Origin of the sequence: Enterobacter hormaechei subsp. hoffmannii (assembly GCF_001729745.1) — a bacterium.
GTDB classification, from domain to species: domain Bacteria; phylum Pseudomonadota; class Gammaproteobacteria; order Enterobacterales; family Enterobacteriaceae; genus Enterobacter; species Enterobacter intestinihominis.
Window position 1 is genome coordinate 3,213,108 of sequence record NZ_CP017186.1, and the last position, 57,671, is coordinate 3,270,778.

Here is a 57,671-nt window from a genome sequence, read left to right on the forward strand (position 1 = left end):
GCCGATCGCGTGCTTACGCGGCGGTATCTGGAAGAGAGGATATTCGGCACGAAAGAAAATCTCAGCAACGCGCTCGACGTGCATATGGGTAACCTGCGGCGAAAAATTGGCGATGGCTTTGTGCGAACGGTGCGGGGCGTAGGGTACGTCATTGATACCGTACCGGTTCAGAAGGCGGCAGGTTGATGCGTAATTTTTGGTACCGCCTCAGGCTCCCTACGCTGGTCAGGCGAATGCTGGTCGCCCAGATGCTGCTGCTTACGTTGCTCTGGTGTTTCTTTTTAACCTTCATTTTGCTGGAGGACCTGCGCAGCCCTCCAATACTCACGGGCAGTGAGACTTACGAAACCCTCTTTTCCCTGGTTGAGAGCATGGAGGATAGGCCGCAGGCGCGTAATGAGGTGCTGGCCGCGTTCAGCAAGGCGCTGCGGGAGGGGTATGGCGGCGGTGAAGATCCGGAACTCGCTATCAACCTGATCGTTCGCAAGCATAATGAGATTATTTTTTCTTCGCGTGGCGCGCCAACGGAGGTGAAAAATAGCCGCCTGGGGGAAATGCAGCGCGTCCGGACCGGAGACCACACCTGGACGAGCCGCACGCTCAAATCTGCGCGCTCCGACGTGAAGGTCACCCTTTTCACCCCGGCCGGCAGCTGGAATTTCTTTATCTACCTGAACTCGCGCGGCTATTACGTCATGCCGCTGCTGGTATGCATCCCTTTTCTTCTGTTTCCCGCGTGGCTGTCAATCCGCATCGCGATGCGCCCCTGGAACAGGGTAGTGAATGAAATTTCATTGCGCACGCCAGACGATCTCTCTCCCTTAAAAGCCGTTCCCAGGCACAGGGAGCTGCGCCAGACGGTGGACGCGATTAATGACTTTCTCGCCAGGGTGCGGGAAAGCGCCGAAAGGGAAAGGGTGTTTATTGCCGATGCCGCGCACGAGCTGCGTACGCCGCTGGCCGCGATGCGAATCAACGTCGAGGCGCTTCAGTCCTCGGTCATCAGCGAAAGCCAGCAGGAGCTGCTTGCAGGCATTGTTCGCAGCAATAGCCGTGCTGCTCGTCTCGTCAATCAGCTTCTGCTGATGAAGCACAGCGAAGCGCACATCGACACGGAAATGGAGCCAGTGCCGCTGACAACGCTTATTCAGGAGCGAATGGCCGCACTGGAGCCGCTGGCATCGGCACGCGGGATTGAGTTTGAATTCTTCGCCGACGATGAAATCCATGTCGCAGGCATTCGGGAACGTCTGGTGTCGCTGATCGACAATTTAATTGAGAATGCCGTGAAGTACAGCCCTGAGGGTGGACGCATTGAGGTACAACTGCAATCGCGTGATAAGTCCGCTCAGCTGCGCGTCTCAGACGCGGGCCCCGGTATCCCGGTTGAACTGCGGGAGCGCGTGTTCGACAGATTTTTCCGCGATCCTAATCAGACCCAAAGCGGGAGTGGACTGGGGCTTGCCATCGTCAAAGCCGTTACGCAGCAACACAACGGCAGGGTCAATCTGAGTACGTCAGCCGAAGGTGGTCTTATGGTGACCGTTGATTTCCCGAATCCGGCGTTCGCATGAACGTAAACTCGGCGCTACACGTCCTGACATGTGTCAGCGCAGCGTTACTTCACGTATGCCGCAGATTGCTTCAATAAAATTACCGTATTTGTTATATTGTTACTTACTGATTATTCACCTCTGCGGTGCCAAAAAGAACAAGATTCACCGCAACCCAGGACAGAAAAATGTTAGATTACCGCTTCCCGACAGCTTTGCAGATGGTTCTCAGCGTAGCGATGGCGGAGCAATCGGGTGAACGTTCGACGAGTGCAATCCTGGCTTACGGCCTGGAAGCGAATCCGAGCTTTATCCGCAAATTAATGGTTCCTCTCGCCCGGGACGGCATTATCGTCTCCACGCTTGGCCGCAACGGCTCTATTCACCTTGGCCGCCCGGCTGAAGAGATCACCCTGCGTGATATCTACCTTTCCGTCACTGAAGATAAAAAGCTGTGGGCGTCCCGTCCTGACGTCCCGGCCCGCTGTGTGGTCAGCGCCAACGCCTGCTGGTACTTCAAATCAATCGCTGATGAAGCGGAGCAGGCTTCGTTAGCGGTTTTAGCGCGCCATACCGTCGCCAGCGCGCTGGAAGAGGTGAAAAAAGCCGATACCAGCGGGTGCGATCCGGTGCCGGAACTCTGTACGCAGCATAAAAAAGCGCCTTAATCCTGACGGATTGCGAAAAAAAAGCCGCCTTCACAATGAAGGCGGCTTTTTGTTATCTGCTACGTCCTACGCAGGCAACACCTCTCTTTCCGCTTTGCCGCGCGTCACGAACTTACGCAGCGTCACGTAAAAGACCGGCGTCAGGAACAGACCAAACAGCGTCACGCCCAGCATCCCGGAGAAGACGGTGATCCCGGTGACGCCGCGGACTTCTGCCCCTGCCCCGTGACCAAGGATCAGTGGAATGGTCCCGGCAATAAAGGCGATAGAGGTCATTACAATCGGGCGTAAACGCAGGCGGCACGCCTCCAGCGCAGCCTCCATGATGCCTTTGCCCTGAATTTCCAGCTCGCGGGCAAACTCCACGATAAGTATCGCGTTTTTACAGGCCAGCCCCATCAGCACGACCAGCCCCACCTGCACGAAGACGTTGTTATCGCCCCCGGTCAGCCAGACGCCGAACAGCGCGGAGAGCATCGTCATCGGCACGATAAGGATCACCGCCAGCGGCAGCGTCCAGCTTTCATACAGCGCCGCCAGCACCAGGAACGCCAGCAGCACCGCGACCGGGAAGACGATCAGCGCCGTATTGCCCTGGGTGGCCTGCTGGAAACTCAGGTCCGTCCATTCAATATTCATCCCGTTCGGCAGGATCTGCTTAGACATGGCGTCCAGTTGCGTCATCGCCTGCGCGGAAGAGAGCACGCGCGGGTCAGCATCACCAATAAGATCCGCCGCCGGGTAACCATTGTAGCGGATCACCGGGTCCGGCCCGTAGGTGGTCGTGATTTTCACCATACTGCCAATCGGCACCATTTCGCCCTGGTCATTGCGTGTGCGTAAATTCGCGATATCTTCCACGCTGTCGCGGAACTGCCCGTCGGCCTGTGCCATTACGCGCCAGGTCCGTCCAAACTGGTTAAAGTCGTTTACATATGACGAGCCCAGATAGGTTTGCAGCGTGCCGAAAAGATCGGTAAGCGATACGCCCTGCGCTTTCGCTTTATCACGGTCAACCTGCACATCCAGCTGCGGAACGTTAGCCTGGTAGGTTGAGATGGGGAAATGCATCCCCGGCGTCTGCATAATCGCCCCGGACATGGTGTTCACCGCGTTTTGCAGCGCGCCATAGCCCAGACCAGCACGATCCTGAATATACAGGGAATAACCGGACCCTTGACCCAGCCCTAAAATCGGCGGCGGCAGAATCGAGAAGCCAAAGCCCTGCTGGATTTGCGCGATTTTCGCATTGATCTCCGCGTTAATTTCCGCCGCAGTATGTTTACGCTGGTCGAACGGCTTCAGGCCAAAGAAGACCGTCCCGGTGTTCGGCGTATTGGTGAACTGGAGCGCGTTCAGGCCAGGAAACGCGACCGCATAATCCACACCTTCGGTATTCATCCCGATCTCGCTCATTTTGCGGATCACCGCATCGGTACGCGCCAGCGACGAGCCTTCCGGCATTTTCACGCCGCCGATCAGGTACAGCTTATCCTGCGTCGGAATAAACCCGCCGGGTACGACTTTAAACATCACACCCGCGGCACAAAGCAGCAGCAAATAAACCGCAAACACTGCACCGCGTCGGCCAAGCGTTTTCCCTACCAGTCCCTGATAGCCGGTCGAGCTGCGATGGAAAAAGCGGTTAAACGGACGGAAAATCCAGCCGAACAGACGATCGATAAGCCGGGTCGGGAAATCTTTCGGGGCACCATGCGGCTTCAACAGCAGCGCGGCCAGCGCCGGAGAAAGCGTCAGCGAGTTGATCGCGGAGATCACCGTGGAAATGGCTATCGTTACCGCAAACTGTTTGTAGAACTGGCCGGTCACGCCAGAGAGGAACGCCATCGGCACAAACACTGCACACAGCACCAGCGCAATGGCAATAATCGGCCCGGACACTTCACGCATCGCCTGATGCGCCGCCGCAAGCGGGGCGAGCCCCTCTTCGATATTTCGCTCGACGTTCTCCACCACCACGATGGCATCATCCACCACGATACCGATGGCCAGCACCAGCCCGAACAGGCTCAGGGTATTCAGCGAGAAGCCCAGCAGGTAAAGAATGCTGAAGGTACCCACGACCGATACCGGCACCGCGATCAGCGGGATGATCGACGCGCGCCAGGTTTGCAGGAACAGGATCACCACCAGCACGACCAGCACCACCGCTTCCAGCAGCGTTTGTACAACCGCACGGATCGAGTCGCGCACAAATACCGTTGGGTCGTAAGGTGCCGCCCACTTCATATCGTCCGGGAATCGCGTGGACAGTTCGTCCATTTTGGCGCGCACCGCGTTAGACAGATCGATGGCGTTTGCCCCCGGCGACTGGAAGATACCAATCCCGACCGCGTCTTTATTGTTCAGCTGGGAGCGCAGCGCATAGCTGCCGGAACCCATCTCGATACGCGCCACGTCGCGCAGGCGGACGACCGTACCGTCCTGCGTTGTTTTCAGGACAATATTGCCAAACTCTTCTTCGGTATGCAGACGGCCCTGGGCGTTAATGGAGATCAGGAAATCGCTCTCTTTCGGCAGCGGCTCGGCGCCAAGCTGCCCGGCGGATACCTGTACGTTTTGCTCCTGCATCGCCGTCACCACGTCCGAGGCCGTCAGTCCGCGCGCCGCCACCTTGTTTGGATCCAGCCAGACGCGCATCGCGTATTCACCCGAGCCGAAAATCTGGATCTGACCCACGCCGGGCAGACGCGCCAGCTCGTCCTTCACCTTCAGCGTGGCGTAGTTACGCATATACAGTGAATCGTACTTACCGCCAGGCGAAAAGAGATGCACCACCAGCGTCAGCGTTGGCGACTGTTTCTGAGTCGTGATGCCCAGACGCCGAACGTCTTCCGGCAGACGTGCCTCGGCCTGTGCGACGCGGTTTTGCACCTGTACCTGCGCCTGATCCGGGTCGGTACCCGGACGGAAGGTGACGGTAGTCACCAGCACGCCATCGGAGCCCGCGACGGATTTCATGTACATCATGTTTTCAACGCCGTTGATCGCCTCTTCCAGCGGCGTCGCCACGGTTTCGGCAATCACTTTCGGGTTGGCGCCCGGGTACTCGGCGCGCACCTGCACGCTTGGCGGCACGACATCAGGATATTCGCTCACCGGCAGCAGCGGGATGGCGATTAATCCTGTGATAAAAATCAGAATCGACAGTACGGCGGCAAAAATCGGCCTGTCGATGAAAAAACGGGAAAAGTCCATGGATTGGATTCTCAGGTAAGGGATCAGTTGAGGGCGGCGCTGGCGGTCATGGCAACGGTTTTCGCGTTAACCGGCATACCCGGCATAAACACTTTTTGTAAACCATCGACGATGACTTTATCCCCGGGTTTCAGCCCCTGCTGTACGATACGTAAACCGTCGGCCAGACGCCCCGGCGTAATATCGCGGCGCTGCGCTTTCCCGTCTTTATCAACGACATAAACATACTTACGATCCTGATCGGTCAGCACCGCCTTATCGTCAACAAGCGTGGCTTTAAATTCCGCACTGCCCGGCAGGCGCACGCGTGCGAAGAGTCCCGGCGTGAACTGACGCTGTGAGTTGTCCAGCAGCGCACGCATGCGGATTGTACCGGTACTCGGCGTGAGCTGGTTATCCAGGAAATCCACTTTGCCCTGATGGGGATAGCCCTCCTCACCCGTCAGACCAATCTCCACCGGCAGCGCCGTGTGGTGACTGGACGCCCCCTGCCCGCTGCGGGCCAGGTTCTGATAGTGAAGATAGGTGGACTCGTCCACATCGAAGTAGACGTAAACCGTCTTCTGTGAGACCAGGGTGGTGAGCACGCTGGCGCTGTCACCCGCAGTCACCAGGTTACCGCTAGTGATCAGCGCCCGGCTGGCGCGACCGTCGATAGGCGCGGTCACTTTGGTGAAGTCGAGGTTGAGCTGCGCGGCATCAACCGCCGCCTGCGCCGCGCGAATATCGGCCTGTGCCTGGGTAGCAGCGGAACGGCGCTGCTCCCACTCTTCACGGGATACCACGTTGGTATTGACTAATTTATCGGTACGGTTAGCCTCGCTTCGCGCCAGGCTGGCCTGCGTTTTGGCTCTCGCCAGGTTCGCCTGCGCCTGTTCCAGCGCCGCGCGATAGGTTCGGTCATCAATCGTGAACAACACCTCGCCCTTTTTCACCTCCTGGCCATCGGTGTAATTCACTTTATCAATGTAGCCGGAGACGCGTGGGCGCAGCTGAACGCTTTCCACCGCTTCAATGCGACCGTTAAAGCTGTCCCACTGGCTAATGGATTTCACCACCACGTCAGCTGCGCTGACGACGGGCGCTTGCGGTGCGGCATTTTGCGCGACGCTGTCATCGCACCCGACGAGAAGCGCGGAGAGTAAAACCACCCCCGTCGCGCTCAGATGAAAGTAACCCCAGGTTTTTTGCAGGCTCATTATTTTTATTCCGGTTATTGTAGCCGCCGGGCAAGACGCAGCGGGAGGCGCCGCGCCACTTCCTTTGTCCGGTCTGGCTTAAGGCCATTTGTGTCGTTCATCGCCACAAAACTGTAACAGTTGCGAATACACTATCGCGGCGATTGTAGGAAGGCGCTTAATTAAGTGCAAGAATAATTGTTGCACTTTATGTGCTATTTGCGGCGAAGGTAAATCACGGGTTTTGAGAAGGGATTTAAATGTAACAATAAAACTTGCAATTAATATCAAAACGGGCCACCTTTAAGTGCAACAAACAAAGATGCTTTTAATGCGTGGCGTAGGGGGAAGCAAGATGAACACGGGTGCATTCATTCACGATTTGCTCGACTGGATCGACAACAACCTTGATAGCCGCCTGGACATTGAAACCGTCTCCAGGCGAGCCGGCTATTCGAAATGGCATCTCCAGCGGATCTTCAAAGAACATACCGGCTCCCCTCTCGCCGAATATATTCGCGCGCAAAAGCTGCAAAAATCGGTTGAGCGCTTAGCCCAAAGCGATGAACCGATTCTGAACGTGGCGATCGCGCTGGGCTTTGACTCTCAGCAGTCCTTCAACCGCAGCTTTAAGCGTCAGTATGGTCAGGCGCCAGGGGCATGGCGACGCAGTATCGGCTGCCGTGGATCCCGACAGATGAGCCAATAATTCACGTCCCGTTCGGATATCAGTTACAAAAGAAAAACCCTCTGTAAAAGGGGGGTTTATCAGTCTTAACTGCTTATGACGTGCAGAAAGGTTTACGGGCTTATTCCTACTCAATCATATCAGCTCAGTCCTTGCATTTTGGCTTTACGCTATTCTCGATAATCGGCTTTCTTATATATTGTCCTTAATCTCGTTACGTCGAGGTTCCGAGCACAACTGTAGGGATGATTTTTGTCGGGATTATCTGTGGAACTTCACTTTATATTTTTATGAACACATCCCTTAAAACGATCTACTATCGGGTGTAGCTGTAAAATTGATATAGATCTACTTTCCAAAGGCAAGCCAACCTTTTTTAGAGTAAAATAATTAAATGCGCACTTTATGTATATTTTATTTTAAAAATACACGCACTATATGCAGATAATTTTCATAAGCATCTATAAAGAAAAGAGAGATACATGACTTTGCATGGAAAGTTTATTATAAATGATGCTGATTACTCACCACTTGAATTTGATGGTGTTGGAGTCTTTATGGCTTTTTCTGGTAACGGTGCATACAGAAACAAAGGAGCATGTGGCATCATTCCTAACGTTGGACCGCTACCAAAAGGTAAATATTATATAGTAGACAGGCCTAAAGGAAGTATGGCTAACAGATTTAGAGCCTGGGGAGTCGATACATATAAAAGCACTTTTAGTTATCATGTTGATCATTCTGAATGGTTTGCTTTATTTCGCGACGATGGGAATATAGATGATTCTACATTTTACAAAAGCGTAGCCAGAGGTGGATTTAGGCTACATCCCGGTCAGGTATCAGAAGGGTGTATAACTTTACCAAGCCAATCAGATTACAATAGATTAAGAAACGCACTATTAAGAACAAAGACAGCAAAGGTTAAAGGTCTTGATTTAGAATCCTATGGAACAATTGAGGTCATTATTGGTGGTTATCAGAAAACTTGTCCTTAGTTCTGTTAGAATGGTTCTTTTCATCGGCATATTCGCTATTGTTTCATGGTTAGATGTTTGCTACTTAACTGAACATCCATTAATAAGTCACGAAACAGCTATTAGAATTTCCTATTTAATTAGCAACAACCCAACACCCGAAGATATCTATTATAGTTATGATTATGTATTAATTTCATTCAACACTCTTACCTCTATCTTTTTCTACATCATAACAATGAAGTTAATTAAACTAATAAGGAGTAAATAAAATGCCTATCCCTCCCTATCTTTGGCTAAAAGATGATGGTGGTGCAGATATCAAAGGCTCTGTAGATGTTCAGGATCGTGAGGGCTCTATCGAGGTAATCAGTATGGGTCATGGTGTTAACCTTCCCGTCGATACTGCCAATGGAAAGATCACCGGAACACGCCAACATTCATCATTTAATTTTGAAAAAGAAGTCGACAGTTCCAGTCCCTATCTCTACAAAGCAGCAGCTACAGGGCAAACATTAAAAAGTGCAGAAGTAAAATTTTATCATATCAATGATGCGGGCCAGGAGGTGTGTTATTACACCGTATTAATGGAAAATGTAAAAATAACGGGTGTTAATTGTGGTGTGCCCAATGTTAAATTATCAGGCAATGATAAGTTAAATCATATGGAATCCGTCTCTATGCAATATGAAAAAATCACATGGCGTATTGTAGATGGGAATATCCAATTCTCTGATTCATGGTACGAGAGGCCAACAGCATAAATTTCTGTTACTTTCTGCGCCACAGTGCGTTCTGAAATTATGCTCTTCGTTGCTAACGCTGCCAGAAAGTGCCAGACATAAAAAACAAAAAAGCCCGCAGTTACGCGGGCTTAGAGATACTTTACTGCATTTAACTACAGGCTGTAGCCAGACGCGAAATCATTCCCACTCGATCGTCGCCGGTGGCTTGCCGCTGATGTCATACACCACGCGGGAAATGCCGTTCACTTCGTTGATGATGCGGTTAGACACGCGGCCTAAGAAGTCATACGGCAGGTGCGCCCAGTGCGCGGTCATGAAGTCGATGGTTTCCACAGCACGCAGGGAGACAACCCAGTCGTACTTGCGGCCATCGCCCATCACGCCGACGGAGCGAACCGGCAGGAACACGGTGAACGCCTGGCTAACCTTGTTGTACAGGTCAGCCTTGTGCAGCTCTTCAATGAAGATCGCGTCCGCACGACGCAGCAGGTCGCAGTACTCTTTCTTCACTTCGCCCAGCACGCGTACGCCGAGGCCCGGGCCCGGGAATGGGTGACGGTAGAGCATGTCGTACGGCAGCCCCAGCTCCAGACCGATCTTACGCACTTCGTCTTTGAACAGCTCACGCAGTGGTTCAACCAGGCCCATCTTCATCTCTTTCGGCAGGCCGCCCACGTTGTGGTGAGATTTGATAACGTGCGCTTTACCGGTCGCGGAGGCCGCAGACTCGATCACGTCAGGGTAGATAGTACCCTGCGCCAGCCATTTCACGTCTTCCAGCTTCAGCGCTTCTTCGTCGAACACTTCCACGAATACGCGGCCGATGATTTTACGTTTCGCTTCCGGATCGTTCTCGCCTTTCAGCGCGTCCAAGAAGCGCTGCTCGCCTTCCACGTGAACGATGTTCAGACCGAAGTGGTCGCCGAACATGTCCATGACCTGCTGGGCTTCGTTCAGACGCAGCAGGCCGTTGTCCACGAAGACGCAGGTCAGGTTTTTGCCGATGGCGCGGTGCAGCAGCATCGCGGTCACGGAGGAGTCCACGCCGCCGGAGAGGCCGAGGATCACTTTGTCATCACCAACCTGCTGGCGGATACGCTCCACGGCGTCGTCGATGATTTTTGCCGGGGTCCACAGGGCTTCACACTGGCAGATATCACGCACGAAGCGCTCCAGCATGCGCATACCCTGACGGGTGTGAGTCACTTCCGGGTGGAACTGCACGCCGTAGAAGCGTTTTTCTTCGTTCGCCATAATCGCGAACGGGCAGCTTTCGGTGCTGGCTACGGTCACGAAGTCCGACGGGATAGCGGTGACTTTGTCGCCGTGGCTCATCCACACGTCCAGCAGCGGTTTGCCGTCTGCGGTCAGGGAGTCTTCGATACCGCGCACCAGCGCGCTGTCGGTGACGACTTCAACCTGCGCGTAGCCGAACTCACGCTCGTTAGAGCCTTCTACGTGGCCGCCCAGCTGCATCGCCATAGTCTGCATGCCGTAGCACACGCCGAACACCGGTACGCCAGCTTCGAATACGTACTGCGGCGCGCGCGGGCTGTTCGCTTCGGTGGTGCTCTCCGGGCCGCCGGACAGGATGATGCCGCTTGGATTGAACTCGCGAATCTGTGCTTCCGTGACATCCCACGCCCACAGCTCACAGTATACGCCCAGCTCACGCACGCGACGCGCCACCAGTTGAGTGTACTGAGAACCAAAATCGAGGATGAGGATGCGATGTTTATGAATGTTTTCCGTCATTGACGCTAATTCCGAGGCAAGTGAAACAGATTAAATAAATCGCCCGACACGAGGTCGGGCGAAGAAAATCATGATCCCAGACGGTAGTTCGGGGACTCTTTGGTGATCGTCACGTCGTGCACGTGGCTCTCCTGGATACCCGCACCGCTGATGCGTACGAATTCCGCTTTGGTACGCAGCAGGTCAATGGTACCACAGCCGGTCAGTCCCATACAGGAACGCAGGCCGCCCATCTGCTGGTGGATGATCTCTTTCAGACGGCCTTTATAGGCCACGCGGCCTTCGATGCCTTCCGGTACCAGTTTGTCAGCGGCGTTATCGGTCTGGAAGTAACGGTCGGAGGAACCTTTGGACATCGCGCCCAGGGAGCCCATACCGCGGTAGGATTTGTAAGAACGGCCCTGGTAGAGTTCGATTTCGCCCGGGGATTCTTCGGTACCGGCCAGCATGGAGCCCACCATCACGGCTGCGGCACCTGCGGCGATCGCTTTGGCGATGTCGCCAGAGAAGCGGATACCGCCGTCCGCGATAACCGGAATACCGGTGCCTTCCAGCGCTTCAACCGCGTCAGACACCGCGGTGATCTGCGGAACGCCCACGCCGGTGACGATACGGGTAGTACAGATAGAGCCAGGGCCGATACCCACTTTCACCGCGCTGCAACCGGCTTCCGCCAGCGCGCGAGCACCTGCGCCCGTAGCCACGTTACCGCCGATGATCTGGAGATCCGGGTATTTAGCACGGGTTTCACGAATACGTTGTAGAACGCCTTCGGAGTGGCCATGTGAGGAGTCAATCAGCAGCACGTCAACGCCCGCGGCAACCAGCGCGTCAACGCGCTCTTCGTTACCTGCGCCCGCGCCAACCGCAGCGCCGACGCGCAGACGGCCATGCTCGTCTTTACAGGCGTTCGGTTTACGTTCTGCTTTCTGGAAATCTTTAACGGTGATCATGCCACGCAGGTGGAAGTTCGCATCCACAACCAGCGCTTTCTCAACACGTTTTTCGTGCATTTTCGCCAGCACCACGTCGCGGGTTTCGCCTTCGCGAACGGTCACCAGGCGCTCTTTTGGCGTCATATAGACGCTGACAGGCTGGTTCAGGTCAGTCACGAAACGCACATCACGACCGGTGATGATGCCCACCAGCTCGTTGTCTTCGGTCACAACCGGGTAACCTGCAAAGCCGTTACGCTCGGTTAGCGCTTTCACTTCGTGCAGGGTGGTGGTTGGCAGAACGGTCTGAGGATCGGACACGATACCGGATTCATGTTTCTTCACGCGGCGAACTTCTTCCGCCTGACGCTCGATAGACATGTTTTTGTGGATAAAGCCAATGCCGCCTTCCTGTGCCAAAGCGATAGCCAGACGCGCTTCAGTCACGGTGTCCATTGCTGCGGAGAGCATAGGAATGTTCAGACGAATGGTTTTCGTCAACTGCGTGCTGAGGTCGGCAGTATTCGGCAGAACGGTGGAATGAGCGGGAACGAGGAGGACGTCGTCAAACGTCAGTGCTTCTTTAGCGATACGTAGCATGGGCAATATCTCTGACCTGGGTGGTTAAATATTGCCGTGGCATTATACAGAGCGTAACCGATTGCATCTACACTTTTTTGAAAAAAATGCTTGCGATCGCCTCTCAGCAGGTTACTATCGACTGAATAACTTGCTGATTTAGAATTTGATCCCGCTCACATGTTATCCTCTCAATCCCCCTCAATTTATACTGTCAGCCGCCTTAATCAGACGGTGCGTTTGCTGCTTGAGCAGGAAATGGGACAGGTCTGGATCAGCGGTGAAATCTCTAACTTCACGCAGCCTGCTTCCGGTCATTGGTACTTTACGCTAAAAGATGACACCGCTCAGGTGCGCTGCGCGATGTTCCGCAACAGCAATCGTCGCGTGACGTTCCGCCCTCAGCATGGCCAGCAGGTTCTGGTTCGTGCCAACATTACCTTGTATGAGCCGCGCGGCGATTATCAGATTATCGTCGAGAGCATGCAGCCCGCCGGTGAAGGCTTGTTGCAGCAGAAGTACGAGCAGTTAAAAGCCATGCTTTCGGCTGAGGGATTGTTTGACCAGCAGTTTAAAAAGCCCCTGCCCTCACCTGCCCACTGTGTTGGAGTTATCACCTCGAAAACCGGCGCGGCGCTGCACGATATTTTGCACGTCCTGAAGCGCCGTGACCCTTCCCTGCCCGTCATTATCTACCCAACTGCCGTTCAGGGTGACGATGCGCCGGGGCAGATCGTGCGCGCGATTGAGCTGGCGAATGCGCGTCAGGAGTGCGATGTCCTGATCGTCGGGCGCGGCGGCGGCTCGCTGGAAGACCTGTGGAGCTTTAACGACGAGCGCGTGGCGCGGGCAATCTTTGCCAGCCTTATCCCTGTGGTGAGCGCCGTCGGCCATGAAACGGATGTGACGATAGCCGATTTTGTCGCGGATTTACGCGCGCCCACGCCGTCCGCGGCGGCAGAGGTGGTCAGCCGTAATCAGCAGGAGCTGCTGCGCCAGATCCAGAACGGGCAGCAGCGCCTGGAGATGGCGATGGACTACTTCCTCGCCAACCGTACCCGCCGCTTTACCCAGCTTCATCATCGTCTGCAACAGCAGCATCCGCAATTGCGTCTGGCGCGTCAGCAAACCGTACTGGAGCGTCTGCGTCAGCGGATGAACTTCGCGCTGGATAACCAGCTTAAGAAAGCGATATCGCGCCAGCAGCGCACGACTCAGCGTCTGAACCAGCAGAATCCGCAGCCAAAGATTTATCGCGCACAAACGCGGATCCAGCAGCTTGAGTTCCGCCTCGCGGAAAATATCCGCTCACGCCTGAGCGCCACCCGCGAGCGTTTTGGCAATGCGGTCACCCATCTGGAAGCCGTCAGCCCACTCTCCACGCTGGCCCGCGGCTATAGCGTGACCACCGCGACGGACGGCAAAGTGCTGAAGCAGACGAAGCAGGTTAAAGCAGGGGATGTGCTCACCACCCGTCTTTCTGACGGCTGGGTCGAGAGTGAAGTGAAAGAGATCAAACCGGTGAAAAAAACGCGTCAGCGTAAAAGCGGATAAATCTTCGCCGGTTACAAACTATACTGCTGCTATTGCCTTTTTTAATAAGGAGAGCAGCATGCCCCATCTACATAGCGTCATCCCTCCGTATATTCTTCGCCGTATTATCGAAAGCGGTTCTGAGCCGCAGCAGCGCTGCGCCCGTCAGACCTTAACCCACGTCCAGACGCTGATGGCCCATATGCCGGGCAAACCCGCCGCGCCGCATGTGAATAAAGCCGGTCAGCTTGAGCGTGACATCTACGATGCGAAACAGACCCAGGAGCTGCCGGGTACCCAGGTACGCTATGAAGGCCAGCCCTCCAACGGAGATGTGGCGGTGGATGAAGCGTACGATTATCTGGGTATTACCCATGATTTCTTCTGGAAGGAGTATCAGCGCGATTCGCTCGATAACAAAGGGCTGATCCTCACCGGCACCGTGCACTATGGCCGTGAGTATCAAAACGCCTTCTGGAACGGCCAGCAGATGGTCTTTGGCGATGGCGACGGGGAAATCTTCAACCGCTTTACCATTGCCATCGACGTGGTAGCGCATGAGCTTAGCCACGGCGTGACGGAGACCGAAGCCGGACTCATCTACTTTGAACAATCGGGCGCGCTGAACGAGTCGTTATCCGACGTGTTCGGTTCGCTGGTGAAGCAATACCATCTTAAGCAAACCGCCGATAAAGCAGACTGGCTGATTGGTGAAGGGCTGCTGGCGGAGGGCATCAACGGGAAAGGGCTTCGCTCCATGTCTGAACCCGGCACGGCCTATAACGATCCGCTGCTCGGTAAAGATCCGCAGCCCGGGCATATGAAAGATTTCATCAAAACGCGCGAGGATAACGGCGGCGTACACCTTAACTCCGGTATCCCCAACCGCGCGTTTTACCTGGCCGCAACGGCGATCGGTGGCTACGCCTGGGAAAAAGCGGGTTATGCCTGGTACGACACGGTTTGCGATCGCAACCTGGCGCAGGATGCGGATTTTGATGCCTTTGCAAAACTGACGATAGCGCACGGCGAGAAACGCTCCGGTAGCGACGTTGGGGCGGCTATAAAACAAGCCTGGGAACAGGTAGGAGTGCTGTAATGCAGGTTCCGGAACTGACGGATGACGCCGTGGTTGAGCTGGCCCGGGAAGGCGGCGTCGCTTTTATCCCTAAGCTGAGCGGCCAGCGCACCATTGCGCTCTCCTCGCTTAATGAGGCCCAGCGGCAGCGCCTGGTGAGCATTCTGGAGCAGGCTTTCCCGCGCGGCCAGCCGCCCGGGCAAGCCTCTTCCCCCGGCAGCGGTGACCAGCGCTATTTCCGCATCCAGATTATCTGGACCGGCCAAAATCAGGCGCACTACGCCGATATCATCGTGCTGGTACCCGAGCAGGAAGCACCCGAGTCGCTGGTGGAACTGTGGCAGAAAGGTGAAGGCTGCGTGTGCGATTAACCTTCAGCCCGAACAAACTCCACGCGTTTTTTAGAAATAAGACCGTGGCCGTTCTGGCAAAAGTAATCCACCGCACCGCAGGCCTTGAGTACCTGAAGCGGTTGATGGCAGTCAGGGCAGCGCGCTTCGAGGGGAATATCGTTATTGCAGCTGTCGCAGTGCGCGATACCGTTTTGCGGCTCGAGCGCTGCGTGGCAATCCGGACAGGTTATCGACATGCTCTCTCCTGTTGAGTTGGGCCGGGGCTGGATAACTGCCCCGGCAGGCTGAATAGTATCAGGCTTCGGTAGCCGGTTTTGTCTGCACATTTTCCAGCATGCGACGCACCGGAACAATGAGGACGATCAGCACCGCAGCACAAATCAACAGCGCGATGGAGCAACGGGCAAAGAGGTCTGGCAGCATATCCAGCTGGTCGGCCTTCACGTGACCACCAATCAGGCCCGCAGCCAGGTTACCCAGCGCACTGGCGCAGAACCACAGGCCCATCATCTGACCGCGCATTCTTTCCGGCGCCAGCAGGGTCATGGTTGCCAGACCAATCGGACTCAGGCACAGTTCCCCGAGCGTCAGCATCAGGATACTGCCCACCAGCCAGAACGGAGAAACCCCTGCTCCACCGTTGCTCAGCACGTTCTGTGCCGCCAGCATCATCAGGCCGAAGCCCGCCGCCGCGCACAAAATACCGATCACGAACTTGGTGATACTGCTCGGGCGAATATTATTGCTCGCCAGCTTCGGCCATGCCCAGCTAAATACCGGTGCCAGCAGAATGATAAACAGGGCATTAATCGACTGGAACCACACCGCCGGGATCTCAAAATCACCGATCATGCGGTTAGTGTAGTCGTTGGCGAACAGGTTGAAGGAGGTTGGCTTCTGCTCGAACGCGGACCAGAAGAACGCGGCGGAGACCAGCAGAATAAAGCATACCAGCAGCCTTGCGCGCTCTTTGCGATTCAGCCCGGCGAAGATGAACAGGTAGATGAAGTAGAGCGCGACGGAGGCGGCAATCACATATACCAGCACGCTGGCCACCGCGACCGGATTAATCACAATCACGCCCTGGGCAATCAACGTGACGATGATTGCAACACCCACAGCCAGCGCCAGCAGCCAGGCACCCACGCCGTTACGTTTCACTACTGGACTGTTCCAGGTGGAGTCCAGACCGACTTCGCTGTCGTAGCGCTTCATGGCCGGAACGGCAAACACGCGGAAGATAATCAGGGCGACCAGCATCCCGATACCGCCGATACCAAAGCCCCAGTGCCAGCCGTGGGTTTTAATCAGCCAGCCGGAAATCAGAGGGGCAATGAACGAGCCCATGTTGATGCCCATATAGAACAGCGAGAAACCGCCGTCACGACGCGCATCGCCCTTTTTGTAGAGGGTACCGACCATGACCGAGATACAGGTCTTGAACAGGCCGGAGCCGAGCACGATGAACATCAGGCCGATGAAGAACATGTTGTCGCCCATAATGGCCGACAGGGCAATCGACAGGTGCCCAAGCGCAATCAAAATCGAACCGTACCAGACGGCCCGCTGCTGGCCGAGCCAGTTATCCGCCAGCCAGCCGCCCGGCAGTGCGGCGAGGTACATGGTGCCCGCGAAGATGCCGACAATCGCCGAGGCGTTTTCACGCGCCAGGCCCATCCCCCCGTCGTACACGGTGGCGGCCATAAACAGGATCAATAGCGGGCGAATACCGTAAAACGAGAAACGCTCCCACATCTCGGTGAAGAACAGCGAACCGAGCGGATAAGGATGGCCGAAGAAGGTTCGGCTCTCTTTTTGATTAACAGAGGATTGCATAATTCTCCCGAAAGGTATGTGTCGTGCTTGTAAACACCAGCATGTACGCCGAACGGTTACGTATCCGATCGATTTTTTACATGCGGCGAAATATTGGTTAACCATTTGATAACCAGGCGCTAGTTTTGTCTAGTACCGAACCCTGGACTTTAAGATGAAAATTCGACGATTGTCTACTTTCTTAGATATAAACATGGTTAAAAGCGAATAGTGATTGACATCACACAGGGAAGGCAGACCTTTTGAATGAGCGAAAAAAACCCGCGACAGGCGCGGGTTTTAGTGAGTTCGGTAAGAATTATTTGCTTTTCTTAATGTGCTTAATCAAACGCTTACGCTTACGCATCTGGTTCGGCGTCAGGGTATTACGTTTATTCGCAAACGGGTTTTCCCCTTCCTTGAACTGAATACGGATAGGCGTACCCATCACGTCCAGCGACTTACGGAAGTAGTTCATCAGGTAGCGTTTGTAGGAGTCCGGCAGGTCTTTCACCTGGTTACCGTGGATCACCACGATAGGCGGGTTATACCCCCCGGCGTGGGCATATTTCAGCTTCACGCGACGGCCACGCACCAGCGGCGGCTGGTGATCTTCTGCTGCCATGTTCATGATACGGGTCAGCATCGCCGTGCTCTGGCGGCGGGTAGAGCTGTCATAGGCTTCACGAACGGATTCGAACAGGTTGCCTACGCCGCTGCCGTGCAGGGCAGAGATGAAGTGAACGCGGGCAAAGTCGATAAAGCCCAGACGGAAGTCCAGCGTCTCTTTCACCTGTTCGCGTACTTCATTGCTCAGGCCATCCCACTTGTTGACGACGATAACCAGTGAGCGCCCACTATTAAGGATAAAGCCGAGCAGAGAGAGATCCTGATCGGAGATACCTTCACGTGCGTCAATAACCAGCAGCACCACGTTGGCGTCTTCAATCGCCTGAAGGGTTTTGATCACCGAGAATTTTTCCACTACATCGGTGATTTTCCCGCGCTTACGCACCCCTGCAGTGTCGATAAGTACGTACTCACGTTCATCGCGCTGCATTGGAATGTAAATGCTGTCGCGCGTTGTGCCTGGCATGTCGTAAACCACCACGCGCTCTTCGCCCAGAATACGGTTAGTAAGGGTAGACTTACCTACGTTTGGGCGACCAACGATAGCCAGCTTAATCGGCAGATCCTGCGGGTTGAAGTCATCTTCCGGCTCTTCCTCGCCTTCCTCTCCGGCTTCAAACTGTGCCCAGTATTCGGCGTCTTCGTCCACCTCTTCCGGCGGGTTTACTTCATCAACCCACGGCAGCAGAACGGTTTCCAGCAGGCTGGTGACGCCACGGCCATGCGAGGCCGCGATAGGATAAATATCACCCAGACCTAAAGACCAGAAATCCGCAACGGCCTGATCGGCATCAATGCCGTCAGTTTTGTTCGCCACCAGGAAGGTTGGCTTTTCGCGTGAACGCAGATGTTTAGCGATAGCAGAGTCCGCGGGCATCAGGCCAGCGCGCGCATCCACCATAAACAGAACCACATCCGCTTCTTCGATAGCCAGCAGAGATTGCTCTGCCATGCGGGTTTCTACGCCGTCTTCCGTACCGTCAATACCCCCGGTATCGATACAGATGAACTCGCGTCCTTCCACCTCTGCACGACCGTACTTACGGTCACGCGTCAGCCCCGGGAAATCCGCAACCAGCGCATCACGGGTGCGTGTTAAACGGTTAAAAAGAGTGGATTTTCCAACGTTAGGGCGCCCGACAAGCGCGACCACAGGTACCATGTTTGAAGCCTCATAAAATTCAAAATAACGTCGCTTTCGCAGCGTTTTTAAAAATGTCAAAACGGCTCCTGAGTGAACAGGAGCCGTTTAGTATACTACAACCGCCGTGTAATTAACGCGTGATCGCGTACAGCGTGCCGTCTTTTGCCTGAATCAGCAGTTTGCCGTCAGCCACAACCGGATCGGTCAGGAAGCCTGAGCCGTCCACTTTCTGCTGCGCCACGAAGCGGCCATTCTCTGGATCGATCCAGTGCATATAGCCTTCGCTGTCGCCCACCACCAGGCTGCCGTTATACAGTGCTGGTGCGGTCAGCAGACGGTGAAGCAGATCGCTCTGCGTCCACAGCGTCACGCCACCTTCGGTGCTCAGCGCCAGCAGACGGTCGTTCTGATCCACCATATAAATACGGTTGCCGTCGACAATGAAATCGTTCACGGAACCCAGCTCACGTTTCCACATGATCTGACCGCTACGCAGGTCCAGCGCCGTCAGGTTGCCGTTATACGCTAGCGCGTAAACCACACCGTCAACGATGACCGGCGTGGTGTCCACGTCACTCAGACGGTCGATTTCAGTTGAACCGGTCGCCTGGGAAATACGCTGCTGCCAGATCATCTGGCCCTGCTGCATCAGTACTGCGCTGACACGACCGTTGTCACCACCCACAATGGCGGCGCCAAATGCAGTCGCCGGAGCAGATTCACCACGCAGAGACAGCGCTGGCATATCCAGGTTAACCGTCCATTTTACCAGACCATCGGCTTCGTTCAGCGCCTGCAACTGGCCGTTGCTGGTATGGATCAACACCAGGCCGTCGCTGACAACCGGACGTGACAAGGATTCACCGGCAACGCTGGTCTGCCATGCAACCGAACCGTCGCTGGCATTCAGCGCGTAAACCTGCGCTTTTTCGCTGCCCACATACACGTGACCGCCGGCAACGGTCAGGCCGCCAGAAAGCAGCGCAGGTTTACGGGAGAACCAGCCGTCTTTTTCCGCCAGGTTAATGGACCACACTTCTTTTCCGTCATCAGCGTTCAGCGCTTTAACGGTGCCTTTGCGATCGGCCGCATAGACCACGCCGTCAGCAAATGCCGGGTGCAGGTTGGAATAAAAATCGCCAATACCATCACCCACGGAGGTGTCCCAGGCGGTGGACGGAGTGAACTGGTTTTCAACCGTCGGTAGCGGGGACATTTTGACAACGTCTTCTTCGCCACTGAACAGTGAACAACCACTCAATAACGTAACAGAAAGCAGTCCTGGCAGAAGTAATTTACGCAATTGCATTGGGTCCCTCTCAGACGGACAAATTATTTATTTTCATCTGCATCATTTCGCTCAGCGCAGGTGAAGCTTTACTATCCACGCCAGCTTGCCACGCTTTACGCGCGCCCGCTTTATCCCCCTTACTCAGCAGTGCTTCACCGCGAAGATCGGCGACAATAGCGGCAAAGCCATCACCTTTGATGGTATCAAGCGTTTTCAGCGCGTCGTCGGCTTTTTTCTGCTGAACCTGAATACGTGCCAGGCGCAGATTGATCACCGCTTTCAGATTTTCGTCACTGGCAGCAGCAAGCCCCTGAGCCAGTTGCGCAGCGGCTTTATCCAGTTCGTTTTTATCAACATACTGCTGAGCCACTTCCAGCGCAGCCAGCGCACCGTAGGTGTTTTTGTTGTCAGCGGCAAATTTCTCCGCAGCCGTCAGCGTTTGCGGCTGATCGGCACGGATTGCGCTAACGGTGTTTTCGTAGTTCAGGGATGAACCGCGAGCAGAGTCAGCCTGATGATTGTTCCAGTAACGCCAGCCAACCAGCGCACCAACACCTAAAATAACCCCTACAACCAGTGCCTTGCCGTTTTCAGCAAAGAAGCGTTTAACCGCATCAACCTGGTCGTGTTCGTTCTCGTACATTTCCACGCAGTCCTTCTCCTTAGCCCAATAGAGTGCGCAAGTGCGCCGCAACGCCATCCTGCGTTACCGTAGTTTGCTCACCAGAGCGCAGGTCTTTAACCACCACTTCGCCGTTGGCCACTTCGGACTCACCCAGCACCAGTGCAATACTTGCGCCCCACTTGTCGGCACGAGCAAACTGTTTTTTAAAGTTGCCGCCGCCGTGGTTGGTCATCAGCTTTACGTCCGGCAGCGCATCGCGCACGCGTTCGGCAAGCTGCATCGCCGCAGACTGCGTATCCGCACCTGAGGCCACCAGGTATATATCGACAACAGGATCGGCTTTAAATTCCGGATTAACTGCCTGAACCAGCAAAACAAGTCGCTCAAGGCCCATCGCGAAGCCTACAGCCGGTGCTGCGCGACCACCCAGTTGCTCGACCAGTCCGTCATAACGACCGCCAGCACAGACGGTGCCCTGCGAACCGAGGCTGGTGGTGACCCACTCAAATACGGTGCGGTTGTAGTAGTCCAGACCGCGCACCAGACGCTGGTTAACGGTATAAGCAATGCCCGCCGCTTCAAGCAGCTTGCACAGGCCAGCAAAGTGTTCGCGGGAATCCTCATCCAGGTAGTCACCCAGCGCTGGCGCATCGTTCAGCAGCGCCTGTACGTCAGGATTTTTGGAATCGAGTACGCGCAGCGGGTTGCTGTACATACGACGTTTACAGTCTTCGTCGAGCTTCTCTTTGTGTTGTTCCAGGAACGCCACCAGCGCATCGCGATAGTTCGCACGCGCTTCCAGAGAACCGATAGAGTTCAGCTCCAGGGAAACGTGCTCAGAAATACCGAGCGCACGCCACCAGCGGGCAGTCAGCATAATCAGTTCGGCATCGATATCTGGTCCTTGCAGACCAAACACTTCCACGCCAAGCTGGTTGAACTGACGGTAGCGGCCTTTTTGCGGACGTTCGTGGCGGAACATCGGGCCGATATACCACAGGCGCTGCTCCTGATTGTACAGGAGACCATGTTCGATGCCGGCGCGTACGCAACCCGCCGTCCCCTCAGGACGCAGGGTCAGGCTGTCGCCGTTGCGGTCCTCAAAGGTATACATCTCTTTTTCAACCACGTCGGTTACTTCGCCGATCGCGCGTTTGAATAACGGGGTCTGCTCTACAATCGGCAAACGAATTTCGCTGTAACCGTAGCTGCCGAGCACCTGCTTCAGTGTGCCTTCAATGCGCTGCCAGATGGCGGTTTCGCCAGGCAGATAATCGTTCATGCCGCGGATGGCTTGAATGTTTTTTGCCACGTTTATTCTCTTTCTATATACAAAAAAGAACCCAAAGAATGGGTTCAATCATACATGGGAAGCAGCCTGCTTCCCATCACGTTATTTTTCAACCTGCTGAACGCTGATGCGCTGCGCTTCGTCCATCATCGTCGCTTTTGCGCGAATGCGGGCTTCAAGCTGGTCGATCATATCACTATTATCCAGACGATCTTTACGAACGCCATCTTCATAGAGACCACTTTTCTTGTTACCGCCGGTAACGCCCAGCGTGGACACCAGCGCTTCACCCGGACCGTTCACCACGCAGCCGATGATGGAAACGTCCATCGGGGTGATGATGTCTTCCAGACGCTGCTCCAGGGCATTCACGGTGCCGATCACGTCAAACTCCTGACGTGAACAGGTTGGGCAGGCGATGAAGTTGATCCCACGCGCGCGGATACGCAGTGATTTCAGGATGTCGAAACCGACTTTGATCTCTTCCACCGGATCGGCGGCCAGGGAGACGCGTAACGTGTCACCGATGCCTTCAGAGAGCAGCAGGCCGAGACCAATTGCCGATTTTACTGAGCCGCTGCGCAGACCGCCCGCCTCGGTGATGCCAAGGTGCAGCGGCTGATCGATCTGTTTTGCCAGCAGACGATACGATTCAACGGCCAGGAAAACGTCAGACGCTTTCACGCTCACTTTGAACTGATCGAAGTTAAGGCGATCCAGATGATCGACGTGACGCATGGCGGATTCGAGCAGCGCCTGCGGCGTCGGCTCACCGTACTTTTCCTGGAGATCTTTTTCCAGAGAGCCAGCGTTTACGCCGATACGGATTGGAATGTTTTTGTCGCGGGCGCAGTCAACAACCATGCGAATGCGCTCTTCGTTGCCGATGTTGCCTGGGTTAATACGCAGACAATCGACACCGTATTCAGCGACTTTCAGCGCGATACGGTAATCGAAGTGAATATCGGCAACCAGCGGAACGCTCACCTGCTGCTTGATCAGTTTGAACGCCTCAGCGGCGTCCATGGTCGGCACTGAGACGCGAACAATGTCCGCGCCGACGCGTTCTAATGCTTTGATTTGATTAACCGTCGCTTCTACATCCGTAGTACGCGTATTGGTCATCGACTGGACGGCGATAGGCGCCCCATCGCCGATTGGCACGTTCCCAACGTAAATCCGTTTCGATTTTCTACGTTGAATAGGAGCCTGGTTATGCATGTAAAATCTCCCGCATTGCCCGTCTGTTACTGTGCTGCTGATTGTTCGGCATTAACGGTAAGACGCGCAACCTGGTTAGTTCTGATAAAGCGGCTCAGATCGACAGGTTTTCCTTGATACTGGATCTGTACCGCTGCCGGTGCGCCGATTTTAAGCTTGTATGGTGCCTGGCCCGTTAGATTTAACGTGCCATCTTTACGTTGCAGGCCGCTGAACAGCTTTTTACCTGTCGCGTCAGTCACTTCCAGCCAGCAATCAGCCGTGAAATTCATCACCAGCGCATTCGGGTCAACGGCAGGTGCCGCCGTACCCGCCGGGTCAGTTGGCAGTGACGCCGCGGTGTTATCTGCCGGTGCCGTTGCCGCAGGGGCGGTATCAACATTGGCCTGAGAAGGTGATACGACCGCGTTCTGATCCTGGGCCTGGGTAGCCGGTGCGGTATTCGCCGTCGATTCTGGCGTCGCCGCTGGATCGGTTGCAGGCGTGCTGGTTGCTGTCGCCTGAGGTTCGCTGGAGGTCGCAGCCCCTTCGGTGCTCAGCGGCACGCTTTGCGCGCCGTTAGTACCAGACTGATTAAGCTCAGCGGAGGACTGATCGGCCATGGTGGTGATCTCTTCCTGTTGCGCTTTGTGGTTTTGCCACCACCATGCGCCCGTCAGGCCGACAACCACGAACAGGACCAGCCAGGTAAAGCTCATCAGCCAGCCATCGCGTTTTTTACGACGTTTGCCCAGAGAGAAGCTCTGCATCGGCGCAACTTTTGCCGCACGCACAGGCGCCTGCTTCTCCATCATCGGCAGTAATTCGTCTTCAGGAATATGAACCAGTTTGGCGTAAGAACGGATATAACCGCGCAGAAACGTTGAAGCCAGATCGGCGGGTGCCTTATCTTCTTCAATGTCGCGAACGGTGGAAACCTTCAGGCACAGGCGTTCTGCAACGGCTTGCTGGCTGAGTCCGAGTTGTTCACGGGCGTTGCGAAGACGAACGCCAGTGGAGAGTGCTGCATTTTGATCGTGAGTGGCTTCAGTATTCATTCGCTACAACTACTGGTACGTGAAAATAAGGGTTCAGGTGCCGGTGAGTCACAATGCCACCCGCACCGCGAAACTTTAGGTCAGTTAACCTGGAACAAACAGTATAAGACTGTCGGGCCGCAGATGACAGCGCTGGCAGGCCTTCACGCTAAACTGTTGTTACGTCGTTACATACTGCCCGAAAGTCGTATGAAACGCACCGTAATTATTAATCAGTCGTGATGATTGTGGCTGGTTATTCAGTAAATTAATGCTTCACGGCGCAAAAAATGCGCCGTGTCTGCATAATAATCAAACGGTTTTAACCGCGATTGACTCACCCTGCATACGCTTACGCAGCGTACGTTTGGTACGGTCAATAACGTCACCCGCCAGCTGACCACAGGCTGCGTCGATATCGTCGCCACGCGTTTTACGTACGATGGTGGTGAAACCATACTCCATCAGCACTTTTGAGAAGCGATCGATACGGCTGTTCGAGCTACGGCCATACGGCGCGCCCGGGAACGGGTTCCATGGGATCAGGTTGATCTTACATGGCGTATCTTTCAGCAGTTCAGCCAGCTCATGTGCATGCTCGGTACCGTCGTTAACATGATCCAGCATCACGTATTCAATGGTCACGCGGCCCTGGTTAGCGTTGGATTTCTCCAGGTAACGCCGCACGCCAGCCAGGAAAGTTTCGATATTGTACTTTTTGTTGATCGGCACAATTTCGTCACGGATGGCGTCGTTTGGCGCGTGAAGAGAGATGGCCAGCGCAACGTCAATCATATCGCCCAGTTTGTCCAGCGCAGGCACCACGCCGGAAGTAGAGAGCGTAACGCGGCGCTTGGACAGACCAAAACCGAAATCGTCGAGCATAATTTCCATCGCCGGAACGACGTTGGTCAGGTTGAGCAGCGGTTCACCCATCCCCATCATCACCACGTTGGTGATTGGACGTGTACCGGTGACTTTCGCCGCGCCCACGATTTTCGCGGCACGCCAGACCTGGCCGATGATTTCCGACACGCGCAGGTTACGGTTAAAGCCCTGCTGCGCCGTAGAGCAGAATTTGCACTCCAGCGCACAGCCCACCTGAGAAGAGACGCACAGCGTGGCGCGATCGTCTTCCGGGATATACACGGTTTCAACACGCTGATCGCCAACGGCAATGGCCCACTTGATAGTGCCATCTGAAGAGCGCTGCTCTTCCACCACTTCCGGTGCGCGGATTTCCGCCACTTCTTTAAGCTTATTGCGCAGCACTTTGTTGATGTCCGTCATGTCATCAAAGTTGTCGCTGCAATAGTGGTACATCCATTTCATGACCTGATCGGCACGAAACGGCTTCTCGCCCATCTCTTTAAAGAACTCGCGCATCTGCTGACGGTTCAGGTCCAGCAGGTTAATTTTTCCATTTTTATTGGGAACCGCAGGAATGGCGACTTCGGAGGTATTCACTAATTCAGACATAATTTTTTCCGGCCTCGTTGTTACACGTTGTGGCCCTTGGTGGGTTGAAAAGAAACGCCCCGGTAAGCAGTCTGCTCGTCCGGGGCGTTGCATTGTACAAAGTCTGGCGCAGGGATGCCACGTTTGCACGCGGCATTTACGAAATTATTAGCGAGTGCGCGGGCACACTTCGCCTTCTGCAAAGAAGAACGCGATTTCGCGCGCAGCAGATTCAACAGAGTCGGAACCGTGGGTGCCGTTCTCGGTGAAGCTGTCTGCGTAGTCAGCGCGCAGAGTACCTGCCAGCGCGTTGTCCGGGTTGGTTGCACCCAGCAGATCGCGGTGACGCTGTACCGCGTTTTCGCCTTCCAGTACGGATACCACGATTGGGCCAGAAGTCATGAACTCGACCAGACCGTCAAAGAATGGGCGACCTTCGTGCTCAGCGTAGAAACCGCGAGCCTGTTCAACGGTCAGGTGCAGCATTTTGGTGCCAACGATCTTAAACCCTGCTGATTCAAAGCGAGCGAAGATGCTGCCAATAACGTTTTTTGCCACCGCGTTTGGTTTGATGATGGAAAAAGTACGTTCAATAGCCATTGATAACCTCTGTAAAATGTTCTGTTGTTTTTGCATACCTGAGTATGGTGTGGCGCGGATTATAAAGAGCAATAGCGCCATTGCCTATGGTTATGCATAACATTTTTTTAAAATGAGACGAAGATTAGCAACAGCTCGTATTTCGCATGCCGTACTGATGGTGAAAACAGAGCGGACACTGCTTTTCATCAGAACTAAATGACCAGAAATGGCGGTGGCACGTCAAACAAACGGCTTCATATGCCGGTATGGTCACGCTTTTCGCTGTCCCGTCTGTTTGCATCACGTTTATCGCCGCATGCTGGCATACCGCTTCGCAGCCGCCACACCCCGTACAGCGTCCGGTTTCCACGACCAGTTCAGCGTTCTCAAACCGAATCGCGTTTTCCGTACAACTCCGCCAGCACGCGCCGCAGAGTACGCAGGATTCGGTATCGAGAGTTATCTCTGCCTCGCTAAATGCAGAAAACGCCCTGCGCAGCTCACGCTGACCGGGCACGACGCAACAGACCCGGACATCCTCACGGGGAACGTGCATCAGCGCACGCCGGGCGGTATTTACCTCGTTGACGGGTATATGTTTAAACGCCCACGCTGCTTCACCACGTCGACGAAGCGCCAGATTCAGCCGGGCAATCGCCAGCAACCAGTCAGGATTCTGCTCCGCGTCGATACTGATAAAACGAACGTAGTGCTGCGCGTGCCACAGCAGAAGCTCATTCACCCCTGGCGCACGGTCAGTAAAAGGCCCAACAAGCGTATCGCCACACAGAAAACGTTTTCGCGGCGTGATGCCGGTGATGGCTTCAGCGGGGCAGACAAACAGGCAGTCACCGCATTCAATACAGCGGCTGTCATCAACCGAGACGCCGGTGGCGTTAAAAGAAAAAGCCTGCACGGGACAGACGTCCGCGCAGGCGCAGCAGGAAGAGTGGCGAAAACGGCGACGGACGCACGCATGCGTCACGTCCATCGCCGGGGCAAAGGTTAATCCGCCCATCAGCCAATACTGAAGAAAACAAAGCGCAGCATCAGCTCACCCACAATCAGCAAGGCGCTGCCCAACAGCATTGTGCCTCGCGCCGCTTTTAAGCCGCCCGCAGCAAAGCACAGCATACCCACAACGGAAACGCACCAGCTCAGCAGATGCACGGTTCGCAGTTGCTCCAGCATTTGTAACGGTGCGTGTGGGAACGTCATAACGGTGTTGTCCATAGCCGTAATATCTGCCAGCCAGACGGGCTGCATCACCAGACGTGCAATCACCAGCAGCGTGATAATGACAATCGCCGTTCGCACGCGAGTCTGGGAACGTGCCCCAACGGCCATGCAGGCTGAACCGATAATTCCCACCGAACCGATAAACAGCACCAGGGTATTAATGTGATGCCACGTCACCACGGATGCATGCATGTAGATCTGCGCCATGCAGAACACATCCACCAGCCCGACAAGACCTGCCACAACCAACAGCGGCTTCCAGCCTGGTTTTTTGACAAACATCAGCAGCGTTGCGAGGCCAAGTGCCGCAAGATAAAGACTGGCAAAGATAATCTCACGGCTCAGCCAGGAGCTGGATACGTGACGCAGCGCGTTGAACGCATTAAGTGGATAGCCCATGTGCAACGCGGAGGCGAGCAGACCGAGGCTGGCCAACACAAACGCTCCGGCAGCCGGCAGCAGCACGCTGCGTTGCGTGCTTCCGAAGGCCAGCCACAGCGTAACGCCAACCGATCCTTGCAGGAACAGCGTAAAAATCAGCAGCGGTAACTCATGCATGACGTTTCCCCTCTTTCTCTGCGCCCTGATGCGCTTTGATCACCAGGTTCGGTTTGGTGATGGAGGAATCAGGCAAGCCTTTCACATCACAGACCGCACCATACTTCACCCGCAGTTCATCAATCGGCCCGAATTTAATCGCTTCGAGTGGACAGGTTGCCACACAGACAGGCTGTTCCCCCTTCGCCTGTAGATCCACGCAGAAATCACATTTGGACATCTGCCCGGTCTGCTCGTTGAGCTGTGGCGCGCCGTAAGGGCATGACCACGCGCAGTAGCCGCAGCCGACGCACTTATCAGTATCTACGCGCACAATACCGTCCCCCGGACGCTTATGCATCGCGGTGGTCGGACAGTTTTTGGTGCAGATTGGGTCGGCACAGTGGTTACAGGAGATAGAGAGCGTGTAGGCAAAAACGTTATTGCTGACGCCGCCCTGCCCGGTCGGGATAAAGCTCCCGCCATTAACTTCGTATACGCGACGGAAACGACGTCCGACCTCAAGGTTGTTTTTATCTTTGCACGCCACCTGACATGCTTTGCAGCCCGAGCAGCGAGAAGAGTCGATATAAAAACCCAGCTGTTTGTCGCTTACCGGTGCGTAATGTTTAAACTGACTCATGCTTTAGCTACCTCCACCAGCATGGTTTGATGGGAATTCCCTTTCGCAAGCGCGGTAATACGAGCGGAACTGAGCACGTTCGCGCAGCCGCCCTTATCAATACCCTGCTCGTCCGGCTGCCACCAGGCACCTGCCTGCATGGCCACAACGCCTGGAATGATGCGCGGCGTGACCTCCGCCGGGATCTCGCAAATGCCGCGCGCGTTATGAATACGCACGGTATCTCCCTGCGCAATGCCGCGTTTTTGCGCATCCTGCGGGTTGATCCACAGCTTTTGCTGCTGCGCCTCAATTAACCACGGGTTGGCGTACTGGGTGGAGTTTGCGCGGTTTTTTCCTTTCCAGGTAATCAGCTGGAGCGGGAAGCGTTTCGCCAGCGCGTCTTCCGGCCCTTCATGGGCAGGCACGTAGTGCGACAGCGCCGGAATTTCCGGGTGATGCATGTCGTACAGACGCTTCGAGAAGATCTCAATTTTTCCGGACGGCGTCGGGAACGGATGATTCTGCGGATCGCGAATGTTGTCTTCAAAGGCGACGAACGGCGCGCTTTTGAAAAGGTGCTGACGCGTCTTCTGTAGCGTCGCGAAGTCCGGCAGGTTTTCGTCAGGCATGGAAAGACGCGTCTGCTCCCAGATGTGCTCAATCCACGCTTTTTCGTCACGCCCTTCACTGAACGCGGGTTCGACGCCAAGCTTAGCGGCGACCTCCCGCAGCCAGTCGTAGTCTGAACGGCGTTCAAATTCAGGTTCAATGAGCTTTTCTGACAGGATCAGATAGCTTGCCGTGCCCCAGGTTTCGCCGATATTCCAGCGTTCCATAAAGCTGGTTTCCGGCAAAAGAAGGTCGGCGTATCGGGCGCTCGGCGTCATAAACAGATCGCTTGCGACGATAAACTCGATTTTCGACTCGTCTTCCAGGACACGGGTTGCCTGATGAAGATCCGGGTTCTGGTTAGCCAGATAATTTCCCGCCAGCGAGAACAGGATGCGGATATTGCTGTCCAGCTTTTCGGCATCCTTCAGGCCGACGTCCGCGGTGACCTGAGAGGCATCGTCGGCGGCCTGCACCCAGTTCATCACCGATATTTTGGCTTTGACCGGGTTGTCCGGCATTTCTGGTCCGGCGGCAAATTTCCGGTTTGCGCAGCCGCCATAGCCTGCTGCCCAACCGCCTTTCACCCCGACGTTACCCGTGAGCGTAGCCAGCAACGTCGAGCCGCGCGCGGTGCGCTCGCCGCAGTTATGACGCTGCGGTCCCCAGCCCTGGATCAGCGCAGCGGGTTTGGTGGTTGCGTAGTCGCGCGCCAGTTGCCGAATTGTTTGTGCAGGCACGTGGGTGATTTTCTCTGCCCACTCGGGCGTTTTCGCCACGCCATCTTTTGCGCCGCTCAGGTAAGCCATCAGGGATTCATTGGCCGGAACGCCTTCTGGCATAGTGTCTTCGTCAAAGCCCAGGGTGTAGCGCTGAATAAAGTCGCGATCGTGCAGGTTCTCCGTGACGATCACATACATCATCGCGTCCATCAGGGCGTTGTCCGTGGTGGGAAGCAGCGGGATCCACTGATCGGCCAGGGAGGAAACCGTATCGGAATAGCGAGGGTCGACAACAATAAAGCGAGTGCCGTTTTGCTTCATCTTCTGGTAGAAGTGGTTGCTGTGACCAAAGATCGTTTCCGTCGGGTTATGTCCCCAGAGGATGACCAGTTTGGTGTCCAGCAGCGTGTCAAGAGAGCTGCCGCTGGCAGCGGTGCCATAGGTATACGGCGTTGCTGCCGCCGTGTTACCCATACTGACCGAGTGATAGCTTTCGAGATAGCCGCCGGTTAAGTTGAGCAGACGACGAACCATTTTATCGCCGGAAAAAGTCCCGCCGGACACAGCGGTGCCCACATGAACATAGCGTGAAGCCGCACCGTATTTTTTCGTAATAGTTTTTAATTGATTCGCAATAAGGGTGGTGGCTTCATCCCAGGTAATACGCTCGAATTTTCCTTCGCCACGTTTCCCTACACGTTTCATTGGGTATTTCAGTCGATCGGGATGGTAAACAAATTTCCGATAAGCCCGGCCACGCACGCAGGCACGCATTACGGGCATTTGCGGATCCAACGCGTTATCCGGACGCGTAGAAATTCGGGTCACAACGCCCTCACTGACGTGAGCACGAATATCACACTTGCCGCCGCAGTCAAACGTACTACAGGTTTGCACCACTTTTTCTTCAGGCGCAGTGTCTGAAACCGCCGCGCCCTGTGCCTGTACTTTGCCGGTTTTGACGACAAAAGGCAGAGCGGCGAGCGCCGATCCTGCCTGAATAAACTGACGCCGGGATATGGCGGGAATAGTCCCCTCTCCCTGATGTTTATTTTTTTCCATTGCTCGTTCCTTAAAATAAAAACGCATTCTCGTTTTTTTTCAGGAACGGATATTGATAATTATCAAGCTAACTCTTGAGGAGTAACACTTAGCGATCTAACTCAAAATTGACCGTCGCCGTTTGTCCGGTTTCATCTAATACAACTAACTGATATTTACCCGGTAAATATAATTGCAGTGAATAATTCTTCTGATGTCCGTCCAGCGGTTCTCCATTCAAAAACCACCATCGTTGCCCCTCCCCGCCGCTGGTTGAAACGAACAGGGTCATGTTTTTCTCACCCGGAAGACGTTTAATTACCGCCCCTTCTCTGACGCCTGACAACATCAGCGGCGCCGCATTATGGTTATCCAGCGGAGGGCAAACCGCTGAACGGGCGGGGAGACGAGCTGCCCGTTTTTCGGCAGCAGGCAGCCAGGGCTCCAGAGGCAGCGGCCAGACATCCAGCACTTTTTCTGTCGCATCAGGACAATCCGCTGCGACGCGTTTGCCTTCTTTATCCAGCCAGACCGGGAAACGGATCCCGCGAATCCCCTCTTGTTCCGGCAGCAGCAGCGTAGGCGGTTCACTGCCTTCCAGCAGCCAGGTTGACAGCCGACGCCGACAGTTTTCGTTCCCTTCAGGCAGGGACTGGCCCCCCGGCCAGCAAATCACGCCCCGTCCTACGCTTGCAGGACGCGGATCGCGCGGCAGACGGGCTTCATCCACCATCGAGCGGGACTGAAGCATGTTATTGACCTGATTCAGGAGCGGAACTGCGCTGGCGAAACCAAACTGCCCGGCAACGGGCGTGCCGTCCGGACGTCCGGTCCAGATTCCAATGACATACCGGGCGTTCAGCCCGATGGCCCAGGCATCCCGGTAGCCATAGCTGGTGCCCGTTTTCCACGCCAGCGGCGCAACCTGGGGCAGCGCACTGTCCGGCAGGGGCTGTGCTTCACTGGCGAGAATGCGACGAATGATCCACGCCGCCCCCTGCGACAGCAGCGGACGTTCGATCAGCGGATCGCCCGGCTGTAAACGCAACCGGCCCGCCTTACCCTGACGCGCAAAGGCACTATAGGCGGCAGCGATATCAGCCAGGCGTGCGCCTGCGCCCCCCAGGATCAGGGAGAGGTTGGGCTGCGCCCCCGCGGGGAGTATGAGCGGTAATCCCGCGTTGCTCAGCATGCCTGCAAAACGTTTTGGGCCGTACGCTTCCAGTACCTGCACCGCAGGCAGGTTGAGGGAACGCACCAGGGCTTCGCTCATGCTGACCGGCCCATGGAAACCGCTGTCAAAGTTGCCGGGGCGATAATCCCCCGTTTTTCTTGGAACATCCTGTAATAACGAAGCGGGATGGATCAGGCCATCGTCCAGCGCCATGCCATAGATGAATGGCTTGAGGACCGATCCCGGCGATCGGATCGCATTGACCATATCCACGTGACTAAAGCGACTGTCATCATTGATATCTACCGAGCCTACCCAGCCACGCACTTTCATGGATGTATGATCCACGACGATCATCGCCAGCGAACTGCGGGCAGGCAGGCGCGATTTCCAGTTCATTGCCAGCTCTTCAAGCTGTCGTTGCAAAGCTGCATCCAGCGTGGTGACTATTTTTGTGTCGCGGCTTTTACTCAACATCATGCGGGAAAAGAGCGGCGCCAGCTGCGGCATCTGCCGTGGGGCCAGCCAGACCGGCTCTTCACGGGACTCTTTCACCTGCTTCTCAGACCAGACGCCCTGAGTCAGCATGCGGTCGAGCACTTTGTTCCGCGCCGCTTCGGCACGTTCCGGCCAGCGGTCGGGGCGCAGACGGCTGGGTGCCTGTGGCAGTACAGCCAGCAGCGCCGCGTCGGAATAGCTCAGCTGAGACGGCGGTTTGCCAAGATAAGTCCAGCTTGCCGCGCCCACGCCCTGCAACGTGCCGCCAAACGGGGCACGGTTGAGATACAGCGTCAGGATTTCACGCTTGGAGAGATGCCACTCCAGCTGCATCGCCCGCCACAGCTGACGAATTTTACCGCCAAAGGTACGCGGATGCGGATCCAGCAGGCGTGCCACCTGCATGGTAAGCGTGCTCCCGCCAGAAACCACTCTCCCGGCGGTGAGATCCTGCCAGGCGGCACGCAGTACAGAAAGCGGATTGACGCCAGGGTGATCCCAGAACCAGCGATCTTCATACTGGATCAGCGCCTCAAGATAGCGTGGGGAAACCTCTTCAATGGTAACCGGATAGCGCCAGATGCCTTCGCTGTCGGCAAAACGCCACAACGGAACACCCTGCTCATCCACCACCACTCGCGCAGGGTTGACCTCTTTCAGGGGCAACGGCCACACGCGGTCAGCGGCGACAATCAGCCCCCCTGAAAAGAGAAGCGCTCCCGCAAGCCACAGCCAGCGGGAGCGAATCAGGCGTGCTATCTGCATCTTACGGAACAACGATCAGCGGGCCACTGGCCGCCCCCGTTGCCCGCCACTGCGGAACATACATGGACTCGACCATAGGAACAGGCACCTGGTAGGTTCCTGGCGTAACGGCACGGGCCAGGTAAACCAGCGTGACCGGCTGACCTTCATTGACCGGCACGGCGGCCACAAAGCGATCGTCGCGGAATTCCATGTGCTGAATATCAGACTGTTGCATCTGATTCAGCAGGTTTTGCACTTCACTGCCGCTGTCCTGCAAGCTGGCGCTGCTGCTCGCCAGATTCTGGTTTTCCAGCTCCAGACCTGCCGGGAGCAGATCCACCACCAGCGCATCCGGTACGTTCTGGCTGGCCTTCACTTCCAGCCACACCAGAACCAGCTCACCGCTCTTAAGTGAAGAGAGCGACTTGCTGCTGCCGTCTGTCGACAGGATATGACGTTCAATCTGCAAGACGTGAGAAGATGGCTGGGGCGCATACTCCGGATAGCCAGTAGTGTCCAGTCGTACCCACAGCGGCGTCGTGCCGGTATTCGTCACCTGCAAGGCACCAGGCTGGTCGCCGTTCAGGTTTTCTACCTGCGCTTTATCACTGCTCTGGGTCTGTTCAGAGAGGGTGGTCGTTGCCTGCCACGCGCCTGACAAGGTTTGCAGTGAACGTCCAGCCAGGAACAGCGCATTGCTCTCCTGGGTTGACAGCCAGCGCTGGCTGAACGCGTCTTCAGATAACGCGTTCAACAGCCTGTTTTGCGCATCCGGCAGCAGCTTGTACTCTTCCAGCAGGGAGAGCATCAGGGCATTATCACGCAGCTGGCTGCCGTAATCCGCCATCCAGTTTCGGCTGTCGTTACGGGGTGTTTTGAGAGCCAGATCCAGCGCCTGCTGGCTGCGCGGTGTATCCCCCATCAGTTTGAGTGCCATGCCCAGCTGCATCAACGGAAGCCCGGAAGCGGCCTGAGCGTGGCGATCCCAGATTTCACGCAATGCACCGAGCGGCGCTTTTTGCTGACGAGCCAGCACCAGCGAAGCATACGCCTGGACAGCAAATTTGCTGGCCTGGGTGTCGTCGCTGTAGCGGATGGACATCATCCCCGGATCCTGTAAATAGCGCAGCAGTCGGCTGTTGGCGTTATTCACCGCCTCGGCAGGCACGCTGTAACCCTGCTCCCCTGCCCGCACCAGGAAGTCCGTAACATAGGCGGTCAGCCAGTACTCTTCCGGGCCGTTTTTATCCCACAAGGCAAAACCGCCATCGTCACGCTGCATTTGCAGCAGACGGGAGATGCCGATATCAATGGCCGCACGGCGTTTATCGTCGGTGTCGCCTTTAATGCCCAACGCCGTAAGCTGTGCCGCGTTGGTGTAGAGGGACGGGAACAGGCCGCTGGTGGTCTGCTCAAGACATCCGTATGGATAGGCCTGAAGTTCACGAATGTAGCGCGCCAGGTTCAAAGGTGGTTTACCGCTGAGCAACAGCTGTCCCTGTAGCGTGGCAGGCGAGAAACCGTCGATATGCTGTGCTGGCGCGCTCCAGGATTCGCCAGGGTTCAGCATCGTGCCCGTATTCACCGTTTGCGCCGGGAATGCGGGGCGTACACCAATTTTCCAGCTCTTCTGCTGCGGCGCAAACGTCTCACCAGGGAGCTGAAGCCCCGTCACCTGAGCAGTTACTTCACCATCGCCATAGCCTTCCAGCGCGCGCACCGGAATAAACAGAGTGCTACGAGCGCCAGGCGGCAGCTTAACCGGCTCTGGCTGAGCACCTTCGAGCGACACCTTACCGGTTGCGGTTAACGCAATGTTCAGCGTTTGCGGCTGGTCAGTAAGGTTGGTCAGGTCCAGCGTCAGGCGAGAGGTATCGCCACTTGCGAGGAATCGCGGCGTGTTAAGCTCGGTGATAATCGGAGCCGCCACAATGATTTTGTTTTCGCTGCTGCCGAAATCGTCTTCCGTCCAGGCCTGCGCCATCAGACGCAGTTCGCCGTTAAAATCGCCAATCGGCAGCGTGATGGTGCCTTCACCGTTGGCATCAAGCCTAACCGGCTGCGCCTGCTGAGCAATAATGGTGACATGGTTCACCGGTGGCTTACCGCCGCGTTTCAGTTCATCGCCGTCTCCGCCAAAGCGCAGTGCGGCCAAACGTCCCTGACCTTCAATCACCTGGCCATAAACATCATAGATGTCCGCGCCATAGCGCTTCTGACCGAAGAAAGCTTCCCACGGATCCGGCGTGACGTAGTCGGTAATGTTCAGCACGCCGCTATCAACAGCCGAGACCAGCACGTTCACCTTCTGTGGCACAGCCCCCTCTTTTACGCTGGCTTTCACTTTCACAGAAAGCGTCTGGTTCGGACGCATTTTTTGTGGGTTATCAAGTGCGATGCTCAGGCGACGATTTTCGTCCCCCATTGGCAGATGCAGCAGACCAACCGCGCGTTTTGGCGTGGCGGATTTAGATTTATCGCCAGGACGAACCACCAGCGTGCTGAGGTAGAGATCGTGACGTTTCCAGGCCTTATCCACCGGAATGGCGAGATCCAGACCGTTAACCGGTACGTCGATCTCTTTCCACCACAGTGGCCCTTCGCTGGATTCGATCATTGCATAGCCCTTGCCTGCGGCCGGCGCTGCAATATGCAGGTTGATGGTATCGCCTGGCTGATAGGATGGCTTGTCCAGTTTCAGCGTCACACGATCCGGGCGAGCAGCACCCGTGCCATCGCTGTTATCCTGCCAGCTGTACCCCGCCCAGAAGCGCACGCTGCTGACCATGTTATCAGGGGCTTTCACTTCCAGACGGTATGAGCCCCACTCCACCGGGAAGGTGACTTTACCGGTTTCATCGGCCTTGAGGTTAAGTTCCTGCTCGCCCTCAACGAGATCTTTTTGATCAAACTGAGACTGCCAGCCCTCGCTCTCGGACCAGTTCCAGAAATAGTCGCGACGCTCACGGACCAGACGCACCTGCAGACCAGATACCGCTTTTTTCGCCCCGCTGGCATCGGCATAGACGATGTCAAAGCTGGCGTTGCCGTTCTCATCGACAATCGGCTGGTTGACGGTGGTATCGGTGCGGTAGTCGTACACGGCCTTGCTGGCGAACTGTGGGCGGATCCCCGGAAGTTCAGCCGCAGGCCAGATAGCCTGCTCGGCGCGTCGCGTTACCGGACGCCCGCCTGATTCCAGCAGGCTGGCTTGCAAAATCAGTTGCAGCGGCGAGTGCACCTCTTTCCACTGGCTTTCGGTGGTAACCTGTCCGCGCCCCTGTTCGTCCAGCGTAAGCTGCACTTCATCCAGGCTGCGGCTCAGGTTCTCCTCGGCAATATCACCGAACTGGAAGCCAGGCAGTGCAGGCACCGCGTCACGTAGCGGACGCAGGAAAAGCTGGCCTTGCAGAGAATTACCGTTAGCCGGCGCGCCATACAGGTAATAGCCCACAACGTTAAAGTCCACATCCTCCTGCGGGGAAACCGGCGTTTTTTGCCCGGTCAGATTCAGCGCCATACGCTCAGGCATAAAATCTTCGACGTGGAAATCCCACATGCGCTGCTGGTTATCCCCCGTATTGGCGCGAATATGCCACATGCCGGTCTGGGCGCCGCTATCAAGCGAATAGTTGAAGCGATAAAGGCCGTTCTCAGGTTGCACAACGACCGTACGCGCTACCTGGCCGTCCGGACGCAGCACGTCAAGTTTTACCGGCTGCTCGGGAAGCGGTTTGCCATCGCTGTCGCGAAGCAGGCCGTTAAGGATCACCGTTTCACCCGGACGATAGAGATCGCGCGGGCCAAACATAAAGAACTGTTTGCTGTAACCCGGGTTACCGGCGATATCAAACTCCGCCAGATCCAGCGCCGGAAGTTTGAGATCAAGAAGCGTGGTCTGGCCATCTTTACTGGCCAGGATCAGCGCGGCTTCTTTATCGGTTTCCAGTTTCGCATGACCATCGGCGTCGCTGTTCGCCTCGGCCAGAGTCTGCCCTTTATCGTTCAGAAGGGTAATGGTCACGCCTGACTGCGCCGCACCGTTTTCAAGACTCTGGGTGAAGATGTCCAGGCGGTTATGATAACGGTGAGCGGACAGCCCAATATCACTTAAGGTAAAGAGCGTCGCGGCGTTACTGTAGTTATAGTGACCAGCCTGATTCATCACGGCGATATAGACGCCAGACTGCTGGAGCGGCTTAATATCTTTGAGCGGCAGGAGCAGTTTTTCACGCGTGTTGCGCGCCGGGTTGAGGTCGAAACGGCCGGTGTAGACCAGTTCCGCCATCTTCAGCAGGTTGTCAGATTCCCAGTTGGTCAGCGAGTTACGGTACTCCCACTGGCTGACAAACGAGGCCAGCGACTCCGGCTTAACGCGGTAGAAGTTCACGTCCACATTGTTGACGTTGAGCGCCATCACCGGCAACCCTTCCACCACTTTACCCGGCAGCAGCGATCCGCGGCTGGCGAATCCGACCGTCGGTTCAACATCCCGGGTGGTGATCGCTTTTTCATAGTCAATGCCGAATGTCGCTTTGTTCAGCGCGAGCAAATTACGCTCGACGGTGACGACCAGATTACGATTCGGCTCCAGATGGCGCAGGCGCAGCTCTTTCAGATTGGAGGCCAGTTCCCAGGCGCCGTCCACTTTGCCACTTTTTTTATCCACCACATGCACCGTTTTCGCAAAATCCTGGCTGGGATCCAGCGGTACAGAGAAGGTCAGAACCAGTGTCGCAGCACCGTCGAGTTGCACTTCAGAGGCATCCAGCAGCGTCAACGCCTTACCCTGACTCTGCGCGGCCAGCTTAGCCAGCTTTTCAGGATCCGGTTTTGCCGGGGTTTTCTGTTCTGATGTAGTAGACGCTGCGGGGGCAGCGGCCTGAGGTTTGTCATCGCTGTTATCACAGCCGGCAAGCGTAAAGGTGGTGAGCAGCGCGAGAGAGATCGCAGCTAAGCGAAACGGTTTCATCCTATGTCCCTGGCCTGAGGGGCCTGTTGGTCGTCGTCCGGATAAGTATTATCCGCAAGTTTCGTTAATACAAAAAGTCCAATTTTATAATCTGGAAAGCGCCTCGCAGAATGGCATCGCGCTCGCATGCGAGGGTGGAACCGCGATCACACAGCGTAACGTAACATGTTACCTTTCGCGTCATTTGTTTTTAAAACAAGAAGATAGCTGGATAAGCTCGCATCATGCCTGCTAGTTTTATGACCATGACGCACCCCGAGTGCGCGGTTCAATAAGAGAGAAAGCCATGCAACGAGCCGTGAACGCCCTACAAAATTTCGGAAAATCACTTTACGGACCTGTACTTATCTTACCTATCGTCGGTCTGTTTATCGCCTTTGGGAATGTGCTGGGTAACGGCAATCTGGCCGAGTACCTGCCGTTTCTCGGCCATCCGCTGATCCAGAGTGTCGGCCAGTTGATCGCCAAATCTGCCGTGTCGGTGCTGGTCAACCTGGCGCTGGTGTTTGCCGTCGGGATCCCCATTGGCCTGGCAACCCGAGACAAAGGCTACGCGGCGCTGATTGGGCTGGTGACCTTTATCGTATTCATTAACGCGATGAACGTGACGTTACAGCTTCAGGGAGAACTGGCCGCTGCGGAGCAGATGAAAGCCGCCGGACAAAGCATGGTTCTGGGCGTCCAGGTGCTGGAGATGGGCGTTTTCGCCGGGATCCTGACCGGGGCGCTCTCCGGTTATCTGTACAACAAATATTCCGGTGTCCAGTTTAACGGCGCGATGGCGATATACTCCGGCCACTGCTTTGTCGCGATTGTGATGTTGCCAGTCTCTATGCTGCTCGGCGTGGTCATGAGCGAACTCTGGCCGTACGCACAGCATGGAATAAGCGCCCTGGCGCTGGCGATCAAAGGGTCCGGTCCGTTTGGGGTGGCGATCTACGGTTTCCTTGAACGCATTCTGGTGCCGACGGGCCTGCATCATCTGGTCTATACGCCGTTCCTGTATACCGAACTGGGCGGTACGCAGGAGGTGTGCGGTACGGCTTACCAGGGCGCGCGCAATATCTACTTCGCCGAGATGGCCTGCCCGGACGTGAAGCAGCTCAGCAGCACCGTGGTGTGGGATGCTCGCGGCATCAGCAAGATGTTCGGCCTTCCCGCCGCCGCGCTGGCGATGTACATGACCGCGAAGCCAGAGCGTAAAGCGATTGCGAAAGCCATTCTGATCCCGGCGGCGCTGACCTCGCTGCTGGTCGGCGTAACCGAGCCGATCGAGTTCTCTTTCCTGTTTGTCGCCCCGCTGTTGTTCGTGGTGCATGCGGTGCTGACCGGCATTGGCATGATGCTGTTCACCCTGTTTGGCGTTCACGCCATCGGCGCCAACGGAATTATCGATTTTATCCTCTACAACCTGCCGCTCGGCACGGAAAAGTCCAACTGGCCCATGTACATCGTGGTCGGGCTGATCATGTTCGCCCTTTATTTCGTGGTGTTCCGCTTCCTGATCCTGCGTTTCAACATGAAAACGCCCGGTCGTGAAGATGACGATCGGGAGACGCGCCTCTACAGCAAACAGGAATACCAGGCGAAGGGAAATAACGACGGGCTGGGCGAATCGATCGTCGTCGGTCTGGGCGGTCGGGAAAACATTCAGGTGGTTGATAACTGCTATACCCGCTTACGCGTCACGGTGAAGGACGTCGCCATCATCGACGAACCGCGCCTGAAAGCGACCGGCGCGAAAGGGATTATCAAACAAGGTAACAACGTTCAGGTGGTCTACGGGCTGCATGTCAAAAAAATGCGAGAAGCCGTTGAGACGTTTCTCTGAAAGGAGCTAAAGATGTTAACCCCCCCATTCATTCTGTCGATTGCCGGCGGCGGCAGCACCTACACGCCAGGTATAGTGAAAAGCCTGATGGTACGCCTGCACGATTTCCCCCTGGCAGAGATTCGCCTGTATGACATCGACGAGGCGCGCCAGAACACCATTGCGCCCGTAGTGGAAAAGGTCATTCGCGACCACAGCCAGAGCATAAAATTCACCGTCACCAGCGATCCGGAGGTGGCCTTCAGCGGTGCGCATTTTGTTTTTGCTCAGATGCGCGTCGGACAGTACAAAATGCGCGAGCAGGATGAAAAAATTCCGCTGCGCCACGGAGTGGTCGGCCAGGAAACCTGCGGACCCGGCGGGCTGGCATATGGCCTGCGTACGATCCTGCCGATGGTAGAGCTGATCGATCGGGTGGAACGCTACGCGCACGAGAAAGCGTGGATCGTAAACTACTCCAACCCGGCGGCGATCGTCGCTGAGGGCGTGCGTCGCCTGCGCCCCAACGCACGCGTGCTGAACATCTGCGATATGCCTGTCGCCGCGATGCGCAATATGGGCGCCATTCTGGGCGTGGACCGTCATAAACTGGAGGTGGACTATTTTGGCCTCAACCACTTCGGCTGGTTTACCCGCGTGCTGGTGGACGGCGAGGACAAATTACCGGAGCTGCGTAAACATATCGCGAAGTTTGGCCTGCTGACGGAAGATGCGGCAAAAACCGACCCGCAGCACTCGGATCCGTCGTGGGTGAAAACCTGGCGCAACATCAAGCCGATTATGGATAACTTCCCGGAGTACCTGCCGAACCCGTATCTACAGTACTACCTGATGCCGAACCAGATTGTGGAGCATCAGAACCCGGACTATACCCGTGCCAACGAAGTGATGAACGGACGTGAGAAAAAACTCTTCGCCGCTGCCGAAGAGTACCAGCGCACTGGAATTTTACCGGATGCTTTCCACGTAGGTGTCCACGGTGAGTTTATCGTCGATGTCGCCTGCTCGCTGGCATTCAACCTGCGCCAGCGTCACCTGGTGATGGTCGAAAACCGCGGGGCGATTACCAACCTGCCTTATGATGCGGTGGTGGAAGTGCCTGCCTATATTACCTCCGAAGGACCAGAGCCCGTCCGCGTGGGTCGGGTGCCGCTGTTCCACCAGACGCTTTTACAGCAGCAGTTGGCCTCTGAACAGCTGCTGGTTGAGGCGACCATCGAAGGCAGCTATGAGAAAGCACTTCAGGCGTTCACCCTGAACCGCACCGTGCCGACCATGGAGCACGCAAAAGCGATTCTGGATGAGATGATCGAAGCCAACCGCGACTACTGGCCAGCGCTGCAAAAGGCATGGCAGGACGGTGAAGCGGTGAAAAAATAGGGGCTTGCTCGCGAGTTGAACGTGGTTAACTTGTCGGTGTCAGAAAAAACACCGACAATCCTTTTTTACGGAAAAGAATGGAGGCAACCATGTCCACCTCATATTTTGTCGCCGCCGACTGGCTGATTGAGCACGGCGACGACCCGGAAGTTCAGATTATCGACGCGCGCATGGCCCCTCCGGGCCAGGAGCATCGTGACGTTCCCGCTGAATATCGCGCAGGGCACCTGCCTGGCGCGGTTTTTTTCGATATCGAAGCCCTCTCCGATCACACCTCTCCCCTGCCGCACATGCTGCCTCGTCCGGAAGCGTTTTCCGTGGCGATGCGCGAGCTCGGCATCAGCAAAGACAAACACCTCGTTGTTTACGATGAGGGTAACCTCTTCTCCGCCCCGCGGGCGTGGTGGATGCTGAAAAACTTCGGCGTGGAAAAAGTGTCGATTCTGGCGGGCGGGCTTGCGGGCTGGAAGCGCGACGAACTCCCGCTTCAGCAGGGTGACGTCACGCTGCCGGAAGGGGAATTTGATGCCACGTTTGACGCACACGTGGTCAAGCGCCTGACCGACGTTCTGGTCGTGAGCCACGAAAACACGGCCCAAATCGTCGATGCGCGTCCCGCTCCACGCTTCAACGCTGAAGCGGATGAGCCGCGTCCGGGGCTGAAGCGCGGACATATCCCGGGGGCGCTGAACGTGCCGTGGGGCGATCTGGTGTTTGAAGGCGAGCTGAAAACCACCGATGAATTGCGTGCCATTTTTGAACGTCAGGGCGTGGATTTGCATCGTCCGGTTATTGCCAGCTGCGGCTCCGGCGTGACGGCCTGCGTGGTAATCCTGGCGCTGGCAACCCTTGGCGCGAATGACGTGACGCTGTATGACGGCGCCTGGAGTGAATGGGGTGCACGGGACGATCTGCCGGTAGAACCGGCGAAATAATGGATAACCGCCTGGCAACGCTGTTAACACGCGGGTCGTCACTGACCCGCGCGGAGTATCGCGTCCTCGCCCACCTCACTGAGCATCCGCTGCTGGTGGGCAATATCACGGTGCGCGAGCTGGCGCTGGCGACATTTGTTTCCACCGCGACGATTATGCGGCTGTGCCAGAAGCTGGGCTTCAGCGGATTTAGCGAGTTTATCTGGCACTGCAAGCAGCTGCTTTCTGACACGCCGCGGATCACCGTACAGTCTGCGCAACATGCAGAAATGCCCGCGCTTTTTGCCCGGTTTATTGCCAACTATCAGCAGACCTTCCAGTGGGTTACCCAGGACAAACGCCAGCAGTTTGCCAGCCTGCTGCGCCAGAAAGAGAGCTTCTTTCTCTACGGCGCCGGGTTTTCATATCTTTTTGCCGAGTACCTGACCAAGAAGTTGCAGGTGCTGGGAAAAACCGCGTTCATCTCCGGACCGGGGGACAGCCGGAATATTTTTCTCAGCAACGCCGCACGCTATCAGGTATTTATTGCCGTTTCGCGCAGCGGCGAAACGGAGCAGGTGCTGGATAAAGCGCGGATCGCCAAAAACGTCGGCATGACGATCGTCGCGTTTACCCGCGCGTCGGCCAATACGCTGGCAGGTATGGCCGACGTGCATTTTGCCCTCTATGACGAAGCGGTACATTTCGCCGCCGAAGCCGCAGGGGTGACGTCGTTTGAGTCGAATCTGGTGCTGCTGATGGATTTACTGTTGCTGGAAGCAACGGGGTGAAGGTCACCCCGCCGTAATCAGATAATGCGGTTGGTCTTGAGATCGCGCAGGAAGCCGCCCCAGCGACGCTCGTAGAACGGGGTGATGTGCTCGGTAATAAAGTGGCTGATGCCCTGCTCACCTTTCTTCACCTGACAGATATCAATCGGCTCATCGCCCGGCAGGGTGTCGGTTGCCACGCTTCCCGCTGCCTGGATGATCTCGTCGATATCGCCGTCGGCCTCAATCCCTATCAGCAGAACAGGCTTTTCGTCAGCGCTCTCTTTGATAGAGCAGAGAAACGCGCGTTTTACCGGCTTGATGGTTTTAAACAGCGTGGTCAGGGAGTCAATCATCTGCGCGGGCGGCTCGGCCACTTCAGACAGCAGCAGCGTTTCGCCCCCTTCCAGCACCTCCTGGGTGCTGAGCGGGTTGCCCTCGTCACCAATCAGATGGCTGATTTCACGTGGAGTGAACTCTTTCCCGGTCGGCAGTTTGGCGTTGAGGAACAGCGTCTGCCCCAGGGTCATTTCGAACAGCGTGCGCACCGGCATCACCACGAACGCCTGTTCGTCTTCTACCGCTTCCTGCAAAGCCTCGAGCGAGGTAAAGAACGGGATCACCGACGTGCCGTCGTCTTTCTCCCAGTGCAGCAGATCCAGGGCGCTGTCTTCGACAACCTGCTCCCCTTCCGCGGCGGTGCCCGGCACCCAGACGGTGGATTCCAGCAGCGTGCGGAAAAAGGCCGGACGGTGGGCGGGCTCGGTCGCCGCCTGCTCCAGCAGGGTTTCTAATTCGTTTTTGGTTTCTGACATAGTTTGGCTACTTCACAATTGCCCGGCGGCGCTACGCTTGCACGGGCCTACGGGTTTTGTAGGCCGGGTAAGCGTAGCGCCACCCGGCAAAAAAGATCACTCAGCCGTCAGCAGGTTCGCCACGGTACGCACACCCAGACCGGTTGCGCCTGCTGACCACTGCTCAACCGCCGCTTTACGGTAGGTTGCGGAGCAGTCAATGTGCAGCCAGCCTTCATGGTAGTTCTCAACGAAGTGAGACAGGAAGCCTGCTGCTGTGCTGGCTCCCGCCGGGTACGCCGCGCTCGCGGTGTTGTTCAGCTCGGCGAAGTTAGACGGCAGCTGGCTGCGGTGGAACTCGGCCAGCGGCAGACGCCAGAACGGCTCGTTTTCCGCCGCCGCGCTGGCCAGCAGGCGAGCGGCCAGCTTGTCGTCGAAGCTGAACAGCGCATGGTAATCGTTGCCAAGGGCAGTTTTCGCCGCGCCGGTCAGGGTCGCCATGTCGATAATCAGCTCCGGCTTCTGCGCAGAGGCGTCGATCAGGCCATCGGCCAGCACCAGACGGCCTTCGGCATCGGTGTTCATCACCTCAACATTTTTACCGTTGCGGTAGCGAATGATGTCGCCCAGCTTGAAGGCGTTGCCACTCACCATGTTATCCGCGCAGCACAGGTAGAGCTTCACGCGCTTGTTCAGACCACGGGTGATGGCGAACGCCAGCGCGCCGGTAATGGTCGCCGCGCCACCCATGTCGGACTTCATGGAGTCCATGAACGCGCTCTGCTTAAGGCTGTAACCGCCGGTATCGAAGGTGATACCTTTCCCGACCAGACAGGCAAAGACCGGCGCTTCTTTATCGCCGGTTGGGTTGTAATCCAGCGCCAGCAGGACCGGAGGACGCTCGGAGCCACGACCCACGGTGTGGATACCCATGTAATTTTGTTCGCGCAGGTCTTCACCTTTGGTGATGCGGTAGGACATCTTGTCGTCCGCCACGCCGCACAGCAGGTCAACCGCGCGCTGCGCCAGCTGCTCAGGCCCCAACTCTTCCGCCGGGGCGTTGATGGTGTCGCGCACCCAGTCGATAATTTTCAGGCGGCTTTCCAGCTCTTTCTGACCGGCTTCATCGAGGTTCGCCCACTCAATTTTACGGGTGCCTTTCGGGCCTTTGTAACCCGCCCAGAAAGCCCAGCTGCGGTCTGTGTCCCAGCCTTCGCCAGCCAGAGTGACATGCTTAATGCCCAGGCCGTCAATTTTACGCGCGGCGCGCTGGATCAGGCCCAAATCATCGTTACCCGTCAGGTGCAGGGTAATACCGTCGTTATTGATGCTCCAGGTGGCTTTCTCGCCCCAGCGTGCGTCGGCTGGCTGCGTGGAGAGTGTAATCTTCATCGCTTCGGTCATTTTATTTGTCCTTATTAGCAAACGGGCCGCCTGAAGGCAGCCCGTTAAGTGATTTACTCTGCTTCATCTAACCAGACTAACAGAATCGCCTCCAGAATTTTTTCATTGGATGCGTTTGGATCGTCGTCAAAATCCTCTAAATCGCAGATCCACTGATGCATGTCGGTGAATCGTACGGTCTTCGGATCGAGATCCGGGTTCGCGTCGTAGAGCGCTTCGCCGATTTCACGGCTGTCAGTCCACTTCAGTCCCATATTAATGCTCGCGTGCGTGGTTGATGGTGTAGCGTGGGAATTCCACGACCAGATCTTCATCGGTCACCGCCGCCTGGCAGCTTAAGCGGCTGTCTGGCTCCAGACCCCATGCTTTATCCAGCATGTCGTCTTCGTCTTCGGTGCTCTCGGCGAGAGAATCAAAACCTTCACGCACGATGCAGTGGCAGGTGGTGCAGGCACAGGATTTTTCACAGGCGTGTTCCACTTCGATACCTGCACGCAGGGCTACATCGAGAATGGTTTCACCGGTCTTCGCTTCCAGAACAGCGCCATCCGGACAGAGGTCCGCATGAGGCAAAATAACAATCTTTGGCATATTAAACCTCGTCCACGGACTGGCCTTTCAGCGCGACGCGGACAGATTTGTCCATGCGGCGAGCAGCGAAGTCCTGGGTTTGTTTATCAACGTTTTTAATGGCTTCTTCTATTGCGTCAGCGTCATTGCCTTCGGCCACGGCGCTTAAGCGCGCGGCAGCCTCGTCAATCACCTGGCGCTCAGCGGCGCTTAACAGCGCGGCGTCGGCAGCGAGCGCGCCGTTCAGGCTTTCCAGCACGCGTGCGGCTTCCACTTTTTGTTCCGCCAGCATACGCGCCTTCACATCCTGCTCGGCGTAGCTCATTGAGTCCTGAATCATGGAGGCGATTTCGCCATCGGTCAGGCCGTAGGACGGCTTCACCTGAATGGACGATTCGACGCCGGTGGATTTTTCCATCGCCGTCACGCTCAGGAGACCGTCCGCATCCACCTGGAAGGTGACGCGAATATGCGCCCCGCCCGCCGGCAGCGCCGGAATTCCGCGCAGCGCAAAGCGCGCCAGAGAGCGGCAGTCCTGCACCAGCTCGCGCTCGCCCTGCATCACGTGGATGGACATCGCGGTCTGGCCGTCTTTGAAGGTCGTAAACTCCTGCGCGCGCGCCACCGGAATGGTGGTGTTACGGGGAATAACTTTCTCCACCAGGCCGCCCATGGTTTCTAAACCCAGAGACAGCGGGATGACGTCCAGCAGCAGCATTTCGCTGTCCGGCTTGTTGCCGACCAGGATATCGGCCTGGATAGCGGCACCCACGGCAACCACTTTGTCCGGGTCGATAGAGGTCAGCGGCGTGCGGCCAAAGAATTCCCCTACGCGCTCACGTACCAGCGGCACGCGGGTTGAGCCGCCAACCATGACCACTTCCAGCACCTCGTTAGCCTCAACGCCCGCATCTTTCAATGCGCGACGGCAGGCCAGTAGGGTACGCTTAACCAGAGGCGCAATCAGTTCGCTGAACTGGTCGCGGGTGATCTCACCCTGCCAGCCTGCGACGTTCACGCTGACGGACTGCGCATCGCTCAGGGCGATTTTGGCGTCGATGGCCGCATCCAGCAGTTCACGCTGGACGCGCGCATCGCTGCGATCGCTGATGCCCGCCTGCTCGCGGATGTAGTCCGCCAGCAGATGGTCGAAGTCATCGCCGCCGAGCGCGGAATCCCCGCCGGTGGCCAGCACTTCGAACACACCGCGGCTTAAGCGCAGGATAGAGATATCAAACGTCCCGCCGCCGAGATCGTAAACCGCAATCACCCCTTCCTGACCGGAATCGAGGCCGTAGGCAATGGCTGCCGCTGTCGGTTCGTTCAGCAGACGCAGCACGTGCAGGCCCGCCAGACGCGCGGCGTCTTTGGTGCCCTGACGTTGTGCATCGTCGAAGTAGGCCGGAACGGTGATTACCACGCCGTCCAGATCGCCACCGAGCGTCGCCGTCGCGCGCGCCGCCAGCGCTTTGAGGATGTCAGCGGAAACACGAATCGGGTTCAGCAGACCGGCAGATGTCGCAATCATCGGCAGGCCGTTTTCGCTGGCCTGTAACTGGTACGGCAGATGCGGATAACGGGTCTGGATATCCGCCAGCGAGCGGCCCATCATGCGCTTAACCGAGCTGATGGTGTTAGCCGGATCGCGCGCGGCATTGGCGCGGGCATCAAAGCCGACAGCGTGACCCTGCTGCTGGTAGTGGACCACGGAAGGCAGCAGATGGCGGCCCTGCTCGTCAGCCAGCGTTTCCGCCTGGCCGCTACGCACGGTCGCCACGAGAGAATTGGTGGTGCCCAGGTCAATACCGACCGCCAGACGACGCTGGTGCGGTGCGGCGCTAAAGCCTGGCTCACTAATTTGTAATAAGGCCATAATTGCTTCCGAAATTAAAAATCGAGCAGCTTTTCTTCGAGTTGTTCAGCACTGCTTCGCAGTTTATCGAGAAAACGGAGTTTGCGCACAGTGTCTGCCGCCACATCCCAGGTCTCGTTGTTCAGTTGCTCAACCATCTGCTGATGGCGGGTATCGAACATGCCCTTTACGCGCTGGAGAAAACGTTCCAGACGCGCTTCGTCTTTAGCCTGTTCAATTTCATCCAGCTCTTCGCGAAGCTCCAGCTGCTCCATCAGAAACGCGGTGTCGCGCACGGTATGCTGTTCGCTCGCCAGATCAAAACCGTGGAGCGAGAGCAGATATTCTGCACGCGCCAGCGGATGACGCAGCGTTTGCCAGGCCTGGTTGATGGTTGCGGAGTGTGATACCGCAGCCAGCTGCTCTGCCTGCGTCCCGCTGGCGAATTTATCCGGATGGTACTGACGCTGGAGATCCTGAAAACGGATCGTCAGCGCCTGGAGATCAATCGGGTATTGAGCGGGTAGTCCGAAGAGAGTGAAGTAATCCATAACAATCTCAGGGGTAGCCTGTTAGAACAAACCCCACGCGCAGCAAAGCCACGGTGGGGTTATACCTTCTTACTTCGCGCTGCAGATGCGTTGTCTGCGCTCGTTCACCCCAGTCACTTACTTAAGTAAGCTCCCGGGGATTCACTCGCTTGCCGCCTTTCTGCAACACGAATTAATCGGTATAACAGCGGAACGCGGTTAAACGTGGAAGCTTTCGCCGCAACCACACTCGTCTTTGACGTTCGGGTTCGTAAATTTGAACCCTTCGTTCAGGCCTTCTTTTACAAAGTCCAGCTGAGTGCCGTTGAGAAATTGCAGGCTTTTGCCATCGACCACCACCTTCACGCCCTTGTCTTCAAACACGGTGTCATCAGACGCCGGTTCGTCAACAAACTCCAGTACGTAAGCCATACCAGAACAGCCGGAGGTACGTACGCCCAGTCGCAGGCCAAAGCCTTTACCACGGTTCGCCAGAAAAGAGCTTACTCGCGCGGCAGCGCTGTCGCTAAGGGTAATCGACATACTCAAACCTCAATTATTTTGCTTCACGTTTGCTTTTGTAATCCGCAATGGCGGCTTTGATCGCGTCTTCTGCCAGAATTGAACAGTGAATTTTCACCGGCGGCAGTTCGAGTTCTTCAGCAATGTCCGTGTTTTTGATTGCCTGTGCTTCGTCCAGAGACTTGCCCTTCACCCACTCGGTGACCAGGGAGCTGGAGGCGATAGCAGAACCGCAGCCGTAGGTCTTGAAGCGCGCGTCTTCAATGATACCTTCATTGTTGACTTTAATCTGCAACTTCATCACGTCGCCACACGCTGGCGCGCCAACCATACCGCTACCGACAGATTCGTCGCTGTTGTCAAAAGAGCCAACGTTGCGCGGGTTCTCGTAATGATCGATAACTTTTTCGCTGTATGCCATGATTGAATTCTCCTTATGTACCGATTAGTGATGTGACCATTCAATGCTGTTCAGATCCACGCCCTGCTTGAACATTTCCCACAGTGGAGAAAGGTCGCGCAGACGGCCGATGGAGTTACGAACCAGTTTGATGGTGTAGTCAATCTCTTCTTCGGTAGTGAAACGACCTAAAGAGAAACGGATAGAGCTGTGCGCCAGCTCGTCAGTCATGCCCAGCGCACGCAGCACGTAGGATGGCTCCAGGCTTGCAGACGTACAGGCAGAACCGGAAGAAACGGCCAGGTCTTTCAGCGCCATGATCAGCGACTCGCCTTCAACATAGTTGAAGCTGACGTTGAGGATGTTCGGCGCGCCCTGCTCGAGATCGCCGTTCAGATAGACTTCTTCCATATCCTTCACGCCGTCCCAAAGACGGTTACGCAGCGTACGCAGGCGTGCCATCTCGCTTTCCATCTCTTCTTTCGCGATGCGATACGCTTCGCCCATCCCCACGATCTGGTGAACAGGCAAAGTACCGGAACGCATGCCGCGCTCGTGACCGCCGCCGTGCATCTGTGCTTCGATGCGGATACGTGGCTTACGACGAACGTACAGCGCGCCGATGCCTTTCGGGCCATAGATTTTGTGACCGGAGAAGGACATCAGGTCCACTTTCAGCTGGCTCAGGTCAATAGGCAGTTTGCCCACGCTCTGGGTCGCATCCACGTGGTAGATGATGCCGCGCGCACGGCACATTTCGCCGATGGTGGCGATGTCCTGCACAACACCGATTTCGTTGTTAACGTGCATGATGGAAACCAGAATGGTGTCATCACGCATCGCCGCTTCGAGCTCTTTCAGGTCGATGATCCCGTTGCTCTGCGGCGCCAGGTAAGTCACTTCGAACCCTTCACGCTCCAGCTGACGGCAGGTGTCCAGCACGGCTTTGTGTTCGGTTTTGCTGGTGATGATGTGCTTGCCTTTTTTCTGATAAAAGTTGGCTGCACCTTTGATCGCCAGGTTGTCGGATTCGGTCGCACCGGAGGTGAAAACAATTTCACGCGGGTCGGCACCGACCAGGTCAGCAATCTGATTACGGGCGATATCAACCGCCTCTTCAGCATGCCAGCCAAAACGGTGTGAACGGGAAGCTGGGTTACCAAAGTTTCCGTCCAGGGTCAGACACTGCATCATTTTCTCGGCAACACGCGGGTCCACCGGCGTGGTTGCGGAGTAGTCGAGATAAATCGGTAATTTCATTGCTCTATAAACTCCGTACATCGCTTCAATGCAAGGAATCAGGCAACCGGCTGGATGTACGACCGAGTACGCGGGGTGTGACCACCCCGGCCTGATTCTGAATACTTATCTTTTTAATTACGCGCGCAGTTTAACGTCGATGGCGTCCTGCGTGCGGGTGCTGCGTTGTGAATCCTGACTGTGCTGACGACCAGAAACATCCAGAACTTCCTGGTTATTAACCAGCTCACCCAGGGTGATGTTATTCAGGAAGCCGGTCAGACGGTCGCTCAGATCGCGCCACAGCGCGTGGGTCAGGCATTTATCGCCGCCCTGACAGCCGCCTTTGCCCTGGCAACGGGTCGCGTCAACGGATTCGTCAACTGCGCTAATCACTTCGCCAACCGCAATACTGCCCGCGTCTTTACCCAGCAGATAACCGCCGCCCGGGCCACGAACGCTGGACACCAGTCCATTTTTACGCAGTCTGGAGAACAGCTGTTCCAGATAAGAGAGGGAGATCCCCTGTCGTTCAGAAATATCAGCCAACGGAACCGGGCCCGCTTCGGAGTTGAGCGCAACGTCCAGCATCGCGGTCACGGCATAACGCCCTTTAGATGTCAGTCTCATGTCTTACTTAACCTCAAACTCGCCCCTGCCCGGGGTTTTTTATTGTAAAATGGGGGTATTGCATAGCAGGGCCAAGTCTGACATTCCTGACTAAATTGGTCAACTATTTACTTGACTGTTTTAGTCAGGTATTTAACCTTCTGTGCCGTATTTTTTGCCCGGCGGCGCTGCGCTTGCACGGGCCTACGGGCTTTGTAGGCCGGGTAAGCGAAGCGCCACCCGGCGAACACACGGCACTACTCTTTATTCTTCTGCTCAATCGACGCCAGGATCCCGCGCAGGATGTTCAGCTCCTGGCTTTCCGGGCGCGCCCGGGTGAACATACGGCGCAGCTTGTTCATCACCTGCCCTGGATGGCCTTCACGGATAAAGCCGGTAGAGAGCAGCGTCTGCTCCAGGTGGCCGTAGAAGCGCTCCAGATCGTCCACCAGCGGGTAGGCCGTCTCTTCTTTAGGTTCGACCGGTTTCTCCTGCGTCGCCAGCCATGCCATGCGTACTTCGTAGGCAATCACCTGCACCGCCATCGCCAGGTTCAGCGAGCTGTATTCCGGGTTTGCGGCAATCGCCACGTGGTAGTGACACTTCTGTAGTTCCTCGTTGGTCAGGCCAACGCGTTCACGACCAAACACCAGCGCAACCGGCGCCTGTTCCGCTTCTGAGATACTTTTCAGGCCGCATTCGCGCGGGTCCAGCATCGGCCAGGGCAGCGTACGGGAGCGCGCGCTGGTCCCCACCACCAGACTGCAACCGGCCAGGGCTTCGTCCAGGGTGTCCACAATCTGTGCATTCCCGATCACGTCGCTGGCGCCGGCCGCCAGCGCAATAGCCTGAGAGTCTGGTTTCACCAGCGGATTAACCAGCCACAGGTTCGTTAAGCCCATGGTTTTCATAGCGCGGGCCACAGAGCCCATGTTGCCGGTGTGCGATGTTTCGACCAGCACGATTCGAATGTTTTGCAGCATAATTTTTAGATGTCTGGATTCAGTGTCTGAAGAATATTCGGGCATATTATCATAAACGAGAGACATAATCCGATCCCGCTGCTATACTCTGCGCCGATTTTCCTGTTCTTTAACATCCAGTGAGAGAGACCGATGCATCCGATGCTGACCATCGCCGTGCGCGCAGCGCGCAAGGCGGGTAATGTAATTGCCAAACACTACGAAACCCCAGACTCCGTAGAAACCAGCCAGAAAGGCAGCAATGATTTCGTGACTAACGTCGATAAAGCCGCCGAAGCGATTATTATCGAAACGATCCGCAAATCTTACCCGCAGCACACCATCATCACCGAAGAAAGCGGTGAACATGAAGGTACCGATCAGGATGTTCAATGGGTTATCGATCCACTGGATGGCACCACCAACTTCGTTAAGCGCCTGCCACACTTCTCTGTGTCTATCGCAGTACGCATCAAAGGCCGTACTGAAGTCGCCGTTGTTTACGATCCAATGCGTAACGAACTGTTCACCGCGACCCGCGGTCAGGGCGCGCAGCTGAACGGCTACCGTCTGCGCTGCAGCAATGCACGCGATCTGGACGGCACGATTCTGGCGACCGGCTTCCCGTTCAAGGCGAAGCAGCACGCAACCACTTATATGAATATCCTCGGCAAACTGTTCACCGAATGCGCGGACTTCCGTCGCACCGGCTCTGCTGCACTGGATCTGGCCTACGTGGCGACCGGCCGCGTTGACGGTTACTTTGAGCTGTCACTGAAGCCGTGGGACTTCGCGGCGGGCGAGCTGATCGCACGTGAAGCTGGCGCGATTGTTTGTGACTTCACCGGCGGCCATAACTATATGTCTACCGGCAACATCGTTGCAGGTAACCCGCGCGTTGTTAAAGCCATGCTGGCAAACATGCGTGAAGAACTGAGCGATGCGCTGAAGCGTTAATCCAGTCTGTTAAGCCCGGTGGCGCTTCTGTATGACCGTATACATAGGTAACAGATCAGACCGGGAACATAGGTAACACTTTTCAGTCTATCCGGAGCACACTCTGGGTTTTTCGGTCGTAGTACGCAAGCGTTATTCCATTAAAGATGATGGCCTCCAGGCCATCATCTTGTTCTTCCAGCATGATGTACTCATCAGTCAGCGCTTCACTCAGGAACACCGTCCCCTTTTTCCCCATATAGAGTGTCCCCCTTGATTTCACCCTGTAGACCGTACCTCCTTCCGGATAAGCATATTCAGGAACCCTGCCATCCCAGTGCCGGCCTGAGGGTTGCCATACCGTTCCGGGCGTTGCACCCGCCAGGGCTTCATGTGGCCTTTCATAGTTAAACTCTTCCCGGTAGCCACTGAACCACCGCTGTTGTTCTTCCATCGTCATAAATATGTTGCCCTGTTTTACTGCACTTTTCAGCGAACGATGCATTCGCTCATGACGGCCGTTTTCTTCCGGATGCCCCTTTCTGATGCGTTCCGGTCTGATGCCCAGCTTTATCAGCCAGACTGCAAGGCGACTTAACCCGGCGATACCTGTTCCTGCGAAAGGCTGACCATTATCCGTTCTCAGGACTTCCGGCAGACCGTACTCCAGGAACGCATCCGTCAGGCACTGCCTGACGAAGGGCTCGCTCTCCCGGTCTGCTCCCCGGCAGCTCAGAAGATACCGGCTGTGATTGTCGGTGAGGGTGAAGGGATGACAGTATTTCCGGCTCAGCAGCCTGAACTTGCCTTTAAAATCAGCGCTCCAGACCTGATTGTTCTCACTGATGATGGTCAGGGGCTGGCGATTGCCCGGGGTTCTGCGTTTTCGCTTTTTATCCGGAACCAGGCCTTCACGCTTGAGGATATCGCCGATAGTACTGGCAGCGGGGACGGTAAAATCGACGTGATGATTGAGCAGCCACATCCGCAGTTTTTTGGGGCCCCAGTCAGGGTGTTTTTGCCTCAGGGCCGTAAGCTGCCCGGCGATATCATCAGGAACTGTCCGGGAGTGGGAGTGCGGAGCACGTGACCGGTCAGAGAGAGATGACAGGTCAGAGGGGTCAAAACGCTGAAGCCATTTGTAACCGGTTTTTCGACTGATGCCGAAGAGACGGCAGAGGGCAGAAAAAGAATCCGTACCTGCATGGCAGGCACGGATGAAATCAAGGCGTTGCATAGGTCGGGTCTCAGTCCAGGGCATAGCGAGTCTCCTCTTCTATGCCAGTTATAACTGTTACCCATGTATCCGGTCTAAAGTGTTACCCATGTTCCCGGTTCATACCCTACGCTTACCGGGCCTACAAACCCCTCAGGTATGGCTAAAAAGGCCGCAACCCCCTTCCCACCGGCACCGCGCTCATCCACATCGTGACCGCAGCCACCAGCAGAATCACCCCGCCCGCCAGCGCAAGCGTCGTCCAGCCAACCTGTCGCCACAATACCGGCGTTTTATTGCCGCTGAGTTTTACCGCCAGCTGACGGAAGCTGTGCACCAGCAAGGCTAACGAAGAGATAGTCAGAGATGTTCCCGCCGCCATCGCCAGCGCCGAGATCATGCCCCAGCCAAATACACCTATCACTTTGCTGAACAACAGTACCATGATTGCGCCCGAGCACGGACGCATCCCCATTGAGAGAACAATCATCAGGCGCGCACGCCAGTCGTCACCATTCTGTAATTGTTCCTGCGTCGGCAGATGCTGATGCCCGCACCCGCAGTTTTCATGGTGAAGGTGATGCGGCGTAAAGATTTTGAATTTTGGTTTTTGCAGCAACGCGCGCAATTTTTTCAGCGCCCGCCAGCAGAGAATCAGCCCCAGCACGCCTACCAGCGCGTAACTTCCCTTCTCCAGCCAGAAGCTGCTCATATGCAGCTGGCGGGCCGGGAGCTGTAGCAGCGAAAGGACGACCACGACCAGCGCAATTGCCACACCGCCCTGAAGTAACGAGGAAGCCAGCGTCAGGCCGATACTCGATTTCAGCTTCGACGGATGGGTGGCAAGCCAGGTCGTGATGACGATTTTGCCGTGCCCCGGCCCCAGGGCATGCAGCACGCCATAGATAAAGCTGAACGCCAGAAGAGAGCCGCCCGCTTTGGACGGATTTTCCGCCACGGCTTTCAGCAGCCCGCTCATCTGCTGATTAACTTCCCGCTGCCAGAGGATACTTTTCATCATCACCTGCGGCCATGCCTGCCACAGCCAGAGCGCGCCGCCAGACGCAAACAGCAAAAAGAGCGCCAGAGGCCAGAGGTGCAGCCAGCGACGCGGCTTACTGACGGGAGAGGAGATCACTGACATTGTAACGTCACCTCCTGCGCAAACTGTTTTCCTAATTCCATGTCTTCTGGAGGCGCATCTTCTTTATCAAGGGAAACGGCAAAGTTCAGCGTCTCTTCACTGGGCGTCGGCGTGTGCACGGCAATTTTGCAGCTTTTTTGCAATATTTCTGGCAACTGTACGTCGCTGTCCTGGGCGTAATGCATATCGACATAGTAGGTTGGGTCAAACGTGGAAAACCTGTACTTCTGCCCGGCCAGCGGCTGAGGGTGCGCCAGCGGAAGGATAAACGTCAGCACCGCCTGATGGCCGTCGCGGGTCATACCGTACTCCGTGGGACGGTTAAGAAATTTCACCTTTTGTCCGTTGTGCCAGAACTCGGTGAAGTAGTGCTGACCCAGCACGTTGGCCATGACTTCCGCCGCCAGCTTTTTCCAGATCTCGTCGCCGGGCTTTGCGTTTCCGGCATCGTACAGCAGGTCGGCGGAGGTGATTTCATCCATCGTCCAGCGCATCTTCAGGCCGCTGAGCTGTGTGCCGTCCGTCACCAGTTCGGTTTTCAGGCTGATAAAGCTGTGAGGATGTGCGCTGGCGGCGGAGGTGATAACCGCCAAAAATAACGCTGTCACGCTTTGTTTAACTGTTTGCATCAATTCCTCACGTCAAAAATTCTGTGATGTTCGCCAGCAATCCTGAATGAAAGGCCTGCCGGCGCGCTTTTCAGCGCCCATCCTTTAGCTATTCTTATCAAACATTCACACTGGATACCCGACAGATGATGACGACGCTTGAAATTCCATCTGTGCTTTCCAGTTCGCAGCGCCGTTGCCAGGTGCTTTTGATGCTTTACCTGCCCGATGCTGCCGTCACCGCACAGAGCATAATCGCTGCCAACGGCGTGGACGACGTCCTGGCACGGCAAGATATAGCCGAGACGCGCGATGAAATCCAGCGCTATCATCGGCTTGATATCGTCACGCACCATGACGGTTGCTACCGTATTGAGGGCTCCGCCCTGAATCAGCGTTTGTGCCTGCTGCACTGGCTGCGCAGGGCGCTTCGGCTGTGTCCACATTTTGTCGCCCAACAGTTTACCCCTGCCTTAAAAACCGCGCTCAAACAGCACGGCATTGCCCGCCCGCTTTATGACGATGCGAACCTTCGGGCGCTTATCAACTTTTGCGCGCGCAAGCTTCAGCGCCAGTTTGAGTCCCGCGACGTACAGTTTTTACAGCTTTATCTGCAATATTGTCTTATTCAGCATCATCTGGGCAATACGCCGGGGTTTTCACCCGTTCAGCGCAGCTGGACGCAATCGAGAGGGGAATACTTTACGGCGCAGGAAATTGTCCGTCACTGGAAACGGCGCGTCCCGCAGGGAACGCACAGTGATGAACAGCTGTTCCTGGCGCTGCTGTTTATGATGCTCCGCACACCCGACCCGGTACTGGATAAACACCAGCAGGATCAGCGCCTGCGTCGGGCCATCGTGCGTATGATTGCCCGTTTCCGGGCGCAAACCGGGATGAACTTCAGCGATGAGCAAGGGCTGACCGATCAGCTGTATATTCATCTGGCTCAGGCGCTGGACCGCTCCTTATTTGACATCGGCATCGACAACAGTCTGCCGGAAGAGATCCACCGTCTATACCCCCGGCTGCTGCGCACCACTAAAGAGGCGCTGTTTGAGCTGGAAGCCGAATTTGGCCTACGATTCTCCGGTGAAGAGATGGCTCTGGTGGCGGTGATTTTTGGTGCCTGGCTGATGCAGGAAACCGATCTTCATGAAAAACAGGTGGTCCTGTTAACGGGGGAAGATAAAGCCTGCGAGGAGTTAATTGAGCAGCAGCTTCGCGAGCTGACGCTGCTGCCGCTCAATATTCGTTATCTTAGCCTGGAAGCGTTTAAGAAGGAGGGCGCCCCCCGCGAGGCGGCGCTGGTTATTACGCCTTATCCAACCGCCCTGCCGCTGTTCTCGCCGCCGCTCATTCATGCCGTTGAGACCCTGAACACGCAGCAGCAGGAACATATTCGCGTTATGCTCGAATCCTAGTTACGTGCGAGCAGCGACTTTAGGGCGGATGACAATGGCCGGTAAAGCGACCAGTGCCATCACCCAG

At 56.1% G+C, this 57,671-nt stretch carries 50 protein-coding genes (2 of these 50 cut by a window edge); 15 read left to right on the forward strand and 35 right to left on the reverse strand.

What is annotated here, in order from left to right; genetic code table 11:
- The 3 genes from BFV65_RS15020 to BFV65_RS15030 form a co-directional block, all read left to right on the forward strand.
- On the forward strand, positions 1–186 hold the 3' portion of the coding sequence (locus tag BFV65_RS15020) for a response regulator (protein ID WP_038416495.1). Its footprint begins 492 nt before the window's first position; only the last 186 of its 678 coding nucleotides appear in the window; its start codon lies off the left edge, out of view; its stop codon occupies positions 184–186.
- Complete coding sequence (locus BFV65_RS15025) at positions 186–1,574, forward strand: sensor histidine kinase (protein WP_069596811.1); 1,389 nt, start codon at positions 186–188, stop codon at positions 1,572–1,574. The genes BFV65_RS15020 and BFV65_RS15025 overlap by 1 nt, the downstream gene beginning before the upstream one ends.
- A 167-nt stretch (positions 1,575–1,741) precedes the next feature.
- Complete coding sequence (locus BFV65_RS15030; RefSeq protein ID WP_003860591.1) at positions 1,742–2,221, forward strand: efflux pump transcriptional repressor OqxR; 480 nt, start codon at positions 1,742–1,744, stop codon at positions 2,219–2,221.
- A gap of 66 nt (positions 2,222–2,287) precedes the next feature.
- Here BFV65_RS15030 and oqxB read toward each other — a convergent pair whose 3' ends face one another.
- Both oqxB and BFV65_RS15040 read right to left on the reverse strand, forming a co-directional pair.
- The gene (oqxB, locus tag BFV65_RS15035) at positions 2,288–5,440 is read right to left on the reverse strand and encodes a multidrug efflux RND transporter permease subunit OqxB (protein ID WP_023300700.1); all 3,153 of its coding nucleotides are present in this window, start codon (positions 5,438–5,440) and stop codon (positions 2,288–2,290) included.
- Between the two features lie 23 nt (positions 5,441–5,463).
- On the reverse strand, positions 5,464–6,639 hold the full coding sequence (locus BFV65_RS15040) for a multidrug efflux RND transporter periplasmic adaptor subunit OqxA (RefSeq protein WP_045308556.1): 1,176 nt from the start codon (positions 6,637–6,639) through the stop codon (positions 5,464–5,466).
- Between the two features lie 334 nt (positions 6,640–6,973).
- On the opposite strand from BFV65_RS15040, the gene BFV65_RS15045 reads away from it, so the two are divergent.
- From BFV65_RS15045 to BFV65_RS15050, 3 genes are all read left to right on the forward strand, one after another.
- Positions 6,974–7,327, forward strand: coding sequence for a helix-turn-helix domain-containing protein (locus BFV65_RS15045; protein WP_006811509.1), 354 nt, complete (start codon positions 6,974–6,976; stop codon positions 7,325–7,327).
- Between the two features lie 461 nt (positions 7,328–7,788).
- Positions 7,789–8,304, forward strand: a complete 516-nt coding sequence (locus BFV65_RS22555) for a DUF2778 domain-containing protein (RefSeq protein ID WP_023300701.1) — start codon at positions 7,789–7,791, stop codon at positions 8,302–8,304.
- A gap of 251 nt (positions 8,305–8,555) precedes the next feature.
- Positions 8,556–9,047: an Hcp family type VI secretion system effector gene (locus tag BFV65_RS15050; protein WP_023300702.1), complete on the forward strand. Its 492-nt coding sequence runs from the start codon at positions 8,556–8,558 to the stop codon at positions 9,045–9,047.
- Between the two features lie 159 nt (positions 9,048–9,206).
- On the opposite strand, the gene guaA is transcribed toward BFV65_RS15050, so the two are convergent.
- Together guaA and guaB are read right to left on the reverse strand one after the other, a co-directional pair.
- Positions 9,207–10,784, reverse strand: a complete 1,578-nt coding sequence (gene guaA, locus BFV65_RS15055; protein WP_023300703.1) for a glutamine-hydrolyzing GMP synthase — start codon at positions 10,782–10,784, stop codon at positions 9,207–9,209.
- Positions 10,785–10,852: 68 nt separating this feature from the next.
- Positions 10,853–12,319 carry an IMP dehydrogenase gene (gene guaB, locus BFV65_RS15060; protein ID WP_003860601.1) on the reverse strand — a complete coding sequence of 489 codons (1,467 nt, stop codon included), beginning with the start codon at positions 12,317–12,319 and terminating at the stop codon, positions 10,853–10,855.
- A gap of 159 nt (positions 12,320–12,478) precedes the next feature.
- On the opposite strand from guaB, the gene xseA reads away from it, so the two are divergent.
- The 3 genes from xseA to BFV65_RS15075 are packed head-to-tail and all read left to right on the forward strand — an operon-like array spanning position 12,479 to position 15,280.
- Positions 12,479–13,852 (forward strand): exodeoxyribonuclease VII large subunit, encoded by a 1,374-nt coding sequence (xseA, locus tag BFV65_RS15065; RefSeq protein WP_045621484.1) that lies wholly within the window; start codon positions 12,479–12,481, stop codon positions 13,850–13,852.
- A gap of 58 nt (positions 13,853–13,910) precedes the next feature.
- Positions 13,911–14,930 carry a M4 family metallopeptidase gene (locus BFV65_RS15070; protein WP_023306696.1) on the forward strand — a complete coding sequence of 340 codons (1,020 nt, stop codon included), beginning with the start codon at positions 13,911–13,913 and terminating at the stop codon, positions 14,928–14,930.
- A complete protein-coding gene (locus BFV65_RS15075) occupies positions 14,930–15,280 on the forward strand; it encodes a protealysin inhibitor emfourin (protein ID WP_006811517.1) in 351 nt (116 codons plus the stop codon). Before BFV65_RS15070 ends, BFV65_RS15075 begins: the two co-directional genes overlap by 1 nt.
- On the opposite strand, the gene BFV65_RS15080 is transcribed toward BFV65_RS15075, so the two are convergent.
- The 16 genes from BFV65_RS15080 to BFV65_RS15155 all read right to left on the reverse strand — a co-directional run bounded on the left by BFV65_RS15080 (position 15,277) and on the right by BFV65_RS15155 (position 38,499).
- On the reverse strand, positions 15,277–15,498 hold the full coding sequence (locus tag BFV65_RS15080) for a zinc ribbon domain-containing protein (protein WP_023300707.1): 222 nt from the start codon (positions 15,496–15,498) through the stop codon (positions 15,277–15,279). The two genes, BFV65_RS15075 and BFV65_RS15080, sit on opposite strands and share 4 nt — an antisense overlap.
- A gap of 58 nt (positions 15,499–15,556) precedes the next feature.
- The gene (locus BFV65_RS15085; RefSeq protein WP_069596812.1) at positions 15,557–17,098 is read right to left on the reverse strand and encodes a peptide MFS transporter; all 1,542 of its coding nucleotides are present in this window, start codon (positions 17,096–17,098) and stop codon (positions 15,557–15,559) included.
- Positions 17,099–17,396: 298 nt separating this feature from the next.
- Positions 17,397–18,869 (reverse strand): ribosome biogenesis GTPase Der, encoded by a 1,473-nt coding sequence (der, locus tag BFV65_RS15090; protein ID WP_022648998.1) that lies wholly within the window; start codon positions 18,867–18,869, stop codon positions 17,397–17,399.
- 112 nt (positions 18,870–18,981) lie between these two features.
- Positions 18,982–20,160: an outer membrane protein assembly factor BamB gene (bamB, locus tag BFV65_RS15095; RefSeq protein WP_022648999.1), complete on the reverse strand. Its 1,179-nt coding sequence runs from the start codon at positions 20,158–20,160 to the stop codon at positions 18,982–18,984.
- 10 nt (positions 20,161–20,170) lie between these two features.
- Complete coding sequence (locus BFV65_RS15100) at positions 20,171–20,791, reverse strand: YfgM family protein (RefSeq protein ID WP_048966864.1); 621 nt, start codon at positions 20,789–20,791, stop codon at positions 20,171–20,173.
- Between the two features lie 13 nt (positions 20,792–20,804).
- Positions 20,805–22,079, reverse strand: a complete 1,275-nt coding sequence (gene hisS, locus BFV65_RS15105) for a histidine--tRNA ligase (RefSeq protein WP_022649001.1) — start codon at positions 22,077–22,079, stop codon at positions 20,805–20,807.
- Positions 22,080–22,160: 81 nt separating this feature from the next.
- Positions 22,161–23,279 (reverse strand): flavodoxin-dependent (E)-4-hydroxy-3-methylbut-2-enyl-diphosphate synthase, encoded by a 1,119-nt coding sequence (gene ispG / locus BFV65_RS15110; RefSeq protein ID WP_003860619.1) that lies wholly within the window; start codon positions 23,277–23,279, stop codon positions 22,161–22,163.
- A gap of 26 nt (positions 23,280–23,305) precedes the next feature.
- Complete coding sequence (rodZ, locus tag BFV65_RS15115; RefSeq protein ID WP_023306698.1) at positions 23,306–24,316, reverse strand: cytoskeleton protein RodZ; 1,011 nt, start codon at positions 24,314–24,316, stop codon at positions 23,306–23,308.
- A 291-nt stretch (positions 24,317–24,607) separates the two neighbouring features.
- Positions 24,608–25,774 (reverse strand): dual-specificity RNA methyltransferase RlmN, encoded by a 1,167-nt coding sequence (rlmN, locus tag BFV65_RS15120; RefSeq protein WP_003860623.1) that lies wholly within the window; start codon positions 25,772–25,774, stop codon positions 24,608–24,610.
- A 147-nt stretch (positions 25,775–25,921) separates the two neighbouring features.
- Positions 25,922–26,353 carry a nucleoside-diphosphate kinase gene (gene ndk / locus BFV65_RS15125; RefSeq protein WP_003860625.1) on the reverse strand — a complete coding sequence of 144 codons (432 nt, stop codon included), beginning with the start codon at positions 26,351–26,353 and terminating at the stop codon, positions 25,922–25,924.
- Between the two features lie 124 nt (positions 26,354–26,477).
- Positions 26,478–27,353, reverse strand: coding sequence for a 4Fe-4S binding protein (locus BFV65_RS15130; protein WP_069596813.1), 876 nt, complete (start codon positions 27,351–27,353; stop codon positions 26,478–26,480).
- Entirely contained in the window at positions 27,353–28,132 is a 780-nt protein-coding gene (locus BFV65_RS15135) for a dimethyl sulfoxide reductase anchor subunit family protein (protein ID WP_069596814.1), read from the reverse strand. The genes BFV65_RS15130 and BFV65_RS15135 overlap by 1 nt, the downstream gene beginning before the upstream one ends.
- Positions 28,125–28,754 (reverse strand): DMSO/selenate family reductase complex B subunit, encoded by a 630-nt coding sequence (locus tag BFV65_RS15140; RefSeq protein WP_069596815.1) that lies wholly within the window; start codon positions 28,752–28,754, stop codon positions 28,125–28,127. The genes BFV65_RS15135 and BFV65_RS15140 overlap by 8 nt, the downstream gene beginning before the upstream one ends.
- Complete coding sequence (locus tag BFV65_RS15145) at positions 28,751–31,129, reverse strand: DMSO/selenate family reductase complex A subunit (RefSeq protein ID WP_069596816.1); 2,379 nt, start codon at positions 31,127–31,129, stop codon at positions 28,751–28,753. Before BFV65_RS15145 ends, BFV65_RS15140 begins: the two co-directional genes overlap by 4 nt.
- Positions 31,130–31,217: 88 nt before the next feature.
- Entirely contained in the window at positions 31,218–33,545 is a 2,328-nt protein-coding gene (gene pbpC, locus BFV65_RS15150; protein WP_069596817.1) for a peptidoglycan glycosyltransferase PbpC, read from the reverse strand.
- A 1-nt stretch (position 33,546) separates the two neighbouring features.
- Positions 33,547–38,499, reverse strand: coding sequence for an alpha-2-macroglobulin family protein (locus tag BFV65_RS15155; protein ID WP_069596818.1), 4,953 nt, complete (start codon positions 38,497–38,499; stop codon positions 33,547–33,549).
- A gap of 286 nt (positions 38,500–38,785) precedes the next feature.
- Between BFV65_RS15155 and BFV65_RS15160 the strand changes: the two genes are divergently transcribed.
- The 4 genes from BFV65_RS15160 to BFV65_RS15175 all read left to right on the forward strand — a co-directional run bounded on the left by BFV65_RS15160 (position 38,786) and on the right by BFV65_RS15175 (position 43,415).
- Positions 38,786–40,330 carry a PTS transporter subunit EIIC gene (locus tag BFV65_RS15160; protein ID WP_032623770.1) on the forward strand — a complete coding sequence of 515 codons (1,545 nt, stop codon included), beginning with the start codon at positions 38,786–38,788 and terminating at the stop codon, positions 40,328–40,330.
- 12 nt (positions 40,331–40,342) lie between these two features.
- Positions 40,343–41,710 carry a 6-phospho-alpha-glucosidase gene (locus tag BFV65_RS15165; protein WP_058676978.1) on the forward strand — a complete coding sequence of 456 codons (1,368 nt, stop codon included), beginning with the start codon at positions 40,343–40,345 and terminating at the stop codon, positions 41,708–41,710.
- A gap of 89 nt (positions 41,711–41,799) precedes the next feature.
- Positions 41,800–42,645 (forward strand): 3-mercaptopyruvate sulfurtransferase, encoded by an 846-nt coding sequence (gene sseA, locus BFV65_RS15170; protein WP_023300716.1) that lies wholly within the window; start codon positions 41,800–41,802, stop codon positions 42,643–42,645.
- A complete protein-coding gene (locus BFV65_RS15175) occupies positions 42,645–43,415 on the forward strand; it encodes a MurR/RpiR family transcriptional regulator (protein ID WP_023300717.1) in 771 nt (256 codons plus the stop codon). The genes sseA and BFV65_RS15175 overlap by 1 nt, the downstream gene beginning before the upstream one ends.
- 17 nt (positions 43,416–43,432) lie before the next feature.
- Here BFV65_RS15175 and sseB read toward each other — a convergent pair whose 3' ends face one another.
- The 11 genes from sseB to trmJ form a co-directional block, all read right to left on the reverse strand.
- Positions 43,433–44,209, reverse strand: coding sequence for an enhanced serine sensitivity protein SseB (sseB, locus tag BFV65_RS15180; protein ID WP_032623766.1), 777 nt, complete (start codon positions 44,207–44,209; stop codon positions 43,433–43,435).
- Between the two features lie 96 nt (positions 44,210–44,305).
- On the reverse strand, positions 44,306–45,592 hold the full coding sequence (gene pepB, locus BFV65_RS15185; protein ID WP_022649015.1) for an aminopeptidase PepB: 1,287 nt from the start codon (positions 45,590–45,592) through the stop codon (positions 44,306–44,308).
- Positions 45,593–45,645: 53 nt separating this feature from the next.
- Positions 45,646–45,846, reverse strand: a complete 201-nt coding sequence (iscX, locus tag BFV65_RS15190) for a Fe-S cluster assembly protein IscX (protein WP_003860650.1) — start codon at positions 45,844–45,846, stop codon at positions 45,646–45,648.
- A gap of 1 nt (position 45,847) precedes the next feature.
- A complete protein-coding gene (gene fdx, locus BFV65_RS15195; protein WP_003860652.1) occupies positions 45,848–46,183 on the reverse strand; it encodes an ISC system 2Fe-2S type ferredoxin in 336 nt (111 codons plus the stop codon).
- Position 46,184: 1 nt separating this feature from the next.
- Positions 46,185–48,035, reverse strand: coding sequence for a Fe-S protein assembly chaperone HscA (gene hscA / locus BFV65_RS15200; protein ID WP_069596819.1), 1,851 nt, complete (start codon positions 48,033–48,035; stop codon positions 46,185–46,187).
- 14 nt (positions 48,036–48,049) lie between these two features.
- Positions 48,050–48,565 carry a co-chaperone HscB gene (gene hscB, locus BFV65_RS15205; RefSeq protein WP_022649017.1) on the reverse strand — a complete coding sequence of 172 codons (516 nt, stop codon included), beginning with the start codon at positions 48,563–48,565 and terminating at the stop codon, positions 48,050–48,052.
- A 198-nt stretch (positions 48,566–48,763) separates the two neighbouring features.
- The gene (gene iscA / locus BFV65_RS15210; RefSeq protein WP_003860659.1) at positions 48,764–49,087 is read right to left on the reverse strand and encodes an iron-sulfur cluster assembly protein IscA; all 324 of its coding nucleotides are present in this window, start codon (positions 49,085–49,087) and stop codon (positions 48,764–48,766) included.
- A gap of 13 nt (positions 49,088–49,100) precedes the next feature.
- The gene (gene iscU, locus BFV65_RS15215; RefSeq protein ID WP_003860661.1) at positions 49,101–49,487 is read right to left on the reverse strand and encodes a Fe-S cluster assembly scaffold IscU; all 387 of its coding nucleotides are present in this window, start codon (positions 49,485–49,487) and stop codon (positions 49,101–49,103) included.
- A 24-nt stretch (positions 49,488–49,511) separates the two neighbouring features.
- Complete coding sequence (iscS, locus tag BFV65_RS15220) at positions 49,512–50,726, reverse strand: cysteine desulfurase (RefSeq protein WP_006176692.1); 1,215 nt, start codon at positions 50,724–50,726, stop codon at positions 49,512–49,514.
- A 117-nt stretch (positions 50,727–50,843) separates the two neighbouring features.
- Complete coding sequence (iscR, locus tag BFV65_RS15225) at positions 50,844–51,335, reverse strand: Fe-S cluster assembly transcriptional regulator IscR (protein ID WP_003860665.1); 492 nt, start codon at positions 51,333–51,335, stop codon at positions 50,844–50,846.
- A gap of 236 nt (positions 51,336–51,571) precedes the next feature.
- Positions 51,572–52,297, reverse strand: a complete 726-nt coding sequence (gene trmJ, locus BFV65_RS15230; protein WP_015572157.1) for a tRNA (cytosine(32)/uridine(32)-2'-O)-methyltransferase TrmJ — start codon at positions 52,295–52,297, stop codon at positions 51,572–51,574.
- A gap of 132 nt (positions 52,298–52,429) precedes the next feature.
- Between trmJ and suhB the strand changes: the two genes are divergently transcribed.
- Positions 52,430–53,233, forward strand: coding sequence for an inositol-1-monophosphatase (gene suhB, locus BFV65_RS15235; RefSeq protein ID WP_022649020.1), 804 nt, complete (start codon positions 52,430–52,432; stop codon positions 53,231–53,233).
- Between the two features lie 82 nt (positions 53,234–53,315).
- Here suhB and BFV65_RS15240 read toward each other — a convergent pair whose 3' ends face one another.
- From BFV65_RS15240 to BFV65_RS15250, 3 genes are all read right to left on the reverse strand, one after another.
- Positions 53,316–54,473: a DDE-type integrase/transposase/recombinase gene (locus tag BFV65_RS15240; RefSeq protein WP_023305267.1), complete on the reverse strand. Its 1,158-nt coding sequence runs from the start codon at positions 54,471–54,473 to the stop codon at positions 53,316–53,318.
- 118 nt (positions 54,474–54,591) lie between these two features.
- Positions 54,592–55,572 (reverse strand): nickel/cobalt transporter, encoded by a 981-nt coding sequence (locus BFV65_RS15245; RefSeq protein ID WP_069596820.1) that lies wholly within the window; start codon positions 55,570–55,572, stop codon positions 54,592–54,594.
- Positions 55,563–56,201: a DUF1007 family protein gene (locus BFV65_RS15250; RefSeq protein ID WP_022649022.1), complete on the reverse strand. Its 639-nt coding sequence runs from the start codon at positions 56,199–56,201 to the stop codon at positions 55,563–55,565. The genes BFV65_RS15245 and BFV65_RS15250 overlap by 10 nt, the downstream gene beginning before the upstream one ends.
- 125 nt (positions 56,202–56,326) lie before the next feature.
- Here BFV65_RS15250 and csiE point away from each other — a divergent pair, with 125 nt between their 5' ends.
- Entirely contained in the window at positions 56,327–57,604 is a 1,278-nt protein-coding gene (gene csiE / locus BFV65_RS15255; RefSeq protein WP_069596821.1) for a stationary phase inducible protein CsiE, read from the forward strand.
- Here the strand turns inward: csiE and BFV65_RS15260 are convergent, their stop codons facing one another.
- Positions 57,605–57,671 carry the final stretch of a 3-phenylpropionate MFS transporter gene (locus tag BFV65_RS15260; protein WP_063149210.1) on the reverse strand. Its footprint extends 1,073 nt past the window's final position, so the window shows 67 of its 1,140 coding nt (coding positions 1,074–1,140); the start codon falls outside the window, past its right edge — the gene reads right to left on this strand; it ends in the stop codon at positions 57,605–57,607. It abuts the gene before it with no gap.

Excerpts from the sequence above, each read along its gene's own strand:
- BFV65_RS15025 (WP_069596811.1), top strand. The coding sequence starts at position 186 with ATGCGTAATTTTTGGTACCGCCTCAGGCTCCCTACGCTGGTCAGGCGA.
- BFV65_RS15030 (WP_003860591.1), top strand. The coding sequence starts at position 1,742 with ATGTTAGATTACCGCTTCCCGACAGCTTTGCAGATGGTTCTCAGCGTA.
- oqxB (WP_023300700.1), bottom strand. The coding sequence starts at position 5,440 with ATGGACTTTTCCCGTTTTTTCATCGACAGGCCGATTTTTGCCGCCGTA.
- BFV65_RS15040 (WP_045308556.1), bottom strand. The coding sequence starts at position 6,639 with ATGAGCCTGCAAAAAACCTGGGGTTACTTTCATCTGAGCGCGACGGGG.
- BFV65_RS15045 (WP_006811509.1), top strand. The coding sequence starts at position 6,974 with ATGAACACGGGTGCATTCATTCACGATTTGCTCGACTGGATCGACAAC.
- BFV65_RS22555 (WP_023300701.1), top strand. The coding sequence starts at position 7,789 with ATGACTTTGCATGGAAAGTTTATTATAAATGATGCTGATTACTCACCA.
- BFV65_RS15050 (WP_023300702.1), top strand. The coding sequence starts at position 8,556 with ATGCCTATCCCTCCCTATCTTTGGCTAAAAGATGATGGTGGTGCAGAT.
- guaA (WP_023300703.1), bottom strand. The coding sequence starts at position 10,784 with ATGACGGAAAACATTCATAAACATCGCATCCTCATCCTCGATTTTGGT.
- guaB (WP_003860601.1), bottom strand. The coding sequence starts at position 12,319 with ATGCTACGTATCGCTAAAGAAGCACTGACGTTTGACGACGTCCTCCTC.
- xseA (WP_045621484.1), top strand. The coding sequence starts at position 12,479 with ATGTTATCCTCTCAATCCCCCTCAATTTATACTGTCAGCCGCCTTAAT.
- BFV65_RS15070 (WP_023306696.1), top strand. The coding sequence starts at position 13,911 with ATGCCCCATCTACATAGCGTCATCCCTCCGTATATTCTTCGCCGTATT.
- BFV65_RS15075 (WP_006811517.1), top strand. The coding sequence starts at position 14,930 with ATGCAGGTTCCGGAACTGACGGATGACGCCGTGGTTGAGCTGGCCCGG.
- BFV65_RS15080 (WP_023300707.1), bottom strand. The coding sequence starts at position 15,498 with ATGTCGATAACCTGTCCGGATTGCCACGCAGCGCTCGAGCCGCAAAAC.
- BFV65_RS15085 (WP_069596812.1), bottom strand. The coding sequence starts at position 17,098 with ATGCAATCCTCTGTTAATCAAAAAGAGAGCCGAACCTTCTTCGGCCAT.
- der (WP_022648998.1), bottom strand. The coding sequence starts at position 18,869 with ATGGTACCTGTGGTCGCGCTTGTCGGGCGCCCTAACGTTGGAAAATCC.
- bamB (WP_022648999.1), bottom strand. The coding sequence starts at position 20,160 with ATGCAATTGCGTAAATTACTTCTGCCAGGACTGCTTTCTGTTACGTTA.
- ispG (WP_003860619.1), bottom strand. The coding sequence starts at position 23,279 with ATGCATAACCAGGCTCCTATTCAACGTAGAAAATCGAAACGGATTTAC.
- rodZ (WP_023306698.1), bottom strand. The coding sequence starts at position 24,316 with ATGAATACTGAAGCCACTCACGATCAAAATGCAGCACTCTCCACTGGC.
- rlmN (WP_003860623.1), bottom strand. The coding sequence starts at position 25,774 with ATGTCTGAATTAGTGAATACCTCCGAAGTCGCCATTCCTGCGGTTCCC.
- ndk (WP_003860625.1), bottom strand. The coding sequence starts at position 26,353 with ATGGCTATTGAACGTACTTTTTCCATCATCAAACCAAACGCGGTGGCA.
- BFV65_RS15130 (WP_069596813.1), bottom strand. The coding sequence starts at position 27,353 with ATGGGCGGATTAACCTTTGCCCCGGCGATGGACGTGACGCATGCGTGC.
- BFV65_RS15135 (WP_069596814.1), bottom strand. The coding sequence starts at position 28,132 with ATGCATGAGTTACCGCTGCTGATTTTTACGCTGTTCCTGCAAGGATCG.
- BFV65_RS15140 (WP_069596815.1), bottom strand. The coding sequence starts at position 28,754 with ATGAGTCAGTTTAAACATTACGCACCGGTAAGCGACAAACAGCTGGGT.
- BFV65_RS15145 (WP_069596816.1), bottom strand. The coding sequence starts at position 31,129 with ATGGAAAAAAATAAACATCAGGGAGAGGGGACTATTCCCGCCATATCC.
- pbpC (WP_069596817.1), bottom strand. The coding sequence starts at position 33,545 with ATGCAGATAGCACGCCTGATTCGCTCCCGCTGGCTGTGGCTTGCGGGA.
- BFV65_RS15155 (WP_069596818.1), bottom strand. The coding sequence starts at position 38,499 with ATGAAACCGTTTCGCTTAGCTGCGATCTCTCTCGCGCTGCTCACCACC.
- BFV65_RS15160 (WP_032623770.1), top strand. The coding sequence starts at position 38,786 with ATGCAACGAGCCGTGAACGCCCTACAAAATTTCGGAAAATCACTTTAC.
- BFV65_RS15165 (WP_058676978.1), top strand. The coding sequence starts at position 40,343 with ATGTTAACCCCCCCATTCATTCTGTCGATTGCCGGCGGCGGCAGCACC.
- sseA (WP_023300716.1), top strand. The coding sequence starts at position 41,800 with ATGTCCACCTCATATTTTGTCGCCGCCGACTGGCTGATTGAGCACGGC.
- BFV65_RS15175 (WP_023300717.1), top strand. The coding sequence starts at position 42,645 with ATGGATAACCGCCTGGCAACGCTGTTAACACGCGGGTCGTCACTGACC.
- sseB (WP_032623766.1), bottom strand. The coding sequence starts at position 44,209 with ATGTCAGAAACCAAAAACGAATTAGAAACCCTGCTGGAGCAGGCGGCG.
- pepB (WP_022649015.1), bottom strand. The coding sequence starts at position 45,592 with ATGACCGAAGCGATGAAGATTACACTCTCCACGCAGCCAGCCGACGCA.
- iscX (WP_003860650.1), bottom strand. The coding sequence starts at position 45,846 with ATGGGACTGAAGTGGACTGACAGCCGTGAAATCGGCGAAGCGCTCTAC.
- fdx (WP_003860652.1), bottom strand. The coding sequence starts at position 46,183 with ATGCCAAAGATTGTTATTTTGCCTCATGCGGACCTCTGTCCGGATGGC.
- hscA (WP_069596819.1), bottom strand. The coding sequence starts at position 48,035 with ATGGCCTTATTACAAATTAGTGAGCCAGGCTTTAGCGCCGCACCGCAC.
- hscB (WP_022649017.1), bottom strand. The coding sequence starts at position 48,565 with ATGGATTACTTCACTCTCTTCGGACTACCCGCTCAATACCCGATTGAT.
- iscA (WP_003860659.1), bottom strand. The coding sequence starts at position 49,087 with ATGTCGATTACCCTTAGCGACAGCGCTGCCGCGCGAGTAAGCTCTTTT.
- iscU (WP_003860661.1), bottom strand. The coding sequence starts at position 49,487 with ATGGCATACAGCGAAAAAGTTATCGATCATTACGAGAACCCGCGCAAC.
- iscS (WP_006176692.1), bottom strand. The coding sequence starts at position 50,726 with ATGAAATTACCGATTTATCTCGACTACTCCGCAACCACGCCGGTGGAC.
- iscR (WP_003860665.1), bottom strand. The coding sequence starts at position 51,335 with ATGAGACTGACATCTAAAGGGCGTTATGCCGTGACCGCGATGCTGGAC.
- trmJ (WP_015572157.1), bottom strand. The coding sequence starts at position 52,297 with ATGCTGCAAAACATTCGAATCGTGCTGGTCGAAACATCGCACACCGGC.
- suhB (WP_022649020.1), top strand. The coding sequence starts at position 52,430 with ATGCATCCGATGCTGACCATCGCCGTGCGCGCAGCGCGCAAGGCGGGT.
- BFV65_RS15240 (WP_023305267.1), bottom strand. The coding sequence starts at position 54,473 with ATGCCCTGGACTGAGACCCGACCTATGCAACGCCTTGATTTCATCCGT.
- BFV65_RS15245 (WP_069596820.1), bottom strand. The coding sequence starts at position 55,572 with ATGTCAGTGATCTCCTCTCCCGTCAGTAAGCCGCGTCGCTGGCTGCAC.
- BFV65_RS15250 (WP_022649022.1), bottom strand. The coding sequence starts at position 56,201 with ATGCAAACAGTTAAACAAAGCGTGACAGCGTTATTTTTGGCGGTTATC.
- csiE (WP_069596821.1), top strand. The coding sequence starts at position 56,327 with ATGATGACGACGCTTGAAATTCCATCTGTGCTTTCCAGTTCGCAGCGC.